Source organism: Leclercia sp. S52, assembly GCF_039727615.1.
GTDB lineage: Bacteria > Pseudomonadota > Gammaproteobacteria > Enterobacterales > Enterobacteriaceae > Enterobacter > Enterobacter adecarboxylatus_B.
In genome coordinates this window covers 1,899,161-1,956,325 of record NZ_CP152474.1, presented here as the reverse complement: position 1 = coordinate 1,956,325, position 57,165 = coordinate 1,899,161, and the positions used below count along the sequence as shown (strand labels likewise).

The window sequence follows — 57,165 nt, the reverse complement described above, 5'->3', positions numbered from 1 at the left end:
TCTTCGTCCGGCACATCGCGCACGTCGGTCATCTCGACAATTCCCGGCGTTAATAAAGAGGTGCCGGCCCGGACCAGACGTGGATCGAGCAGCGACTGGCCGCCGCGGGCGACGTGCTCCCGCCAGACGTGATAGACGTTTTTCGCCGCCTGCTCGGAGATCAGCCCGCCGATAAACGGCTGGTCGTTGTCATCCCACGCGCCCGGCAGCAGACGCCCGCTCACCTCCACCAGACGGGCGAGGAAGGCATCACCCTCGGCACCGCGTTTCACCAGCAGGCGACGGGCGCAGGTGCAGCGCTGTCCGGCGGTAATAAAGGCTGACTGGATGGTCAGGTGAACCGCGGCGTCGATATCCGCCGGGTCGTCGACGATCAGGGCATTGTTGCCGCCCATCTCAAGGGCCAGAATTTTCTCCGGCTGTCCGGCCAGCTGGCGGTGCAGCTGATAGCCAGTGCCGGCGCTGCCGGTGAACAGCAGCCCGTCAATGTCGCTCAGGGCACTCAGCGCCTGACCGGTTTCGCGTCCGCCCTGCACCAGATTGAGCACGCCCGGCGGCAGGCCGGCCTGCTCCCACAGCTTGACCACCGCCTCGCCGCTCCACGGCGTCAGCTCGCTCGGCTTGAAGATCACCGTGTTACCCGCCAGCAGCGCGGGCACGATATGGCCGTTCGGCAGATGGCCGGGGAAATTGTAGGGGCCAAACACTGCCAGCACGCCGTGCGGACGGTGGCGCAGCGTGGCGGCGCCGTCGGCCATCTCAGTATGCTGTTCGCCGGTACGGGTGTGGTAAGCCTTCACCGAAATGGCGATTTTGTTGATCATCGCGGTGATTTCGGTCGCCGCTTCCCAGCGCGGTTTGCCGGTTTCGCTGGCAATCACGCGGGTCAGCGCCTGTTTGTTGGCCTCCAGCAGGGCGGCAAATTTCTCTACGATGGCCTGGCGGGCGCTGAAAGGCAGCTTCGCCCAGCCCGGGAAGGCCGCGCGTGCCGCACGGCACGCCTGCTCAACCTGCGCGGCGCTGGCGTCTGCCCCCCTGCCATAACACCTCCTGACCCACCGGATTGTGTTTGGTACGTGACTCACCTTCGCCGGTTACCCAGTCGCCGTTAATCCATAAGTTCATGCTGTTTTCTCCTCAGCGCACAGGCGCACCATGCGAATACGATCGCCGGCGCGGCATTTCAGGGCATCCAGTTGGGCTGCCGTCAGCACCAGACGTTCACAGTCAGGATCCACGCGGACCAGCGTGGCGCGGAACTGGTCATATTGTTCATTGGCTACCAGACAGGCGGGCCACTCGCCCGGCGCAGGCTGGCCTTCGGCCACCTCCACCAGACGGCTTTTGCGGATCGCCCGTACCCGGTCGATATCGCACTCCAGCGTCGGGCCGCCGTCAAAGATGTCGACATAGTTGCGGTAGCGGAAACCCTCTTTCTCCAGCACCGCGCGCGCCGGGGCGGTATGCGGATGCACCTGGCCAATCACGGCCTGCGCCTCGGGGCTAAGGAAATAGGTATAGATAGGGTGTTTCGGCATCAGCTCAGCAATAAAGGCTTTCTGCCCGGTGCCGCACAGGTAGTCGGCTTTGCTGAACTCCATTGAGAAGAAGCGTTCGCCCAGGCTCTGCCAGAACGGCGAGAAGCCGGTTTCGTCGATCACGCCGCGCATTTCGGCCACCACTTTTTCATTAAAGCGATCGCGGAAGGCGGCCATAAACAGAAAGCGAGATTTAGAGAGCAGATAGCCATTGCCCTCCCTGCGCCAGTCCGGATCGAGAAACAGGCTGCAGAGTTCGCTGCTGCCGGTATGATCGTTACTGAGGAACAGCGTCGGCAGGGCGTTGTAGACGTTCAGCTCTTTCGAGGCGTGCACCAGGGTGCCGACGCGGTAGTTGTACCAGGGATCGTTCAGACCCACCGCCACCTCGATGGCGCAGATCCCGGCCACGGTGCCGCTGTCGGTATCCTCCAGCACAAACACGTAACCCTGTTCGCCTTTCGGCAGCGTCCCTTGCCAGGTCTCCAGCGAGCGCTCGATGCGCGCCGAGAGGGTCTTTTCATCAACGGGAAGCGAGGTCAGCCCGCCTCCTGTTTTGCCGGCAAGCTGCATGAGGGCGGATAAATCACCGCGCTCAATGGGACGGATGACCATCATGATGACACCCCGGACTTCACACGTTCACAGGCCAGCGCAAAGCGATCTAACCCGGTCTGCACCTCTTCCTCGCTGACGATCAGCGCAGGCGCGAAGCGCACCACGTTAGCCCCGGCGATCAACACCATCACGCCCGCTTTTGCCGCTTCCTGTGAAATAAGTTTAGCTTTTCCGGCGAATTCGTCCGTGAGCACGCAGCCAATCAGCAGACCCAGACCGCGAATTTCTTTGAACAGGCCGGTTTTACCGTTAATGGCCTGCAGACGCTCGACGAACCATTCGTGACGCTGCTTGACGCCGGTCAGCACCTCCGGGGTGTTGATGATATCCAGCACCTGACCGGCCACTGCCGACGCCAGCGGGTTACCGCCGTAGGTGGTGCCGTGGGTGCCAACGGTCATCACCCGGGCGAATTTGTCGGTGGTGAGCATCGCCCCGACCGGGAAGCCGCCGCCGAGGGCCTTGGCGGTGGAGAGCACGTCCGGCGTAACGCCGTAGTGCATATAGGCATACAGCTCGCCGGTGCGGCCGACGCCGGTCTGAACTTCATCAAAAATCAGCACCGCGTCGTGGCGATCGCACAGCTCACGCAGGCCCTGCAGGAAGGCTTTATCCGCAGGCAGCACGCCGCCCTCGCCCTGCATCGGCTCGACGATCACCGCGCAGGTGGTATCGTCGATCAGTTCGCTGGCGTACTGCAGGTCGTTATAAACCGCGTGGCGGATATCCGGCGGCAGTGGGGCAAAGTCCTGGGAATAGGAAGGCTGCCCGCCCGCGCTGACGGTAAACAGGGTGCGGCCGTGGAAGGCATTTTTGAAGGCGACGATGCCGCTCTTCTGGCTACCAAAGTTGTCATGGGCATATTTACGCGCCAGCTTCAGCGCCGCTTCGTTAGCTTCCGCCCCGGAGTTACAGAAGAAGACTTTTTCGGCGAAGGTGGCGTCGATCAGTTTTTTCGCCAGGCGCAGCGCCGGTTCGTTGGTGTAGCCATTGCCGGTATGCCAGAACTTCGCCGCCTGGTCGTTCAGCGTCTGGCGCAGGGCCGGATGGGCGTGGCCCAGGGCGTTAACCGCAATGCCGCCGGCGAAGTCGATGTACTCTTTGCCCTGTTGATCCCACAGGCGTGAGCCCTCTCCCCGTACCGGAATAAAAGCCGCCGGGGCGTAAACCGGCATCATCCATTCATCAAAGTTTTCACGCGTAATTGACAGAGACATAGCGACCTCATCCGGTAAATAAAAGGTTGATTAAATGTTAAATATTTTAGTGTTTGCGCTGTAAATGTAGATTGCAGCGATCGTGCCAGCCAGCGATAAAAATGCATAAACGCGGTGGGGTAACGTAATATCAATAAGTTACAATATGGAGTTATTCACTGTTATTGCATATAAAGTGAATATTTTTACAACAAGCGCGGCTTTGCCGGATGAAAAACAGCTGTTTTATGCAGAAGCCAAATATAATTCTGGAATTGTGATCGCTGGCGAAATTTGTGGTCCATTTACGCGCCATTAGAGGGCGTCATGCGCCAGATCGGTGCAAATATTGCACTGTCGAAACGATCTGTCGCAGTAATTGGTGGAACATACGCAGCGGCGGCAGTCAGCCCAGCGAAATTCTGCTACCATCCCTGCACTATTCACCTTGCACTGGCAGCGACTATGAAATTTGTCTCTTTTAATATCAACGGCCTGCGCGCCCGTCCTCATCAACTTCAGGCCATCGTCGAGCAACATCAGCCTGACGTTATCGGCCTGCAGGAGACAAAAGTTCACGACGACATGTTCCCTCTCGAAGAGGTGGCAAAACTGGGCTACAACGTCTTCTATCACGGCCAGAAAGGCCATTACGGCGTGGCGCTGCTCACCAAAGAGACACCGGTCTCGGTGCGTCGCGGCTTCCCGGGCGACGGTGACGATTCCCAGCGCCGCATCATCATGGCGGAAATTCCTTCGCCGCTGGGCAATATCACCGTGATCAACGGTTACTTCCCGCAGGGCGAGAGCCGCGACCACCCGCTGAAGTTCCCGGCCAAGGAGAAGTTCTACCAGGATCTGCAATCCTTCCTTGAAACCGAGCTGAACAAAGAGAATCCGGTGCTGATCATGGGCGACATGAACATCAGCCATACCGATCTGGATATCGGCATCGGCGAAGACAGCCGCAAACGCTGGCTTCGCGCCGGGAAGTGCTCCTTCCTGCCGGAAGAGCGCGAGTGGATGGCGCGTCTGATGGACTGGGGTCTGGTGGATACCTTCCGCCGCGCCAACCCGGAGACACAGGATCGCTTCTCGTGGTTTGATTACCGCTCTAAAGGCTTTGACGATAACCGCGGCCTGCGCATCGACCTGCTGCTGGCAAGCAAACCGCTGGCAGAGCGCTGCATCGAGACCGGGATCGACTACGAGATCCGCAGCATGGAAAAACCGTCCGACCATGCCCCGGTATGGGCGACGTTCGACGTTAGTAAATGACGGGCATGCTAAAAATAGTCGATGTTGTCTGCGCTATTCTCGAACGGGATGGCAAAATTTTACTGGCGCAGCGCCCACTGCATGCGGACCAGCCTGGTCTGTGGGAGTTTGCCGGCGGTAAAGTGGAAGCCGGAGAAACGCAGCCTGCGGCATTGATACGTGAACTGCGTGAGGAGCTGGGCATCGACGCCCGGCCCGCGCGCTATATCGCCAGCCAGCAGCGTGAAGTGTCCCGGCGGCTGATCAATTTGCATGCCTGGCACGTCCCGGAATTTACCGGTACACCCGAGACGCACTACCACAGCCAGCTGGTGTGGTGCTCTGTGCACGAGGCGCTGGGCTACGATCTCGCCCCGGCGGATATTCCTCTGCTGGAAGCCTTTATTCTCTTACGCGACGCCAGACCAGCAGATTGGTGCTGATCGCCTGAGGATCGCGCTGGCACTGCAACAGTACGCCCTCGGCTTTTACCACCGATCCTTCTGAATAGTTCTGATCCTGATAGATGCAGCACTGGTTGCACGGCGGCGGGCGCTGCCCGCTGGAGCTAAAGATCTCCGGCGGGATATTCACATCCACACCCCCGGTACTAAACCGCTGGTCGGCCTGACTGCCGGTTGCGAAAACCCCAAGCAAAACAGCCATCACAATACGCTTCATCGACGCTTCTTCCTGTTATGTCCTGATATTCACTATAACGGTAAACCTGCCGACAAACTTTAATTCATCGATCATCGTTTTTTATTATGACCCGGCGCGTCTGATGAATTTAACTTGAGGGCGAAATTTAGCTTGCGTCACAAAGCCCATCGGGTGGTATAGTCGAAAAACACAACAACATGAATATTTTTGTTACAAATAAAATAATCCCAATATATTAGAGGAACTTATAGTTATGGACCAGGCGTGCTCTCTTGAATCCTTTCTGACTCGTGTTCAACAGCGTGATCCGCATCAGAGCGAATTTGCTCAGGCCGTACGTGAAGTGATGACCACGCTGTGGCCATTCCTGGAACAAAACCCCCGTTATCGTCAGATGTCCCTGCTTGAGCGCCTGGTTGAGCCGGAGCGCGTGATCCAGTTCCGCGTGGTGTGGGTAGACGATCGCAATCAGGTGCAGGTCAACCGCGCCTGGCGTGTCCAGTTCAGCTCGGCGATCGGCCCGTTCAAAGGCGGTATGCGTTTCCACCCGTCGGTTAACCTGTCGATCCTGAAGTTCCTCGGCTTTGAACAAACCTTTAAAAATGCCCTGACCACCCTGCCTATGGGCGGCGGCAAAGGCGGCAGCGATTTTGACCCGAAAGGCAAGAGCGAAGGCGAAGTGATGCGCTTCTGCCAGGCGCTGATGACCGAACTCTACCGTCACCTGGGCGCGGATACTGACGTACCGGCCGGGGATATTGGCGTGGGCGGGCGCGAAGTGGGCTTTATGGCCGGGATGATGAAAAAACTCTCCAACAACAGCGCCTGCGTCTTCACCGGTAAAGGCCTCTCCTTCGGCGGCAGCCTGATCCGCCCGGAAGCCACCGGTTACGGTCTGGTCTACTTCACGGAAGCGATGCTGAAGCGTCACGGGATGAGCTTCGACGGGATGCGCGTGGCGGTGTCCGGCTCCGGCAACGTGGCCCAGTACGCTATCGAAAAAGCGATGGAGCTGGGTGCCCGGGTGATCACCGCCTCCGACTCCAGCGGCACCGTGGTTGACGAAGCGGGCTTCACGACTGAAAAACTGGCGCGCCTGTGCGAAATCAAAGCCAGCCGCGACGGTCGCGTGGCCGATTACGCCCGCGAGTTCGGTCTGACCTACCTTGAAGGCAAACAGCCGTGGGCCGTACCGGTCGATATCGCCCTGCCGTGCGCCACCCAGAACGAACTGGACGTCGATGCAGCGCATCAGCTTATTGCCAACGGCGTGAAGGCGGTTGCGGAAGGGGCCAACATGCCGACCACCATCGAAGCGACCGACCTGTTCCTGCAGGCTGGCGTGCTCTTCGCACCGGGTAAAGCGGCTAACGCCGGCGGTGTGGCAACCTCAGGCCTGGAGATGGCGCAGAACGCCGCGCGTATGGGCTGGAAAGCCGAGAAAGTGGATGCGCGTCTGCATCACATCATGCTGGATATTCACCACGCCTGCGTCGAGTACGGCGGGGAAGAGAAGCAGACCAACTATGTCCGCGGGGCGAACATTGCCGGGTTTGTGAAGGTGGCGGATGCGATGATGGGTCAGGGTGTGATCTGATTCTGTGTGGTGCGGGCTGATGCCCTCACCCCGGCCCTCTCCCACAGGGAGAGGGAGAAAACCGTAGGCCGGGTAAGCGTCAGCGCCACCCGGCATTTTTACGCCGCACTCTTCTTCTTAAACTTTTTCTTCTTGTCGCCACCCGGCGCAACCATGCCGCGAAAATCCCTGACCGAGGTATTGCGCGCCTGGTTGATCAGATCGAATAACGTACCCACCAGCGGCTGCATAAAATCCTGATAACGACACTGCTTTTCGCTGATCTGGGTCAGCACCGACTCCCAGTGCGCGGTCATGTCCGGTCGTGCGGCCATCTCCGGCAGGGAGTGGATCAGCGCCTTCCCGGCATCCGTCGCGTGGATGTAGCGCCCTTTCTTGTGCAGAAAACCGCGTTTAAACAGCAGCTCAATGATCCCGGCGCGGGTCGCTTCCGTTCCCAGACCGTCGGTGGCGCGCAGGATTTTTTTCAGATCTTTATCCTGCACAAACCGGGCGATACCGGTCATGGCGGAGAGGATCGTGGCGTCGGTGAAGTGGCGCGGCGGCTGGGTTTGTCGCTCCACCACTTCGCCCTTCTCGCACAGCAGCTCATCGTCTTTTTTCACCACCGGCAGCGGCGTGCCGTCGTTCTCCTCGTCACGCTCTTTACTGCCCAGCAGCGTGCGCCAGCCCGCTTCGGCGAGAAAACGCGCCTTGGCGATAAACTTGCCTTTGGCGATCTCCAGCTCAATGACGCACTTGCGGAACAGGGCATCCGGGCAAAACTGCATCAGGTACTGACGGGCGACGAGGTTATACACCTTCGATTCGTTCTCGGTCAGATTGACCTTGCTGCTGCGCGCCGTCGGGATAATGGCGTGGTGGGCATCCACCTTCTTATCGTCCCAGCAGCGGTTGCGGGTATCCGGATTGACCACCGGCTGCGGCATTAAATCGGGCGCGTGGGCGGCAATAGCGTTCAGCACCGCGTGGCGCCCTGCGAAATGCTCTTCCGGCAGATAGCGGCTATCGGAACGCGGATAGGTGATCAGCTTGTGCGTTTCATACAGCTTCTGGCAGATATCGAGCACGTTTTGCGCGCTCAGGCCATAGCGTTTTGCTGCCTCGATCTGCAGGGCAGAAAGGGAAAACGGCAGCGGCGCGGGTTCTGATTCCCGTTTATCGTTATAGCTGGTGACGACGGCGGGCTGGCCCTGAATACGGGTCACCACGTGGTCGGCCAGCGGACGATGCAGCAGGCGTCCCTCTTCATCCTGATAAGGTTCGCAGGCTTCGCTCGGCTGCCAGATGGCAGTAAAGCGCTCGTCCTTCGGCGTGACGATATGGGCTTTCACTTCAAAGAAATCTTTGGCGACAAAGTTCTCGATCTCTTCATCGCGGCGCACCACCAGCCCCAACACCGGGGTCTGCACGCGGCCTACCGAGAGCACCCCCTGATAACCCGCGTTACGCCCGAGAATGGTATAGGCGCGGGTCATGTTGATGCCATACAGCCAGTCGGCGCGAGCGCGGGCCAGCGCCGAGACGCACAGCGGCACAAACTCGCTGTTGGATCGCAGACGCGAGATAGCACGCTCCACCGCCTGCGGGTTGAGATCGTTGATCAGGCAGCGCTGCACTTCACGGCGTTTTTCCGGCGCGAGGTTCAGGTAATCCAGCACCTCGTCCACCAGCAACTGCCCTTCCCGGTCCGGGTCACCGGCGTGGATCACTTCCGCTGCGTCGTTCAGCAGACGCTTAATGACGTTGAGCTGTTTGGTGACCGACGGGCGCGGTTGCAGCTGCCACTTTTCCGGCACGATGGGTAGATCGTTGAGATTCCAGCGCGCGTAGCGGCTGTCGTAGGCGTCCGGCTGGGCCTGCTCCAGCAGGTGACCAATACACCAAGTGACCACCTGCCCGTTCCCGCACTCGATATACCCATCGCCCTTGCGATGCGGCTTGGGTAACACATCCGCAATCGCCCGGGCGAGGCTCGGTTTTTCGGCAATAAATAACCGCATTGAATTAACGGATCTCAATCATCGGACGGCCACCGCGGGCGGTCACCAGCTCGCCGATGGCGGTCAGGGTGATCCCGAACTCCGCGGCGGTCGCCTGGACTTCTGCTTCTGCCTCCGGGGTCACCGCCAGCAGCAGGCCGCCGGAGGTCTGCGGGTCGCACAGCAGATCGCGCCATTCGGCAGGCATCTCACCCATCAGGTGACCGTAGCTGGCGAAGTTACGCTGGGTGCCGCCCGGTACCGCGCCCTGAGCAATATAGTCTTCAACGCCCGGCAGCTTCGGCACGTCCTGATACCAGACCTGGGCCTGTACGCCCGCGCCCTGGCACACTTCGCTCAGGTGGCCCAGCAGGCCAAAGCCGGTGACGTCGGTCATCGCCTTCACGCCGTCGATGTTGGCAAAGGCGGCACCGGCGAGGTTCATCTGGCACATCACCTCCGTCGCCAGCCCTTTGTGTTCAGGCCGCAGCAGTGATTTTTTCTCGGCGGTGGTGAGCACGCCAATGCCCAGCGGCTTGGTGAGGAACAGCTTGCAGCCCGCCTCGGCGGTGCTGTTGCGTTTCACGCGCTCCGTCGGGACCACGCCGGTCACCGCCAGGCCAAAAATCGGCTCCGGAGCATCAATGGAGTGGCCGCCGGCCAGAGCGATCCCCGCCTGCTGGCAGGCAAAGCGCCCGCCCTCGATCACCTCGCGGGCGATCTCCGGGGCCAGGGTGTTGATCGGCCAGCCGAGGATCGCAATCGCCATGATCGGCTTACCGCCCATGGCAAAGATGTCGCTGATGGCGTTTGTGGCGGCAATGCGCCCGAAGTCGTACGGGTTATCGACGATCGGCATAAAGAAATCGGTGGTGCTGATGATGCTGGTCCCGTTGCCTAAATCGTAGACCGCGGCATCGTCGCGGGTCTCGTTACCCACAAGCAGGTTCGGGTCGACAAACTTCGCCTGTTCGCTATGCAGAATGGTTTCCAGCACTTTGGGGGAAATTTTACAACCGCAACCGGCTCCATGGCTGTATTGCGTTAAACGAATGGCTTGCTCGCTCATGACAATCTCCTTTCATTACAATTGCACTATGTTAGCGCTCATTCCATTAAGTGATAAGTATGACTGTCTGAATTCTGCTGCAGTTGTTCAGGATCCAGACAGTTTTTATGCAGGGGATCAGAAATGGGTGACAAACGGCGTAGTGTCGGGGACGGAGACGGTGGTCGAGGCTTTGAGCTGCGGGGTGCCCAGATAGAGGAAACCGACGATTTTATCGTGTGCGCCGCAGTTCAGGTCATCGCGGACTACCGGGCTGTCGGTTAACGCCCCGCTGCGCCAGATCCCGTTGTAGCCCTGGGCGACGGCGGCCATCTGCATCGCCATTACTGCACAGCCGGCAGACATCTCCTGCTCCCACACCGGCACCTTGTGCTGCGGCTGGCATTTGGCGACCACGGCGATAATCATCGGCGCGCGGAACGGGGCGTTACGGGCTTTTTCAATCGCCTTTTCATCCTGCCCGGCGGCCACGGCACCTTTCTCCAGCAGGGTGCTGAAGCGATCGCGCCCTTCCCCCTCGATGATAAAGAAGTGCCACGGCTGTAAGGTGCCGTGATCCGGGGCACGCATCCCGGCGCGAAGAATGTTGTCCAGCTGTTCGCCTGCCGGGGCGGGCTCCGCCAGACGCGACGCGCTACGGCGGTTAACAAGCAGTTCGAGTGCATCCATGGGGTTACTCCTGTCTTAAAATTTACTCAAAATTAACACGACGGCAGATTTTGTTACAGCGTGGCAGGCGATTCCTGCTGACAAGTGGCGGTCGGGTCATTACGATAGCCCGACAACACCGTCCAGTGGCGACGGGAAGGTAATTATCTGGACAGGGAGAATACATGCGAACCCTCTGGCGACTGTTTGCCGGCTTTTTTAAATGGACGTGGCGGCTGCTTAATTTCGTCCGTAATCTGGTGATGAACATTTTCTTCATCCTTATTTTAATGGTTTGCGTGGGTGTCTGGATGCACCTCAGCTCCACCAGCCAGGCCCAGAACGCCGGGCGCGGCGCGCTGCTGCTGGATATCGCTGGTGTCGTGGTTGATAAACCCTCTACCAGCAACCGTCTTGGGGTGCTGGGCCGCCAGCTGTTTGGCGCCAGCAGCGACCGTCTGCAGGAAAACTCGCTGTTCGATATCGTCGACGCCATTCGTCAGGCGAAGGACGATCGCAACATTACCGGCATCGTGCTGGATCTGAAGAACTTCGCCGGGGCGGATCAGCCGTCCATGCAGTACATCGGTAAAGCGCTGCGTGAGTTCCGCGACAGTGGCAAACCGGTGATTGCGGTGGGCGATAACTACAGCCAGGGACAGTATTATCTGGCGAGCTTTGCCAATAAAGTGTGGCTCTCGCCGCAGGGCACCGTCGATCTGCACGGTTTCGCCACCAATGGCCTCTACTACAAATCGCTGCTCGATAAGCTGAAAGTCACTACCCACGTGTTCCGCGTCGGGACGTACAAATCGGCCGTTGAGCCATTTATCCGTGACGATATGTCCCCTGCCGCCCGCGAGGCGGACAGCCGCTGGATCGGCGAGCTGTGGCAGCACTATCTCGCGACCGTCGCCGCCAACCGCCAGATCACCCCGGAGCAGGTCTTCCCGGGCGCGCAGGGCGTGCTGGACGGGCTGCGTAAAGTGGATGGCGATACCGCGAAATATGCCCTCGACAACAAGCTGGTGGATGCCCTGGGCTCCAGCGCCGAGATTGAAAAATCCCTGACCAAGCAGTTCGGCTGGAGCAAAGAGGACAAGAACTTCAGCGCCGTCAGCTTCTATGATTATCAGCCGAAAAAACTGGCCGATACTGGCGACAGCATCGCCGTGGTCTTCGCGAACGGGGCGATCATGGATGGCGAAGAGACGCCGGGCAACGTCGGGGGCGATACCACCGCCTCACAGATCCGCGACGCGCGTCTCGACCCGAAAGTGAAAGCCATTGTCCTGCGGGTTAACAGCCCGGGCGGCAGCGTCAGCGCCTCGGAAGTGATCCGCGCGGAACTGTCCGCGGCCCGCGCCGCCGGTAAACCGGTGGTGGTCTCCATGGGCGGGATGGCGGCATCCGGGGGTTACTGGATCTCGACCCCGGCGAACTACATCGTGGCGAACCCGAGCACCCTGACCGGCTCCATCGGCATCTTCGGCGTGATTAACACCGTGGAGAACAGCCTCGACTATCTGGGCGTGCATACCGACGGTGTGGCAACCTCGCCGCTGGCGGATGTCGCCATCACCAAAGCGCTGCCGCCGGAAGTGTCGCAGATGATGCAGCTCAGCATTGAGAACGGCTATAAGCGCTTTATCACTCTGGTGGCCGACTCCCGTAAGCAGACCCCGGCGCAGATCGACCAGATCGCCCAGGGCCACGTCTGGACCGGCCAGGATGCGAAATCCAACGGGCTGGTGGATAATCTGGGCGATTTCGATGACGCCGTGGCCAAGGCCGCCGAACTGGCGAAGCTGAAGCAGTGGCATATCGACTTCTATCAGGATGAGCCGACCTTCATCGATATGGTGATGGACAGCTTCTCCGGCTCGGTCAAAGCCATGCTGCCGGACGCGCTGCAGGCGTATCTGCCGGCGCCGGTCGCAACGGCGGCGAAGGCGGTTAAAGCGGAGGGCGACAAGCTGGCCGCCTTTAACGATCCGCAAAACCGCTACGCGTTCTGCCTCACCTGCGCTAACGTACGTTAATCCCCATCCCCTCTTCTGCGAAGAGGGGATTTTTCTTTGAAGCCTAAGAACATTACATCATGCAAAAGAAATCAATCTATGTGGCCTATACCGGCGGTACCATCGGTATGCAGCGCTCGGAAAATGGCTATATCCCGGTTTCGGGCCACCTGCAGCGCCAGCTGGCGTTAATGCCGGAGTTCCACCGCCCGGAGATGCCGGACTTCACCATTCACGAGTACGATCCGCTGATGGACTCTTCCGACATGACCCCGGAAGACTGGCAACATATCGCCGACGACATTAAGGCGCACTACGACCAGTATGATGGCTTTGTGATCCTGCACGGCACCGACACCATGGCGTTTACCGCCTCGGCGCTCTCCTTCATGCTGGAAAACCTCAGCAAACCGGTGATCGTCACCGGCTCGCAGATCCCGCTGGCGGAGCTGCGTTCCGACGGGCAGATCAACCTGTTGAACTCGCTTTACGTGGCGGCCAACTTCCCGATTAACGAAGTGAGCCTGTTCTTCAACAACCGTCTGTATCGCGGCAACCGCACCACCAAAGCCCATGCCGACGGCTTTGATGCCTTTGCCTCGCCGAACCTCACTCCGCTGCTGGAAGCCGGGATCCATATTCGCCGCCTCGGTACGCCTCCTGCGCCGCATACTTCCGGCGAACTGGTGGTGCATCCGATTACGCCACAGCCAATTGGCGTGGTGACCATTTATCCGGGTATCTCCGCCGATGTGGTGCGTAACTTCCTGCGTCAGCCGGTAAAAGCGCTGATCCTGCGCTCCTACGGCGTGGGCAACGCCCCGCAAAACGGCGAGTTCCTGAAGGAGCTTCAGGAAGCCAGCAGCCGCGGCATCGTGGTGGTGAACCTGACCCAGTGCATGTCCGGCAAGGTGAATATGGGCGGCTATGCCACCGGTAACGCCCTGGCGCAGGCGGGGGTTGTGAGCGGATTCGACATGACGGTAGAAGCCACGCTGACTAAACTTCACTACTTACTGAGTCAGGATCTGGATGTGCAGTCGATTCGTACCGCAATGATGCAAAACCTGCGTGGCGAGCTGACGCCAGACGAATAAGGAGTGAGCATGAAACAACGTGCCCTGTTACTGGTGGATTTACAGAATGACTTTTGCGCCGGCGGCGCGCTGGCGGTGGCCGAAGGCGACAGCACGGTGGACATCGCCAACGCCCTGATTGAGTGGTGTAAAGCCCGCGGCGAAGCGGTGGTGGCCAGCCAGGACTGGCATCCGGCGGATCACGGCAGCTTTGCCAGCCAGCACAACGTCGAGCCCTTCACCCAGGGCGAGCTGGACGGCCTGCCGCAAACCTTCTGGCCCGATCACTGTGTACAGCATACCGAAGGCGCAGAGCTGCATCCCCTGCTCAACAGCAAAGCCATTGACGCCATCTTCCAGAAAGGGGAAAACCCGAAGATCGACAGCTACAGCGCCTTCTTTGATAACGGCCACCGGCAGAAAACCGGGCTGGATCAGTGGCTGCGCCATCACGAGATCGTGGAGCTGATTGTGATGGGACTGGCGACCGATTACTGCGTCAAATTCACCGTGCTGGATGCGTTGCAGCTGGGCTACCGGGTGAACGTCATCACCGACGGCTGTCGCGGGGTTAACATTCAGCGCCAGGACAGCGCCCAGGCGTTTATGGACATGGCGGCGGAAGGCGCCACCTTGTATACCCTGGCGGACTGGCAGGAGACGCAGGCCTGATAGCCTTGTGCCGCCTTGTGCCGGGTGGCGGCTACGCCTTACCCGGCCTACAAAACCCGTAGGCCCGTGCAAGCGCAGCGCCGCCGGGCAAAATCCAGCCACCCGCAGGCCCGTGCAAGCGCAGCGCCGCCGGGCAAAATCCCGCCACCCGTAGGCCCGTGCAAGCGCAGCGCCGCCGGGCAAAACCCCGCCACCCGTAGGCCCGTGCAAGCGCAGCGCCGCCGGGCAAAACCCCGCCACCCGTAGGCCCGTGCAAGCGTAGCGCCGCCGGGCAAAATCCCGCCACCCGTAGGCCCGTGCAAGCGTAGCGCCGCCGGGCAAAATTCCCATTAGTCCCATAAGGTGAACTCCCTCGCACTCTCAGCGAGACGGCAATGCTATTCTTTTTTGGCACTTTTTTCGCCACGCCCTTACGTGGCGTGCTTGTTTTTTTACCGTCAAAATTGAAGAGGAATTGCTATGAAACATTTGCCCTTGCTGGCAGCCTTACCCCTGCTTTGCGCGTCCGTTGCTTCCGCCAGCTCCCTGATGTCGGTGGGCTATTTTAACGGGGGCGGCGACGTCACCGCCGGGCCAGGCGGGGATATCAACAAACTCGACGTTCGCCAGATCACCCACCTGAACTACTCCTTTGGCCTGATCTATAACGACGAGAAAGACGAAACCAACCCGGCGCTAAAAGATCCGAGCAAACTGCACCAGATCTGGCTCTCGCCGAAAGTCGCCGCCGACCTGGCTTTACTTCCTGTTCTGCGCAAACAGAACCCTGACCTTAAAGTGCTGCTTTCCGTGGGCGGCTGGGGCGCGCGTGGCTTCTCGGGAGCGGCATCCAGCCCGGAAACCCGCGCGGTGTTTATTCGTTCCGCACAGGCGATCGTTGAAAAATACGGGCTGGACGGGATCGATCTCGACTGGGAGTACCCGGTAAACGGCGCATGGGGACTGGTCGCCAGCACTCCAGCGGATCGGGATAACTTTACCGCCCTGCTGAAAGAGCTGCGTGCCGCGTTCGGGGCTAAAAAGCTGGTGACCATTGCCGTGGGTGCTAATGCAGAAAGTCCCAAAAGCTGGGTCGACGTGAAGGCGGTTGCGCCATTACTTGATTACATCAACCTGATGACCTACGACATGGCGTACGGCACCCAGTACTTTAACGCCAACCTGTATGACTCCAGCGCCTGGCCGACCGTAGCCGCAGCGGATAAATACAGCGTGGACTTCGTGGTCAACAACTATCTGGCTGCCGGGCTGAAGCCGCAGCAGATGAACCTCGGCATCGGCTTCTATGGCCGCGTGCCCAAGCGCGCCGTGGAGCCGGGCATCGACTGGAGCAAAGCGGATGCACAGAAAAACCCTGCGACCCAGCCCTACTTCAGCGCGCAGCAGATCGACCTGTTCAAATCGCTGGGCTACGACCTGACCAAAGACACCTACGTGAAGTACAACGATATCGTGAAGACGTTTTTAAACGATCCGCAGAAACGCTTTACCGAGCAGTGGGACGATCGGGCCCAGGTGCCGTGGCTGTCGGTGAAGGGTGACGATGGCAAGGCGCTGTTTGCTCTGTCGTACGAGAACCCGCGATCGGTGGCGATCAAGGCGGAGTACATCAAAGAGAAAGGGCTGGCCGGGGCGATGTTCTGGGAGTACGGCGCGGATGACAATAATCAGCTGGCGAAGCAGCTCGCGGAGTCGCTGGGGATTAAATAAAAATATACCCTCTCCCGCTGGGAGAGGGTTTTAATCCGCAGGGTTACTGCATTTTCAGGGTCGCAATGGGTTTCGGCGCGATGCCAAAATCCTCTTTCAGCTGCTGCTTACTCTTCATCACCATCTGACCCTGGGTGTCGATAGTCATGTGTTGCGCATCGGTGTTGTTGCGCGCCTGCCACAGCATCACTAACTGCAGGCAGTTCTCTTTTTGCTCAGCCGTCAGCGCTACACCATCGGCCCATTTCCCCAGCTCGACCGCGGTGACCAGACGCTGATAAACATCCGGCGTCATGCCGTTAATCATCTCTTCAATATTCATGTTAAATCGGGCTCCGAAGGAATAATTTGCTGAATCGATTTTTCAGCCTTTCGTCTGGTCGCCATTCTGGTCGTCGGTGAAGCTTAATGAGGCGGAGTTGACGCAGAAACGCTCGCCCGTAGGCTGAGGGCCGTCCGGGAAGACGTGACCGAGATGCGCGTCACAGTTTCCGCAGCGAATCTCAATGCGCTCCATACCGTGGGTGAAGTCCTTAAGATAGTGAATCGCCTCTTCACTCACCGGTTCATAAAAGCTTGGCCAGCCGCAGCCAGAATCGTATTTACTCTGGGAGTTGAACAGCGCAGCGTCACACACCAGGCAGTGGTAGACACCATCGCGCTTGTTATGCAGCAGACGCCCGGTAAACGGCGGTTCCGTCCCGTGGTTTTGCGTCACGTAGAACTGCATTTCGGTGAGGTTTTTTTTCAGTTCATCGGGGTTTTGTTGATTCGACATAGGCTTACATCTCGCAGTTGAAACAGACAACTTTTACCCACGATTCTAACAAAACATTAACACTGAAGTATGAACTTTTGATCTAAACTTACTCGTTGCGTAGAGGTGCGCAGACAAATGTGATCTACTCCACGTTTTTATGTGGTCAGCCCTTTAAAATTCCGTGCGCAGGCCCCATATGGGTGCTAGCTCCAAGGGAATGTGAGGTGGGTCAATCGAGCAGAGGTAGTGCGAAGGATTGATTTGTCGCAATGATTGACACGATTCCGCTTGACGCTGCGTAAGGTTTTTGTAATTTTACACGCAACCTTTTATTCACTAACAAATAGCTGGTGGAATATATGACTATCAAAGTAGGTATCAACGGTTTTGGCCGTATCGGCCGTATTGTTTTCCGTGCTGCTCAGGAACGTTCTGACATCGAAATCGTTGGTATCAACGATCTGTTAGACGCTGAATACATGGCGTACATGCTGAAGTACGACTCAACTCACGGTCGTTTCAACGGCACCGTTGAAGTGAAAGACGGCCACCTGGTTGTCAACGGCAAAACCATCCGTGTTACTGCTGAAAAAGATCCAGCTAACCTGAAGTGGAACGAAATCGGTGTTGACGTTGTTGCTGAAGCAACCGGTATCTTCCTGACCGACGAAACTGCGCGTAAGCACATCACCGCTGGCGCGAAAAAAGTTGTTCTGACTGGACCATCCAAAGACAACACCCCAATGTTCGTTAAAGGCGCTAACTTCGAGAAGTATGCTGGCCAGGACATCGTTTCCAACGCATCCTGCACCACCAACTGCCTGGCGCCACTGGCTAAAGTTATCAACGACAACTTCGGTATCGTTGAAGGCCTGATGACTACCGTTCACGCTACCACCGCTACTCAGAAAACCGTTGATGGCCCGTCTCACAAAGACTGGCGCGGCGGCCGCGGCGCAGCTCAGAACATCATCCCTTCTTCTACCGGTGCTGCTAAAGCAGTTGGCGTAGTTCTGCCAGAACTGAACGGCAAACTGACTGGTATGGCGTTCCGCGTTCCAACTCCAAACGTATCTGTTGTTGACCTGACCGTTCGTCTGGAAAAAGCAGCAAGCTACGAAGAAATCAAGAAAGCAATCAAAGCGGCTTCTGAAGGCGCAATGAAAGGCGTTCTGGGTTACACCGAAGACGACGTTGTTTCTACCGATTTCAACGGCGAAGTGTGCACCTCCGTGTTCGATGCTAAAGCAGGTATCGCACTGAACGACAACTTCGTGAAACTGGTTTCCTGGTACGACAACGAAACCGGTTACTCTAACAAAGTTCTGGACCTGATCGCTCACATCTCCAAATAAGTTGAGATGAGAAACTGATCCAAAAAAGGCGACCTCGGTCGCCTTTTTTTATGGCATTAGAGACAGAGGATTGCGTAATGATAAAAACAATTTTTGCACTTCCGGTAGTCGAACAGCTTACCCCTGTGCTTTCCCGCCGCCAGATTGATGATGTTGAAGTCATCGTGGTTGAGCATCCGCAGGTACAGGCTTCTGTCGCCCTGCAGGGCGCGCATCTGCTCTCCTGGCAGCCAGAAGGCGAAGTGGAAGCGTTGTGGCTGAGCGACATCACCTCCTTTAAAAAAGGGGCGGCGATCCGCGGTGGCGTACCCATCTGCTGGCCATGGTTTGGCCCGGCTACCGAGCAGGGCCTGCCGTCGCACGGCTTTGCCCGTAATCTTCCGTGGACGCTGAAAGCCCACAACGAAGATGAATCCGGCGTAGTGCTGACCTTTGAACTGCAAAGCGATGATGAGACGCGCAAACTGTGGCCGCACGACTTCACCCTCTACGCCCGCTTCAAGCTGGGTAAAACCTGCGAGATCGAACTGGAAGCGCACGGTGAATTTGAGACCACCTCTGCTCTGCATACCTACTTCAACGTCGGCGATATCGCTGCCGTCACGGTGAACGGCCTCGGCGATAGCTTTATCGACAAAGTGGATAATGCGAAAGAGGGCAAGCTGACCGACGGTTCACAGACCTTCCCGGATCGTACTGACCGCGTCTACCTGAACCCGGAAGCCTGCAGCGTTATTGAAGATACCGTGCTGAATCGCGCGATTGAAGTGATTCACCATCACCACAGCAACGTGGTGGGCTGGAACCCGGGCCCGGCGCTGTCGGTGAGCATGGGTGACGTTCCGGATGACGGCTATAAGACCTTTGTTTGCGTGGAAACCGCCTGCGTCAGCGAACCACAGACGGCGACGGAAGAGAAACCTTCCCGTCTGGGACAGACCATTCACATTGTGAAGCGTTAATCCCCTTCCCTTGCCCTCTCTGTACGGAGAGGGCATTACGTTCTCGTCACACCACGTCTAACGCCGTTTTCTGTTTCGGCGCCGGGAAGGCCGCATCCAGCTGGCTTAACGCCTCCGCAGAGAGTGAAATGTTCAGCGCGCCCGCATTCTCTTCCACATGCTTAATGGATGACGCTTTCGGGATAGCCACGACCCCTCGATGACGTATGACCCACGCCAGCAGCACCTGCGCCGCCGTGACGTTGTACTCTTTCGCCAGCGCATTCACCACCGGATGATTGAACAGCCCGGTGCGTAAACGCCCGGCCTGCGCCAGCGGGCAATAAGCCATTACCGGCATCGACTGCTGCTGACACCATGGCAGCAGGTCATATTCGATGCCGCGCGAAGCCAGATGATACAGTACCTGATTGGTGGCACAGGCCTGCCCGCCCGGCACCTGCCACAGCTCCTGCATATCTGCATAATCGAGGTTCGAGACGCCCCAGCGGCCAATTTTACCCTGCTGTTGCAGCGTCTCCATTAGCCGGACGGTCTCATCCAGGGTGTAATTCCCGCGCCAGTGCAGCAGATAGAGGTCGATGTATTCGGTGCCGAGACGGCGCAGGCTGGCTTCACAGGCGGCAATGCCTTTTTGCCCTCCGGCATTCCACGGGTAGACTTTAGAGACCAGAAACACCTCGTCGCGCAGGCCTTTGATCGCCTCTCCCACCACCTCTTCCGCGCCGCCGTCGGCATACATCTCGGCGGTATCAATCAGCGTCAGTCCGCGCTCAATGCCTGCCCGCAACGCGTCCACTTCCTGCCGGCGCTGACTGGCTTTTTCGCCCATGTACCAGGTGCCCTGACCGATGGCCGGGAGCACGATGTTGTTGCCAAGATTAACGGTTTTTTCGCTCATCACACTCTCCTGTTTATCTGCACCACCCCAGGACAAACGGAGCGCAGGCGCGCCGTCATGATGCACATATTGCACCACCCTAAAACAAACGGAGCGCAAGCGCTCCGTGGTAATGCATGAATTGCACAGTCAAAATGCACAATCAGAAACTGTACGTCAGACCCACCGACATCAGCCCGGTCCAGGACTTATCGACCATCGGGCTGTCTTTCACCTCATCACTGAGGCGGTTGTAACGGCCGGTGGCGTAGACGTTCCAGTCTGGAGCAAACTTGTAGCTGGCGGTCAGCTCAAGATACGGGTTCCAGCCATCGTCTGCGTCATAGCTGTTCAGGCCGCTGCGACGGGACTCTTTATGGGACACACCATAATAGTAGTCGTTGTAGTTTTCGCTGTGGTACTCCAGACCGATGCCCGGGGTCAGCGTCAGCCCGCCGTTGGTGTAACGGTACAACCACGCCAGATCCCAGATATAGCCGTTACTGTTATCCAGCGTATCGCCCGCCAGGGCAGTGCGCAGGAAACCGTATTCAGTATTATGAACCCAGGAAACTCCGGCCATCATGGTGCTCTTACGCTTATCGAGCTGGCGAAGCTGATAGCTGTCGCTGTCGCCTGGCTTGAAGTGGGTTGGGTCGTAGTAGGCCATGATGGAGAGCTTGTCGGTCTGGTCGTTCCAGAGATAGTAGCCACCGCCCAGCCCGCGGAACCAGAAATTATCCCCTTCGTAGGTGATAACCGGAACCGGGTAGAAATCACGGTCATATTGCTTATAAGGGCTATTGATTACGCCGACACCAGCACCAACTGACCACTGATTCTCCGCGTATGCTGTACTCACTGAGGTGGCAACGATAATCCCCAGTGCCAGAAGTTTGAGTTTGGTCACAATCCATTCTTTCCTGTAGTCAAATAATCAGCGGATGAAGTGTAACCGTCATTCCCCTCATTTCTCAAAATTTTTTGTCAGCTAATCAATTTGATTAACCGATTATCTTGTGTGCGGTTAATGACGGAACGCTGTCAGCCAGATTACCGTTCAGTGAAGGAAGTCTCATTGTCTGACAGGATTTGGCTGAATTTCTGGATGAGTTATTGATATGTCATTGAAATTGGTTTTTGCGTGCAGGCAAGTTTTGCAAATGCCATCTACGCTTAATTTTAAGAAGCTGAATACCCGATCACCCCCGCGGTTTTAGCGCCCGACCTGGCACACGGGTTGCTGCTCTGGCAGTGAGGTGCAACGGATCCCGCTTCCGGGAGCCTCTACTATTCATATGAACGGCTCTCTTCCTGTGCTAAAAAACGAAAGGACGCATAAAATCATCAACGGGAACATTCAAAAAATCTTTTATCATTCCTAATTGGTTGTTTTTCACCCAGCCTATGTCCCCCATCTCTATCTGTTAAAAACCACTACTGGGTGATGCAGTTATAGATTTGTACCATCATAATCTACACAAACGCTTTCACATATGACCTTAGTACCGTTCCATTCGTCCTTGTAGATACTGGTATCAATACCTACCCCAGGATGTAAGTTTAAGCCTGTGTCATTCACAAACTTCTGGTACTTACCTGATTCTCTCCGCTCGTAGCAATGTACCCCACTGTAGACAAAACCCGCTGAACCTTGAGGTACTATCCATACCCCATAGGATGCGAAAGTACTCGCATGTTCAATCACCTTGTATTCGAATTCTGAGCCTGTATAACGGTGACCTGCTCCCCGTTGATTAATACACCGCGATGTTAGTAATGTCTTCATAAGCCACATGAGGACATCCCCATGAAGAAGCGTTTTTCCGAAGAACAGATCATCAGTATTCTCCGAGAGGCCGAAGCCGGGGTTTCTGCCCGTGAGCTCTGCCGCAAGCACGCCATTTCCGACGCCACCTTTTACACCTGGCGTAAGAAGTATGGCGGTATGGAGGTGCCCGAGGTTAAGCGCCTGAAGTCGCTTGAGGAAGAGAACGCCCGCCTCAAGAAGCTGCTCGCTGAAGCCATGCTGGATAGGGAGGCGCTTCAGGTGGCTCTGGGGCGAAAGTACTGACGACAGACCAGAAGCGGGAAGCTGTGGTGTTGATGTGTGATGCGACCGGTCTGTCGCAACGTCGTGCCTGCAGGCTTACAGGTTTGTCCCTGTCGACCTGCCGCTATGAGGCTCAGCGACCGGCTGCTGATGCGCATTTATCAGGGCGTATCACTGAGCTGGCACTGGAGCGCAGGCGTTTTGGCTACCGACGCATCTGGCAGTTACTGCGCCGTGAAGGCCTTCATGTTAATCACAAGCGCGTGTACCGCCTTTACCACCTTAACGGGCTGGGCGTAAAACGCAGACGACGTCGTAAAGGGCTGGCAACAGAACGTCTGCCGCTGCTCCGCCCGGAGGCGCCCAACCTGACCTGGTCGATGGATTTTGTCATGGACGCGCTGGCCACCGGTCGCAGGATCAAGTGCCTGACCTGCGTGGACGACTTCACGAAGGAGTGTCTGACGATTACCGCCGCATTCGGGATTTCAGGCGTTCAGGTCACGCGAATTCTGGACAGCATTGCACTGTTTCGCGGCTATCCGGCGACGATAAGAACGGACCAGGGGCCGGAGTTTACCTGCAGAGCACTTGACCAGTGGGCTTATGAGCATGGGGTGGAGCTGCGGCTTATCCAGCCGGGCAAGCCAACACAGAACGGATTTATTGAAAGTTTTAACGGACGATTCAGGGATGAGTGCCTCAATGAGCACTGGTTCAGCGATATAGTTCACGCCAGGAAAACGATTAATGACTGGCGGCAGGATTATAACGAGTGTCGTCCACATTCATCGCTGAACTACCAGACTCCGGCTGAATTTGCAGCGGACTGGCGAAACGGGAAATATGAAGAAAAACCAACCGACATTACTAACTGAAGGTTGTATCTAATCCTGGGGGCAGGTCATAAGTTCTCAGATGTGAGCTGATCAAAGTAGTCATCAGGCAAATCGTGTGCAAAACGTATCGTTAATGGTGCATCTGTTTTACCTGCTACAGCGTTGTTAAGAAGGCTACGTACCCATGTCTTACCCTCGTGCACGTTCAGCATGTAGAACTGCCTACCATCGGTAGTACTACGCTTGAACAAGTCACCTGTAGTACTTGATGAACCCTTGATCATTTCAAACTTCTTATACTGCTGACAGAAACTATGTACCGTCTGCATTGCTCTACCGTTACCACCGTCAACAGCAACTTTAAGCACTGGTACTTCACGCCCGGATACTGTCTTGAACTTCTGATTACAGAAGGTCGCAAGATCGTTATAGGCTTTAGCACCTTTAATCTCACAGTTAGGACTGTAGAAGTACCGATATCCTAAAACGAATAATTCACTTTCATTAATACCTAATACTTGTGCTTCAAGTCTGTCTAATTGCTGATCGCAACCGACAACAATTCCCAGTACTGAATCAGGTATATTAGATAAATCAAACGTATCATCACGTAGATTTTCTAATGCTAAATCATCTAGTTCTTCTTGAAGATCTGAATAATGTAAACCTAGTACTGTATTATAGAAGGATTGATAGTTATATTCATACCATGCTAATTCAAACTCTTTTGCAATAGCCTGGATAGTACTGTTTGGTGAATACAGGCGATTAATAAAAAATCCTGCTGTATCGGTTATTTCTGGATTCTGTGCAATCCAACGTCCATTTGCTACCATTTTAATTCGTTGTGATTCAGTAATTATTTCCTGACATTCTGGGCAATGTAACTTTGCAGTAATGGCATCTGGAATACTACGCTTGCCGTTCAGCTTCCATTCGAATTTTACGTTCTCCCACTTCAATGAATGTTCATACTGGCAGTGAATACACTTTACAAAGTACTCACGTTGATCACTGTTCTGGTACTCAACATCGATAGCATCGCCCTTAAAGGTTGGTGTTGAACTTATAAGTATTTTTGCTTCCTGGCCGAAATCAGTTGCACGTTGTTCTGCAAGGCGAATCGGGTTCCCCTCTTCTGAGTGCTGATCGATTGCAGATACTTCATCAAGTATGATCCGTTTTAGTGTTTTGCCTCGTAACGCCTTCGCAGATCCCAACGTCATAAAGTACAAAAAACTACCGTCATTCAATTCTGTCTGTTGCTGGTTGTTTGCTTTGGTCTTGTCGTTCTTGTCTGTGACTAGTTCTTGTAGTACTGGCACCTGCTCAATTGTTTTATCAATTTTTGCAGATTTCCATTGTTTCAATTCTGCCAATGAACTTTGTGCAATACCGATGTTACTAGAATCAGTACCCATCCAGTAAAATAATGCTGAATTTAGCAAAGTGGTTTTTGCAATCTGGGCTGATGTTTTATATACAACTTTGCGGTATCGATCGTCGTCAATAATATCTAGCATTTCTTTCTGAAAGGAATATAATTTTAACTTCTGCCCGGCTGCTGCACCATCAGGCAAAATTAAATGTTTCTCTGCCCATTCGCTGGGCTTCATCTTTTGAGGCGGTTTTAATATTTTAATAGTACGTTTAAGTACTTTCAGAGTCTTGTTTGTTTTCATCTTCGGCATCCTTGCCTTTTTCTATTTCGTATTTCATATCCCCGATTTCAGTTAACATTTCATCAATGCGTTGTTGTAATACTCGCTTAACTTTGAGCACAGAATCCTGTTCAAATACTTCGTACTGAATCTTGTTCGGTAACGTGCGGAAGTAATCACGGAAGGTTTTAAAGAATTGGTTTAGTTCTTTGTAAACTTCATCGGCGGGGATCAGTAGTTCACGCTGCCTATCTAGTTCGGTTTCGGCCTGTTCTGCTTCTGCAATTAACTTCCTTAGACGAGCCTTTTCAATCTGCTCTTTCGTATCGGTATCACGCAACGGTTTGAGTATGTTCTCTACAATCCAGGCGGTAGCTTCGGCATCAGTATCTTGTGGCATACCGCGTTCTACCCATCCACGAACGGTAGATTCATTCACACCGTATCGCCTGCCGTATTCATTTTTGTTGATAGCCATTCTGAAATCTCCAGTACTGTTGTTGCTGTACTGGTATTTATGGTTTCAGTAGGTTCGGCACGCGATTGATCAAAAAAGGCACATACGATTAAAAGAACTCGCTGCCGAACACTCCCGAGTGTGAGTATCTGCCGAGTACCTTTTTAACCTGCCTGTATCGATATATATGGTTTTTAAATCAATCATTTGAGTACTTGCACGTGTTTGTACCACCTCGCTTAGAACGGGATACAGAGCGGTACAGAGCGTTGTATGCATCGTGAAGTACTACCATCTGGATCTTGCTTCCCCTCTCTGCAACACTGTATGCATATACAGTTATAGAGGATTGCATTATGGGTAACAAGGATGGGTATGATCCATCGATAACCAGTGGAGTACAGCGGTTCGTGCATCTCGGGTACTGGGCTACTGTGTGTTACTGGGGGTCGTCGTTAGAGGATTACCATATTGCTGATCGTGTGTTCTTCCAGAATCAGTACGGGCAGTACTGGCTGGGCGTTATCGAAAGGGATTGCTTTGTACTGCTCTATGACGAACCGTTAGAAAGAGTACTTGACGGCCTGACATACCTGAATGCTGTACGGTGTATGCATGAAGTACACGATGATGATTGGTTTTGTGATCAGGGTGAACTTCCATTCTGAGAGGGATATCAAGTACTTGATAGTTGTTGTAGGATAGTTAGCGGGTTATAACGATAATGCTTGATGGGCTTTTCATACAAGGTTGCTAACAATGACAAACGATAAAATAGTAATTACTGGATTCGATAAAAACAAATCTGTATACGATAAAGAAAATGAAACTTTTAAATTAATGATTTTTACATTATCAGAAACTCCCACAGAAGAATGGGCAGAAACTTATAGAACTAATGGATACATGAGTTACAACGTGACCAATTGCCAATTTAAGAATAAAGAGTTACATTTACTTGATTTTTATTGCCCTATTAATGAGTTACAATCTTTTGTAGATGATTTGAAGGGTCGCTTTGAAAAAGTTAATATGAAATTTGAAGAGATAAAAAATGAAGATCAAAGTTATCACTCAATTATTGATAACTTAAAGTTCTAAAATGCTTACCCTGAACAGTCTTGATGATGACAAGTATTGTTCAGGGCTGTTCTATACCCAGTAGATTCATTTATGTTTTACAGGATTAACAATGGATCGTGTACTAAAAGTTATTAATATCCTGCTACTTAGTATAGTAGGAATGCTGTTGCTTACTGGTGTAATGGTACTGGTACAAGGTAGTAAAGTAGATTTTAAAGCTGCTGACTGGTGGGCGGCGTTAAGTGCTGTAGCAACTGTCGGTACACTTGCAGTTGCTTTGCTTGCCTACAATAAGTGGATTGACAATAAGAATAGAGAACGTGCCTACGAAATAGTAGATGATTTAATCACTGTACAATACATTAAAATCTCTGTATTAATCGAACAGTTAAATTTTAAAGCAGTTAATTTAGACTCAAAATTGAATGGTGTTAATCATTGTTTAAAAGATGAAGTTTTGGATGATTATATTAAATCCTTTGTTGAAATAAACACTGAACTTCAGTCTTTAGCAAAAAGTATTCATTTCAAGTTTTATGTAATAACTAAATATGGATATTTTCCATTGGTGCCTTACTTAGGCTGCCATGTGAATTTGATGAGAAAAATTGAGATGTTTGATAGTCTTATCAAAACATACTATATGAACATTGACTGTATTTACATGAGTGAAGCAGAACTTATTAGAGAGAGATTCATTAAAAAAATGAAAAGCTCTCTACCTTCTGTAGTGAGTCACCATAAGGAAATGACAGAACACATTACATTCATTTTAAGTTTTAAACAAAGCATTTTTGATTACCTGACAAAAGAAAAACCAAATGAAGAAACACACCCAATTAAAATTTCAATTTGGTAAAAATCCCTACTCCTTCCAAATGATTAAAGGATAACAAATGTTTGCTGAATTATTCCAGTTCCTTAATTTATTGCTTTCCTTATTCAAGTATCTGACACCTAAGCAGAAGGAACAGGTAGTAGATGTATTTGTAGATTTATTTCAAAACATATTCAAGTCAAAGAAATCAAATAAAGAATCAAATGTTGATAGAACTACTGTTAAAGAAGCTGTTGATACTATAACCCCAGATGAATGGCAAGGTTCTGTAGCTGCAACAATGGCAATTTTACCATCTTCAATTAACGAGATTAACAAACGTAAATTTACTGCTGCTATGATGGAATTAGTACAATCAGATGAATTTCTTTCGGAATTAAATGCCCGTATCGATAAAATCGACATTCAAAATGCAGATCTTTATACCGAGCAATGTTCACTTGAAATGAGAAAGCTAATTGCAGAAATGATTAGAGATAAGAAATTCTAAATAACTTACCCTGAACAGTACCGCAACAAACAAACCCCAAACATGGTACTGGACAGGGTAATTCAGTAGTGTACATGTTAGTACTTACAGGTATCAATTACAGAATTGATGAATTATCAGTGAACAAGACTAATAACATAATATTTGGATTAGTAATTACACTGTATAATGTTGGTAGTTTAGTATTGCTTAAAGCCGTGTTTAGTACGACAAGCTTACAGTCATGAAAATCTTATTTGTTGCATTATAACATCTTTCATTAGTAATCAAGTTAATTTGACTTAAGTCACCGTCGTAAGGATTTCGTGGGAACTAATTGACATTTTGTTAATAAATCCTTATAAAAGGATAAAAATTCAATTGCTTATAAGGATTTAAAATGGGATCGTGGTCGAAGATAATTAATCAGCAACTTGAAGTAATTCAAAATGTAAACAAACGCCTTTCAGAAGTGTCAAGTGCTAATCAAAATGAAACTGATAATATTGACAAACACGTTGATGGTGATACAGCTAATAAAAAGTCTAAAATTTTAGACGATATCTTATCATCCCTGCCTCCTGATATCTCTCGATATACTAAGAAAAAACTGACAGAAGTTATAGACTATGAACCTCGCATTGGCGTCATGGGTAAAACCGGCGTAGGAAAATCGTCATTGTGTAATGCAATATTCCAGCAGGATGTATGTAAAGTTAGCCATGTAGAGGCTTGCACAAGAAAACTTGAAGAATTACAAATTGACGTTGGGGGCAGAAAACTTACCCTTATTGATTTGCCAGGAGTGGGTGAAAGCGAAGCAAGAGATATCGAATATAAGACTCTTTATCAAGAATTAATACCAACACTTGACCTGATTTTATGGGTGATCAAAGCTGACGACAGAGCACTCGGTCCTGATGAAAATTTCTACAAAAATGTTATTAAGCCACTTAGAGCTGAAGATAAAATCTTGTTTGTAATAAACCAAGCTGACAAGATTGAACCCTCATACGAATGGGATGGTTCTAAGAAACGCCCTTCTGCTACACAAATAGAAAACCTTGAGCGTAAAGAAATTGATATCTACAGTCGATTGTTTGAGAATAATAATGGATGTATATCGGTATCGGCTCCGTTAAAATACAATATCAGCAATCTTGTCAAAAAAATGGTTTTAAGATTACCGAAGCGTTCCAAAGCTGCGGTGTATAGTACTCTTCGTGAAGAAAATAAAACTGAAGAGGTTAAGCAAGAATCAAAAAAGGGATTTACCGAAGCGGTAAAAGACGTTCTTGACTCCATTATAGATAATGCTCCAATTCCAAAAATTGTGAGAGAGCCTCTTAAAAAGGCCAAAGATTATGTTTGTGACAAGATCTCAAGCTTCTTTGATTCGTGGTTTTGATTCTCTTTGAGATAATTATTTAATTCATTGATAATTAGTTAATTATTCCCCTGAACAGCACCAGGTAACAAACCCCGAATAGACGGACGGTACTGAACAGGGGAATCATAGTGTACCGTTAAGTACTAACAGATTTCAATTACAGAATAGTTGGATTATCAGTGAATAAAACTAATAAAATTCTAATTGGTTCGGTAAGTGCCTTATGCATAGTTGGTACTTTGACCTTACTTAAAGCACTGTTCAACGATGGCGGAAAGATGCTAACTGACTGGATCAGTGCCTTTTCAAACGCTCTTATGGCAGGTGCTGCTGTTTATGCCGCGATGAATGCTAAGGACTGGCTGAGAGAAAGAAAAGATGAAGATGCTTATATTTTAGCCAAGGATATCATTTTCAATGACCTCCACGAGTTTTCGAATGTGGTATTTGAAATATATCGCCATAATATGAGTCTCGATGTTTATACTCAATTTACTGATTATAATCTTGATGTTCACTGTAATTTAGATGAATGTAATAGAGGTTTAGCAATATCAATGAAAGGAAATGCAGCGATCATAGGAATACAACGTAACCTGAGAAAACTTTCGAGTTTGGGATGGAATCTCACACAAAAATCATCTAAGTCACTCGATCAAATAAGATTAGCGTATATCCAACTTAACACTAACCATAAAGAATTTTGGACAGAAGTTAAAGCTCTTAAACTAAAACAAAAAACTAGTTTAGATTCACCTGAATATGTAAAATCAAAATTATCAGCACTTGATGCCTCATACCAAGAATTCTCTAAATGTTATAAATCATTCCTATCATTACATAAGAATTTCGATCATTATTTTGATAAATCTTGCATTAAAATATAAGGGGCATCACGCCCCCTACTACATTCCAGTTCTATTAATCCGTTCTTCATCTAACGTAAGTTCATCTTTAAACCTCTGTGCATCAGGTTCATATTTAAGAATGATATTGTGTTGTATTGTAATGCATCCTTCTAATGACTGAATGTACGCTTTCACTTCTGGCTTTTTATCAATAAGGACGTTGATATGTCGCATGTCGCGTTCTGATGTAAATTTTACACCATTGTATACGTAACCTGTTCGGTTTACATTTTACATTTTATAAACAACTTTTGATTTATTACTGATTATATAATTATAAAATCTAAATGATGTTTAAGCTAAGTTACACATAGAATCCTTTAGCTCAAAACGCTAATAATTGGTTTTGACTATTCTTGAGTAATAATTGATAATGATAAGGTAAGTACTTCAAAGGGTAATGAAATGAATAAGGTAATCCCTCGCATTTTATACAAATATAGAGCGTTCAGCTTGTACAGCTTAGACTCTTTAATAAATGATACTGTTTACCTTGCTGATCCGGTTTCGTTTAATGACCCTTTCGACTGTCAGCCGTCAATTATAGACGACTTGAGTGATATTAAGAAATTACGTGAAATAGCAGCACAACTCATGTTTGATACGCAGGCTCGTGAATTAAAAGCCTTACGAACACCTGTCATGAAATATCTTAATTATCAAGGTGACAAAATAAAACACCCACAACCTATCTCACTTGGACTCACTCTTTCAAACCCTGTATCGTTAGGACTTATTTTTCGTGAAGATGAATTACTTGGAAAACATAACACACAAAATACAAAAACCAAGCATGAATATAATAAATTTGAAGATGCACAAATTGAAGAATTGAAAAATAAGATTGATATCTTTTTGGAACATATTGAAGATAGTCTTACTCCCAAAATGAGTCATGTTGCTATCGGAATATACGAGGACTTAATAAAATCTGAGTTGTTGACTAGTCGTAACATTGGTGTTTTGTCATTAGCTAGAGACAATGATTGTCAGCTTATGTGGGCACACTATTCAGACGATCATCAAGGTTTCTGCTGCGGTTATCGCTTACCCGGAGAACCTGAAGGATTTGCCTCTGAAAATAAAATCAAAGCAGTAGATTATGATGGAATTCGTACCGTTTCTACTAGTCAACTTCATGAATTAGTTAATAATTCGAGTAGTGTTAAGGCTATAGTTAATAATGCGATTTACTACGTTAAGTCAAAGAAGTGGGAATATGAAAACGAGTATCGAATGATTGGCAAACCAGGGCTACAACAGTCACCATTTATTCTTGAGAGTGTATCCTTTGGCCTGCGTTGTAAGGATACGGTCAAATTTAGCATCATGTCAGCTTTATCAAACCGAACAAGCCCTGTTAAGTTCTTTCAGATGGAAGAGGTAAAAGGTACTTTTGACCTAATACCCAAAGAGATCACATTGGCTAATGTAAGTGGTTTACCTGTTACCAGTATTGAATGATCGATGATTAGTACTTTCATACTAGTGACCATATGAAAGTACTGATCCGTTTCAAAGTCACAGATCCATACAGTGACGCTCCTAGGAATATTACGCCTGTAGTAATAACCATGTCCATTTCACCAATCTTATTGTATTCGCTCCCCTTCGGTATCGTTTTAAGACTCAAATATAGCCACACACTATGCTTTCGCTCCGTTCGGTAGCTGGGCTAGTAGCTTGACTCGGGCGTCGTACTCACGAATTACTTTGAGTAGTCCTTTGTCAGTACTGTTACCTGACTGAGCGAAAGCGAGTAATGGAACTCGGCGGCTTTTGTAGTTCCTTTAGGGACTGGCAAAACGCAAGTTTCGATCTTATTTTGAGTTTTATAGAGACTATGAGCAAAGCGAATAGGCTCTTTGAGACTGGAAATATGTAAGTCTCATATACTTATAAAGTTATGGGTATGGGTTAATATTAATATAGTTCTCGTTTTTACACAGGCTGCTTAATTTATGCATAAAAACCATAATTTATGCATAAAAATAGCACTCAAATGCATAATATTGCAAATTAAAAGCATTTTTAGGTTCTAAAAATATTCAAAACGAGAACCAAATGCATCAATTAAGAACCTATTGGTTCTCGTTTTTATCAATCATATTTTTTAAGGCGTCCATCAGATCCTCTGTTGCTACGCCTTCATCAATCAGAGTCTTGAATTGATACTGCTGTTCTTCATTCATGTAGTGCTTCCCTTCCTCGGCAGTCTTGAAGAGTTTTAAACCCTGCGTATGTGCCTCTACCAGTACCTTCGCTACCTTCTTCACTACGGTAACGTACTTACGTATGGTTGCGTCCTGTGGCAGTGGTTCGCCTCGGTGCGTCGCGTAGTAGCGTTGTAGCCAGTACTTCACGCCGTCAAAGTTCAAAGTACTTGCGTTATATACTACATAGTACACTTTAGCCGCTGAATAAGGCTTGTTACTACTTTTCATCGCTTCACTGATTGTACTGATGATTAGACGTTTTGCTTCAACTGTAAGATCATTTTTATAGCTACTAAACCCACCTTGAATAGATTTGAATTCTTCATTATTTTTTTTCATTATAATAATTTCCTTTACTTAAAAAGTACTGGCATCCACATACCAGCACTCGATACTTCTTTAGTTTCTCACAATGCGTGTATACGTCGCTCTTGTAGTTGTTCTTCCCCATAGTTGATTACAATGTGCCGTGATTTTTATACATGACATACCATTTGAATATAATTCTTTCACAACTTGTTTCTGTGCTGGCGTTAGTTTCGGATTAGTAATTCTTGGTCTTACTGATGCCTGTACGTTTTGTTGCTGAGTAACCCACTCTAAATTGATAAGTTGATTATTCAATTTATTCTCATCTAAATGATGTACTACTTTACCAGCTTCAAAACCTAAGTATGTTATTGCTACTAATCGATGTACTTCTATTGTTACTGTGCCATTTTGAGTTGAAAGTGATACTGTCCGATAACCATTCCCATCGTTAATATGCCCCTTTAATATTTTACCTGTTTTAGTATTACGCACTCTGCCTAAGTTACTTACTTCATAATTTGTATAAGCTGTTTTTTTCCAAACTTCCATGTTCTAACATCCATGATATGTACTAACATTCCGTGTTAGTACGCCTCGATACTTTTTACGACAGTATCAAACGTTTATTTTTCACCTAAAATTAGCTGTAGATTTATTAAGTACTGCAACGCTTCCGCTCTTGTCTTAACTTTTCCTTTCTGGATAAGCTTATCAAGTAGCTCTACCTGTCTTTCATTTAATTTAGTACTAATTGATAGCTTCTTCGTTTCTTTCATAACATTTTCTCTGTGGAATTCTTTTTCTTCATTTTTGAACGCAAAAAAAACACCCAGATCATTGGGAGTTTTTTATGGGGATTAAATTATATGTGATAGGGATTTATCTATATTATACCATATTTCATATTATCGTTTCACTTTTCGCTCTACGTATTTATTTACCATTGGTATCTTTAAAGGCCATAGTAATAACGTTAAAAACATAAAAATTACGCAAACTATTAAAAAAAAAGGGATTATCACAAAAATGTAGAGCAGAACCCCCACCATCTCATATGCTTACTTTTTAAACAAATTCATTTAAGTACTCCCTATTACTATTAACTATATTATTTAGTTTGGAAGTACTTAAAACACCATCGAATTGATATACTATTTAACTAATTTCAGTAAAGGCTTTGAATAGACCACAAGTCCTGTTACTAAACAATTCGTTTCAAGTATTGTTTGTACAATTTCCATTGAAATAGGGTGCTTAAATGCTTGTGTGCATTCCTGACAACCTTTCTCAGATAGCGGAAATTCTTCTGTAATGATTTGAATATCAGAAGAATATGGCAAGAATATACTTTGCACTTTAATCATGTCAGAAAAAAAGTACTGACATATAATTTCATCGTTGGAATCCTCACGCTTTGAGAAAAGCCTCAAACCTACCTTTTCCTTTAGTGAGAGTCCAATATCATAATTAGCTGGAAAAAAAAGGCTGACCTTTTCCTTTTTATCTTTGTTTTCTTTTTTTACGCATCTTTGCTACTCCTCTTAATTAACAATCATCTCATGGGTCGTACTCCTCCGTTGGTTTTGGTTTATGACGCTATTGTACAGTTTTCAAAAAAAATATCGAGGAATTTAAATTTTTTCTTGACCATTCACAACCGTAATGATATAAAGGTTTCGCTTTAAATTACACGGAAAATTCAAACCCACCGGGTGCGAAGCTTTATCTAAAATTTGTTACTTTACTATGTAAGCTTTGTACCGCTTTCTATACCTCCAAGCCATTACCCTAAATTTACAGTATAACAAATGATAAAGCCCCGCTGATGCGAGGCTCCATGAATCATTCAGTACTTAATCAATCCATTCGATCTGATCTTCATTTACAATCAAATCAAGATTTTCACGTTTTAGTAGATTTAAGTATTGTCTTACTGCCTCTACAGTTTTATTTCGACTAAGTGAAAGCGTCCACATATCATAAGCATCAATGGTAACAACAACTCTAAAGACTGTTTTACCTAGTTCTTTAATGTCATAGATCCTTTCTCCATTCTTTTCTGTAATGGATATTTCTTGTAGAACCTCACCACCAAAACGTTTGTTACTGATAACAATTAAATGAGAAATAACTTCATTGAAATATTTCAATGATATAAAAATACGTTTATCATCTAATATGTATTTCACACTTGATAGTACTAATCTCAATTCTTTACGAACTTTTGCCCTAAGCTCTACATTTGTTGGCTCTAACACATCAGAAAGATTGAAATCAAAAGCAGGAATTTCACTTTCTGCTTGTTCATGACTCAATCTGTCTTCAAGTTCATCAATCCTGTCCTGAACATCTGTTAAGCCTTCCATGAATGCTATTGATGCTTTCTTACCAGCGGCCTTACGTTCGGCTATCTTCTCTTGATAGAGTTTTTCTTCCTCTCGCAATGAAGATAATTCGATACGTAACGAGTCTAAAATACTGCTTTTGTCTGCCCTGCCCTCATTCATTAGCTTTTGGAAATCCACATTCTTAACAACCTTTAGAATGTTTTCCTCAATTCTGATGTACTGAAATGACTTTGCATCACATGTCTTTTTTTCTTCACGGTTACGACATATCACATACTTTGCACGAACATGGTTATAGTGTATGGCAATGTTACCATTACAACAGCCACATTTTAGAATTCGAGGAAACAGGTTTGTTATGTAATCATCGGCGGCAATTTTGATATCTTTTCTAATACGGTTTGCAACACCATTTTTAGATAACTTTAAATTCACTCGTTCAAATGTAAGGTTATCGATGATCCTTTGTTCAACAACGTCCTTGTCTCTGAGTACTCTAAGAACGTTAACAGTACTCCACCCGCTAGGTATCTGTTTTACGATTGCACCAGTACCTACACCAGCATCATACAGTTGGAAAATCTTCTTAACGACTTCTGGAACGTACTCCATCTTTTCAGCAGGCTTTTTCTTCTGGATCATTACTGAATCCATCATTCTGTTTGCCGTTACGAATAAATCACTATCAACAATTATTGGGTAAACGTTAGGTACTGCTTCATCATTGGAGCGTTTATGCTCACCTAGCAAACGACGATCACGAATGAGACGTGAAACAGTGACCATGTGCCACTTCGGTTTATTAAGTTTTTTGATGATCTCACCAGTACTCAATCCTTTAACGTACCAGTTAAAGCAATTTACGATCAGTTCCGCTTGTTCTTTGATGACTGAGTACTTACCGTCAACGTTCTCTAACCAGAACGGCATACGACTAGTAACAACATCACCATTGGCTACGGCCTTGTTAATTTTATTCTGCCAAGCTACTTTTGCCCTTACAGATTTCATCAGCGATTCGTTGTGTGAACGTTGCAGAATGATTTCCATCAGAATCTTTGAAAAGTTGTCATCTTTCTTTAACACCAGTCCTGTACTGATGTCGTAGATAACTATGTCGCTAGTCACGATGAACTGGATTGTGTTTTCAGACCAGCTCGACCTTCGGCTCAACCTGTCCAGCGATGTAACGATAAGTGCGTCACCTTTGCCGTACTTGCGTCCTCGCACATCCTGCAAAAATTTACCAAGATTGGACTCCGCTGAAATGTTAGCATTTTTAAAAGCTGACACCCCTTCATCCGTTATGTAAATCCTATTTTTCGTAAAATTCTCAGGGTTATCGTCTAAGAACTGTTCAATAATTGAACGTTGGTCATCTAGTCCTGACCCACTCAAAACTTGATCAAAAGACGATACACGCTCATAACAAATAGGACGGTACATAAAAATTATCCCGTTGAAAGTGACGCTAAAAACATATAGCTGTTGAATGTTCCCACAGATTACAACAGGACGGCATGCCATGAATATATTCGATCACTATCGCCAGCGCTATGAAGCTGCCAAGGACGAAGAGTTCACACTGCAGGAGTTTCTTACCATTTGTCGGCAAGATCGCAGTGCCTATGCCAATGCGGCAGAACGACTATTGATGGCTATTGGTGAGCCGAATATGGTTGATACTGCCCAGGAGCCACGGCTTTCCCGTCTGTTTTCGAATCGGGTCGTCGCCCGATATCCTGCGTTTGAAGAATTTTACGGCATGGAAGATGCCATCGAGCAGATTGTTTCCTACCTGAAGCATGCTGCTCAGGGTCTGGAAGAGAAGAAACAGATCCTGTATCTGCTGGGCCCCGTCGGCGGCGGTAAATCCTCGCTGGCTGAACGGCTGAAAGCGTTGATGCAGCGCGTACCGATTTACGTGCTCAGCGCCAACGGCGAACGCAGCCCGGTCAACGACCATCCGCTGTGCCTGTTCAACCCGCAGGAAGATGCGCAGATTCTGGATAAAGAGTACGGCATTCCTCGTCGCTATCTCGGCACCATCATGTCGCCGTGGGCCGCGAAGCGCCTGCATGAATTTGGCGGCGATATTACCAAATTCCGCGTGGTGAAAGCCTGGCCGTCCATTCTGGAACAGATTGCGATTGCTAAAACCGAACCGGGTGACGAGAACAACCAGGATATCTCTGCGCTGGTGGGTAAAGTGGACATCCGTAAACTGGAAAACCACGCGCAAAACGATCCTGATGCTTACGGCTATTCCGGTGCGCTGTGCCGCGCCAACCAAGGGATTATGGAGTTCGTCGAGATGTTTAAAGCGCCCATTAAGGTGCTGCATCCGCTGTTGACCGCCACCCAGGAGGGTAACTACAACGGTACGGAAGGGATCTCCGCTCTGCCGTTCAACGGCATTATTCTGGCGCACTCCAACGAATCGGAATGGGTCACCTTCCGCAACAACAAAAACAACGAGGCGTTCCTTGACCGTGTTTACATCGTCAAGGTGCCTTATTGCCTGCGGATCTCCGAAGAGATCAAGATTTACGAAAAACTGCTGAACCACAGTGAGCTGGTGCATGCCCCATGCGCCCCGGGCACTCTGGAAACGCTGTCGCGCTTCTCGATCCTGTCGCGCCTGAAAGAGCCAGAAAACTCCAGCATTTACTCGAAAATGCGCGTCTATGACGGGGAAAGCCTGAAAGATACCGATCCGAAAGCGAAATCCTACCAGGAGTATCGCGACTACGCCGGTGTCGATGAAGGGATGAACGGTCTCTCCACGCGCTTTGCGTTCAAAATCCTCTCCCGCGTGTTCAACTTTGACCACGCCGAAGTGGCCGCTAACCCGGTACACCTGTTCTATGTCCTGGAGCAGCAGATTGAGCGTGAGCAGTTCCCACAGGAGCAGGCTGAACGTTACCTGGAGTTCCTCAAAGGCTACCTGATCCCGAAATACGCCGAGTTTATCGGCAAAGAGATCCAGACCGCCTACCTGGAATCTTACTCTGAGTACGGGCAGAACATCTTTGACCGCTACGTCACTTATGCCGACTTCTGGATCCAGGATCAGGAGTATCGCGACCCGGATACCGGCCAGCTGTTTGACCGCGAGTCGCTGAATGCGGAACTGGAAAAAATCGAGAAGCCAGCCGGGATCAGTAATCCGAAAGACTTCCGAAATGAGATCGTCAACTTCGTGCTGCGCGCCAGAGCGAACTTCAGCGGACGCAATCCGAACTGGACCAGCTATGAAAAACTGCGCACGGTTATCGAGAAGAAAATGTTCTCCAATACCGAGGAGCTGTTGCCGGTCATTTCGTTTAATGCCAAAACCTCAACCGACGAGCAGAAAAAACACGACGATTTTGTCGACCGCATGATGGAGAAAGGCTACACCCGCAAACAGGTTCGCCTGCTCTGCGAATGGTACCTGCGCGTGCGTAAATCGTCTTAACAGCCCGCAAAGCCCGGCGGCGCGTTGCTTGCCGGGCCTACAACAATGTTCCGTAGGCCGGATAAGCGTCAGCGCCATCCGGCACTTACGGGCACTGAAAGTTGGCAAATGCAGTACGGGGGGGCATATGACCTGGTTTATTGACCGGCGTCTTAACGGCAAAAACAAGAGCACGGTAAATCGCCAGCGCTTCTTGCGTCGTTATAAAGCGCAAATCAAACAGTCGATCTCCGAGGCCATTAACAAGCGTTCGGTGACCGACGTAGACAGTGGGGAGTCCGTTTCCATTCCGACGGACGACATTAGCGAACCGATGTTCCATCAGGGACGCGGCGGTTTGCGCCATCGCGTTCATCCCGGTAACGATCACTTCATCCAGAACGACCGCATCGAGCGTCCGCAGGGCGGAGGCGGTGGTGGTGGCGGCAGTGGTCAGGGCCAGGCCAGCCCGGACGGAGAAGGTCAGGACGAGTTTGTGTTCCAGATCTCCAAGGATGAGTATCTGGATCTGCTGTTTGAAGATTTGGCCCTGCCGAATCTGAAGAAAAATCAGCATCGTCAGTTGAATGAGTATAAAACGCACCGGGCCGGTTTTACCGCCAACGGCGTCCCGGCCAACATCAGCGTGGTGCGTTCCTTGCAGAACTCGCTGGCCCGCCGCACCGCCATGACGGCGGGTAAAAAGCGTGAGCTTCGCGAGCTGGAAGCCAGCCTGGATAGCGTGACCAACAGCGAACCCGCGCAATTACTGGAAGAGGAGCGTTTGCGCAAAGAGATTGCCGAACTGCGCGCTAAAATTGAGCGCGTGCCCTTTATCGACACCTTTGACCTGCGTTACAAGAATTACGAAAAACGTGCGGAGCCCTCCAGCCAGGCGGTGATGTTCTGTCTGATGGACGTCTCCGGCTCGATGGATCAGGCCACCAAAGATATGGCCAAGCGCTTCTATATTCTGCTCTATCTGTTCCTGAGCCGAACCTATAAGAACGTGGAAGTGGTCTATATCCGCCATCACACGCAGGCGAAAGAGGTGGATGAGCATGAGTTCTTCTACTCGCAGGAGACGGGCGGTACCATTGTTTCCAGCGCCCTGAAGCTGATGGATGAGGTGGTGAAGGAGCGTTACGACCCGGCGCAGTGGAACATCTATGCGGCGCAGGCGTCGGATGGCGATAACTGGGCGGATGATTCGCCACTGTGCCATGAAATTCTGGCGAAAAAACTGCTCCCGGTGGTGCGTTACTACAGCTATATCGAGATCACCCGCCGCGCCCACCAGACGCTGTGGCGTGAATATGATCATCTGCAATCCATGTTTGATAACTTCGCGATGCAGCACATCCGCGACCAGGACGATATCTATCCGGTGTTCAGAGAGCTGTTCCACAAGCAATCTGCCACCAGCAACAGCTAATGCCACCGCCGGTCACCGACCGGCGGTGTTACGATCGCCTCAGAAAGTAACGTTCATTTTCGCCCAGACGGTGCGGCCAGGCTCATTCACCGGGGTATCGGAGGAGTAACCGAAGCTGCTGTTCCCCGCCAGGTTAAGGTGTTCGCTGTAGTCTTTGTCGAGCAGGTTATCGATACCGCTGCTCAGCTTCAGGTATTTGTTCACCTTGTATGCCGCATTGGCGGAGAGGATCGCAAACCCGGCGCTCTGATCGAAATCTTTTCCGACCACGTTACCCTCATTCATCGCCACCCGATGCTGCGGGCTGACCATGCGCAGCAGCCCGGTTGAACTCCAGTCGCCCTGCTCCCACGTCAGACCAAGACGTGCTTCCAGCGGCGGCATCTGCGGCAGCGGCTGATGATCGTCGGTATTCTGTCCCCAGGAGTAGTTCAGGGTGGCGTCGGTTTTCCACTGGTCGCTCAGCTGATACGAGGCCCCCATCTCGCCGCCCATGATGGTGGCATCGACGTTGTCGGCCTGGCTGACGTGGCTGTCGTCCGGATCGTAGATAAACAGGATGTAGTCGTTGATGCGCCCGAGGTAAGCGGAGATCCACCCGGTGGTGCGCTCGCCTTTGTACTGGGCCCCGATATCGAGCTGGGTGGTTTTCTCCGGCTTCAGATTATCAAACACGTCCGACGTGCCGTCCGGCCCATAGGTTGGGGAGAAGAGTTCCCAGTAGTCAGGAAAACGCTCGGTATAGCCCAGCCCGGCATAGACCATGGCCGGTGTGCTGCCGAGGTTATGCTCCAGGCGCAGGAAGCCCGCCGGGAGGGTATCTTCCCGGCTGTTGCTGCCGATGCCGGTATAGTTGTCCACTTCGACCTTATCCAGACGCGCGCCGCCGATGACTTTGCTCAGTTCGGTGGCATTCCACGTCAGCTCGCCAAAGGCGCCGTAGTCGTGGAAGCGGGCATCCTCCTGCCAGCCTTTGTTCTCGTCATCTTCGTTGCTGCGGTGGGTGTTGGTCTGCATGTCCACCCCGCTTTGCAGCTGGAAATCTGACCACAGCCAGGTGCCCATCATCCTGCCACCAACGGTGCGGCGATCCACCTGTTTCTCCATCGGCATCGACATGTCCATCGAGCCCATCGGCATCCCGTTCATCGAGCCTGAGTCCGGGGAACGCATGGAGTAATTATCCATGATGTGGTTGGCGTAGTTGTAGTAGACGCTCATATCCAGCGAGTCGAAGACCTCTCCGATATTCTCTTTCTTAAAGCGCAGCCCAAGGCTTTCACGCTTGAACTGGGAACCGTCCATACCGCGCCCGGCGTAGCTGGCGTCGCCGTTACCCTGCCCGGCAGTCAGCTCCAGCAACGTGTCGGCGTCCGGCGTCCAGCCGATGGCAACATCGGTGTTCCACTTGTCCCACTTCGAGGCCACGCGATCGCCATTGCCGTCTTTGTAATCGCCCGACTTTGATTTGTTGCCGTTCAGGCGCACATAGCCCTGGTTATTACCAAAGCTGACGTCGGCATTCTCATCGAAGCGATCGTTTGAGGCGGCGAGGAAGCTGGCATCTCCCTTAACGCCCGCGCTGTCAAAGCGCGGCGGCTCGCGGTCGAAGCGCACTGTCCCGGCGGAGTTGCCTGGTCCCCAGAGTACGGTTTCCGGCCCTTTGGTCACGGTCAGCAGATCGTAGCTTTCCGGCGAGATGTACGAGCTGGGGGCGTCCATACGCGCCGGACAGGCGCCGAGCATCTCGCTGTCGTTGGTCAGCAGGCGAAGTCGCGAGCCGAACATGCCGCGAAACACCGGATCCCCGTTGCTGCCGCCGTTACGGATCTGGCTGAAGCCGGGTATGGTTTTCAGGTAATCGGATCCGTCGCTGGCCGGGACCGGCTGACGTGGCGTCTTCGGCGAAGTCACCACTTCAAGGGGTGAGAGCACCGGTGCCGTCACGGTGATCACATCCTGATCGTCCACGGGCGCGGTAGTCGGTTCCGCCGCCAGCGAGGAGCCGGCGATCGCCAACAGCAACGACAGGGCCAGCGGATGGGGAGCAAAGCGTACTTTTTTCATTTCTGTGCCTGAGCTAGTGGTTTCGTGGTGTACCGCCGTAAAAATGAATCCTTTCGCTGACGAAAGCAGGTGACGAGCAGGCACATGAATCAGGGTCAAAATTTTGCCGGGGGAAGCGGGAGGGAACAACGCTGGGTGAAGAGAATAAGAGGCGCAGAAAAGGGTTGAAAATTTAAATAATGCCGATTTGAATGTGGATTAACGCTTTGCCTCATAAATAAACATGCCAGTTATTTTAACTGGCATGTTTTCTTTAATCACAAAACTTCTGGGTTTGCAGTTCCCGGTTAATGAGCTGAGTACAATTCCGTCCGCTTTTCTTGCCGGTGTATAACGCAATATCCGCCCGCTCGAGCACCTCCCGGAGCGTCTCTCCCTCATGAATACGCGTTAATCCACCGGTAAAGGTAATGCGAATAATATGTTCCCCGGCAATAGTTTCCAGCCGGGCAATGTCACGGCGCAGGCGCTCGGCTACAATGACCGCCTCACGATCGTTGCTGGCATGCAGTAAAACAATAAATTCCTCACCCCCATAGCGATACATCGATTCTGAGCGACGAATATTATTGCTGATATTCAGAGCCAGCGAACGCAGAACAATATCTCCGTTCAAATGACCGTAATTATCATTCACTTTTTTAAAGTGATCGATATCCAGTAATAACAGATAGAGACCGTCGGCACCCAGCTCTTTATTCATGCTGCTGAACGACTCATCGAGGATGCGGCGCAGCGGCAGGCCTGTCAGCGCGTCATAGCTGGTGCGCAGCTGCAGCAGATGAACTTTATAGGTGGTCAGGGCATCGGTAAACGCCAGCAAGGACTGCTCGAAGAGATCGAAATCTTCATTGGTCTGACGATGCTCTTCAATGGCGCTAATAAGATTACGGCACGCCTGATGGACGCGAATATGTTTTTTGTTAATATCCAGTAAAAAGTTTGTATCTTCCCGCTCTTCCAGCAGGCGGGTATTCAGCCAGTGGCCAAATTCGCAATGCAGATGGGCTTCGTCACTGCATATTTCTGGTAAATCCACACTACGGCTGTCGATAAAACGCAATATTTTTACTAACCATCTGAAATGAGCATCTGTGGACTGATTCAAACCGCGAACAGTATCATCTATTTCTTTAAACTTTCTGTTCACAGGACCTCCAGACTAACAAATTAATAACAACAAAAATCATAATTGATTAAATCTCAAAAAATGTCAGCGAATGAAAATATTATATAGGCCACTACTAATAAAGCTATGAAATGATTGTTTCCAATTATCTGTAGGTTTCATTACACCCACTACAGGAAAAACCGCATCGCCAGCCCACTTCAGGCAATCGCCCAAATCAGAACATTTTTTGTCGGAAACCCTTTTTACCGGCGTGCGAGCGCGTAAAGTAAGCAGGCTTACTTTTTTTATTTTGGCAAGGAATACAACATGTTTGACCCTACCCTGCTCATTCTTCTGGGCCTGGCCGCGCTGGGCTTTGTGAGCCACAACACCACGGTGGCGATATCGATCCTGGTGCTGATCATCGTCCGCGTCACGCCCCTCAGCGGCTTCTTTCCGTGGATCGAAAAACAAGGCCTTACCGTCGGGATTATTATCCTCACCATCGGCGTGATGGCGCCCATCGCCAGCGGCACCCTGCCGGCCTCGACGCTGATCCACGCCTTTATGAACTGGAAATCCTTGATTGCCATCGCCGTGGGGGTGTTTGTGTCCTGGCTGGGCGGACGCGGCGTCACGCTGATGAGTTCTCAGCCCACCCTGGTGGCCGGACTGCTGGTGGGCACGGTGCTGGGGGTAGCGCTGTTCCGCGGCGTGCCGGTCGGCCCGCTGATTGCCGCCGGGCTGGTGTCGCTGTTTATCGGGAAGTCGTAGCCAGACTGGCGATATAGCGCGCCGGGGTCTGGCCCAGCCCCTTTTTGAACATGGTGATAAAGGCGGTGGTGGAGTCATAGCCCAGATGGTGGGCCACCTGCTGCACCGACTGGCCTCGGATCAACCCCTGCAGGGCCACAATCAGCTGGAGCTGATGTCGCCAGCGGCGGAAGCTGAGCCCGGTTTCACTCACCACCAGCCGGGCAAGGTTGCGCTCGCTCATCGCGAAATGGTGTGCCCACTGGTGCAGCGTCTGCCATTCAGCCGGGGATGCGGCCATGGTGTCACTCATCAGGCGAATTTTCGGGTGCGAGGAGACCGGGAGCTGGAGCTGCTCCTCGGGCTGGCGGGGCAGTTCATCAAACAGCACCTCCACCAGCCGCCGGGTAGCAGGCTCCTGCTGGCCGGGGCTGCGCTCCGCCAGGGTCAGGATTAACTCGCGAACCAGCGGGGAAATTTTTAGCGTACAGCAGCGGTCCGGCAGCGTCACGGCGCCGGGCTCAATAAACAGAAAGCAGAGCCGGGCGCTGGGCGTGGCCTTGTTGCTGTGCGGCAGCTGCCCGGGGATCCACACCGCAAACTGCGGCGGTACCATCCACATGGCATTCTCCACCTCGCAGGTGATCGCGCCATGCAGGGCCAGGATCAGCTGCCCCTTGCGGTGCTGATGCAGAGGGATCCGCTGCTCGTCCGCCACCACGCGCACGTGAAACGCCACCGCGGCGTCGTGCTGACTGTCGGGATCGTAGCCTTCAAGGCCGAGTCCACGCATACATTTGTCCGATATTAGCGATAATCTGTCATTTTAGCTTGATTTCAACCGTCCTGAAAATGCGTATCCTGTAGCCTCATTTCGAGGTAAGAGATAATAATGACCATAGCCCTTTCGACGACCGGCAAGCAGCGGGCGCTGCTGATTGCCGGGATCCTGATGATTGCCACCTCGCTGCGGGTGACCTTTACCGGCGCCGCGCCGCTTCTGGATACTATTCGCGGCGATTATGCCCTGACCACGGCCCAGACCGGGCTGCTCACCACGCTCCCGCTGCTGGCCTTTGCGCTGATCTCGCCCCTGGCGGCCGGTCTCGCCCGCCGCATCGGCATGGAGCGCAGCCTGCTTATCGCCCTGCTGTTGATTATCGCCGGTATCGCCCTGCGCTCTTTGCCCTCAGCAATGCTGCTGTTTGGCGGCACCGCGGTGATTGGCTGCGGTATTGCGCTCGGTAACGTGCTGCTGCCGGGGTTGATTAAGCGCGATTTTCCCGGCCAGGTGGCGAAACTAACCGGGGCCTACTCCCTGACGATGGGGGCGGCGGCGGCGCTGGGTTCGGCACTGGTGGTGCCCGTTGCCCTGAGCGGTGCAGGCTGGCACGGGGCGCTGTTGATGCTGATGGTGTTCCCGCTGCTGGCCTTGCTGCTGTGGCTGCCGCAGTGGTGCCAGCGTCCTGCCGGATCGCTCAGCGGCGCGCGGGCGTTGCACAGTCGGGGGATCTGGCGCTCGGCGTTGGCCTGGCAGGTGACGCTGTTCCTGGGCATTAACTCGCTGATTTACTATGTGATTATTGGCTGGCTGCCGGCGATCCTGCAGAGCCACGGCTATAGCGAAACCGAGGCTGGCTCCCTGCACGGGCTGTTACAGCTGGCCACCGCCGCGCCGGGGATTGTCGTGCCGCTGATCCTGCTTCGGCTGAAGGATCAACGAGGGGTGGCCGGACTGGCGGCCATCATGTGTGCGGTAAGCACCGCGGGGCTGTGGTTTGTACCGGATCTGGCGGTGATGTGGACGCTGATTTTTGGCTTCGGATCGGGGGCCACGATGATCCTCGGCCTGACCTTTATTGGGCTACGCGCCAGTTCGGCCCATCAGGCCGCGGCCCTTTCCGGGATGGCGCAGTCGGTGGGCTATCTGCTGGCCGCCTGTGGACCGCCGCTGATGGGTAAAATCCATGACGCCAACGGCGACTGGCGGATCCCGCTGCTGGCCTGCGCGCTGGTATCAGTGGTGATGGCCGTCTGCGGGATCCTGGCCGGGCGTGACCGGGAGATCACGCCAGGCAGAGTCAACACTCAGTAATTCTGTGCTGCGCGAAGCAGAGCCCGTACCAGCGGAGCCGGACGTCCTGCCAGGGCGGCGCGCTCATGCTGGAACAGCGTGGCGATAAAGAACGGGTGCGTCACCAGCTCTACGGCACGGATCTCACCCTGCGCGTCCCAGCCGGTGACGCGCATATCGCCCTTCTCCAGTTCCTGCGCAAACTCAGGCGAGACGCCGTAATTGCAGTGATACCCCTCTTCAATCTCTTCCTGTCCATAGGCTTTCGCAATGAGGGTATTAGCGCGCAGTTCAATCGCATCGCTGACCTCTACCAGCGAGCAGGTCAGCGGGGCAATCACCATCCGGCCTTCGGTATCCGTCTCGGCGTGGGCCGCATCCTGCCAGCCCAGAACGTTACGGGCGTATTCGATCAGCGCATGCTGGAAGCCACCGCAGGTGCCAAGAAACGGCACGCTGTTTTCACGGGCATAGCGTGCGGCAATAAACGCGCCTTCCGCATTTTTATAGGGGCTTGCCGGAACCAGCCAGATAGCGTCGTAGCCGACCAGGTCTTCCGGGCTGGTTAATTCTGTAGTGGCCAGCCAGTCGTAGTCGGCCGTAATTTCCAGCACCGCGGCGGCATCATCGATGGCCAGAGGGATCGCCTGGTGAGCCAGAACGTCAGGATTGTAGTCGCCGACCAGCGCAATTCGGAGGGTATTTTTTACCGCAGAGAGTTCCATAGAGTGATCCTTATGCCAGACAAATATCAGATAACATAAGGCGCCTCAGACTACCGATCTTTCGTTGATATCACAACACCTTAAAATACGTGGGCGGAATGTGGTAGCGTTGCAGCGATTTGTCATGACAGGGAAAAGGAGCAAAGAGATGATTCAGTGCAAGCGACTGTATGACGAGGCCAGTAAAGAGGATGGCTACCGGATCCTGGTGGACCGGCTCTGGCCGCGGGGGATGAAAAAGGAGGCGTTAGCCTGCGATGAGTGGTGCAAAACCCTGACCCCGTCCAGCGACCTGCGCAAGGCGTTTCACAGCGAGACGATCGACTTTGCCAGCTTCAGCAAGGCCTATTGTCAGGAGCTGGCTCAGCATCAGGATGAGGGGCTGCGGATTGCCCGCCTTGCGGACAAGCAGACCGTGACGCTGCTGTATGGCGCGAAAGACCGGGAGCAGAATCACGCTCTGGTGTTAGCCGACTGGCTGCGTCAGCTTTAAATCAATCCAGCATCAGGGCGTCGAGGGTTTCCGGGGCCTGTTCAGGCGTGAGCGGCATCAGGTGTTCCGGGCGCACAAACGCAAAGCCGTGCTGGCTATCCACCGAAAACACATCGCCGGTCACCAGCCACAGGGCGCGCTCGGCCCCTGGCGGCAGCTCTGTCATCACCCCGTTGACCGGATTCAGGAAACGCTGTCCCGGCTCACAAAGACTGAATAACTCAACGGATTTGCCGATATTGCGACGGCCTGCTGGCGTGCGTGCACCGATAACCATCGCCAGGCTGCCCGGATTTAACTGAAACATACTTCCTCGTAATTGGCTGCTGAATGCATAGGAATATTCTTAGTGCAGAGTGTATATCAGCCAGCAGAGCCTGTCACCAGGGGGAAAGTGGTATCGTTTCTCCATGATTTCTTCATTATGCCGACATGTTTGATTGCTAGAGTGGCGCTGTTCTCACCTTGACCAGAGAACATCATTCCGTAATCAAGATGTACTTTTCCCCGGCCCGTGCCGGGGATTTTTTTACCCGCCATAATTCGCTGTTCACCTCCAGAATATATGAAATGTTGTGAATTCATGTTCTACTACCCGTAGTCGAATCTTTCAGCAAAACAGACAGGTACAGAGGTCTTCTGTAAGGGAGTTTAGCAGCGTCATGTCGGATATTATTCTTGCCCGTGTTTCAGAAACGCTCAGCACTGAGCAATCGTTAGAGAGCCTGGTGCGTCAGCTGCTCGAAATGCTTGAAGTGGTGACCGACATGGAGTCGACCTACCTCACCAAAGTCGATATTAATGCCCGCCTGCAGCATATTCTGTACGCCCGAAACAGCAAACAGATGCAGATCCCGGAAGGGCTGAGCGTCCCCTGGGGCGAGACCCTGTGTAAACGCGCGATCGATTCCGACTGTTTTTATAGTGATAACGTGCCTCAACGCTGGGCAGATTGCGATGCGGCAAAAGCGCTGGGTATCACCACCTATATGAGCATACCGATTCATCTGACGGATGGTTCCCTCTACGGCACCCTCTGCGCCACCAGCACCCGCAGACAGCAACTAAGCGAACGCGGCGAGCACGTGTTTAAGCTCTTCGCCGGCCTTATCGCCCAGTACATCGAGAAAGAGTCGCTGGTCAGGCAACTGCGCGAAGCCAACTCCGCCCTCATTGCTTACTCCTATACCGATGCCCTGACCGGCCTGCCGAACCGCCGCGCCATTTTCGAGAATCTCACCACCCTCTTTTCGCTGGCGCGCCATATGAACCGCAACGCCATAATTGCCTACATCGATCTGGATGATTTTAAGCTGATCAACGATCGCTTTGGTCATGAGACGGGGGATCGGTTCCTGGTGGAGGTGGGCAAGCGCCTTAACGACGGACGCGGCGACGATGAGATTGTGGGCAGGCTCGGCGGGGACGAGTTTTTGGTTGCCTGTCTCAGTCAGGATCGCGAGAGCGGCGAACAAGCTTCATTAACCATAGTAAAAACGCAGCTGAGCGCGCAGATTGCCGGTGAATACTGGCTGGGGGACGTGCATCTCGTCTATCCGGGTGCCAGTCTGGGGGTGATTGAGGTAGATCCTGCTAAAATCGATGCCGACAGCGCCCTACAGGCAGCCGATGCCGCTATGTACAGCGAGAAGAAAGGCAAACTCAAAACGCCCTTTCTCAATATCGATTAACCCCGTACACTCAACGGGTTTTTGCATTCAGGACAGGTGGTAGCATGCGGCTTGGTATTCTGTTCCCGATCGTGATTTTTATCACGGCGGTCATCTTTTTAACGTGGTTTTTTGTCGGCGGTTACGCTGCGCCCGGGGGATAAGTGAGAAAAACAACCATCATTATGCTGATTGTCGCCATCGCGGCCGTTGCCGGTAGCCAGCTCGGCTGGTGGTAACAGATGCAAAAAGACCGCCACTATGGGCGGTCTTTTTTGTCTGAAGCGTCGGTTTAGCTTCTCACTTTACGGTAGATAAACAGCACCACCAGTGCGCCAATTACCGCGACCATGAAGCTGCCGAAGTTGAAGCCATCGACTCTGCCGAAACCGAAGAGGGTACTGATCCAGCCGCCGACCACGGCGCCGATGATACCCAGTATGACCGTAACGATGAATCCACCGCCATCTTTGCCCGGCATGATCCACTTAGCCAGAATACCCGCGATAAGCCCAAAGATAATCCAGGATATGATTCCCATAACTGCTTTCCTCTCTGTATGGTTTTTGTCGTCAAATCAAATACACACAAAGCTTAGCACAGGATTCAGAATTGCAAGTTTGTGATTGCCATCACGTGAGAAATTTAAGAAAAAAGCAATAAACCGGGGTTCCGCACAAAAATTGGGGTTGTAATCGTTAATGAGAAATATTATCTTTCTCAACACTGAATAGTTGAGCAAATCACTCGGGTATTCAGTACGACATTGCTCACATTGCTTCCAGTATTTCTTGCCCACGTTTCGTGGGCTTTTTTTTGCCCATTATGTTGCGATTTGACGTTCTGGATTTTGCTATTACGCTTATTAACACAATTCCAGTACAGCCATAATGGTATTGATAACATGAATGTTTCCAGCAGATTCGTGATTTGTATTAACCTTGTTTGTGCCAGTTCGTTGTTGTTGATTCTTTCTGACAAATTTAACTGGTTTTAATGTGAGCAGGCCCGGCACTCTGCCGGGTTCTTCATTTTAATCATCCCCTTCGATCAAAAAACCTGCGCGACGAATCGCCTCTTTACTGTCGCTGACGCCTGCGGCGTACCCGGCTTCGATATCGCATACCGGACTGGCGCTGGTGTAGGGGAGCTTAACTTCGGTGGCTAACTGCTGTTTCAGGCGGGCGTTCTCCTGGCGGAGCGAGAACAGCTCGCTGGCAAGCTCTGCCAAAGTTGCTGGCGTTAGCGTGGATATTTCGCCTGCACTAAGGCGATGAAGCCATGTGTCGTCAATCATGGTCCCTCCTCCTGGATGCCCATAAAAAACGGGAGCTCCCGGGCTCCCGCATCTATAACCCGGAAACCGGATTACATTTATTAAATTAAATTCAGTTATTCGATGGAGGTAGTTCAGATGTGGTTCGAAGAATAGTGTTCCCTGCCTGGTGGCGTTCCGGTTCACACCAGGCGTTCATTAACTGCCTCAACACGTAGATAAGCCCCGACACAATCAGAAGCGCGGATAAGGCTGCTAACAACGCAATTGTCATAAGAAACTCCATGTTCTCAGGTTTGTTTCCTGAAAATCTTAGAAGGTATTTTTCATTTGTCATCTGCCTTTAGTGAATTTTCTGAAACAGATATAACCTCGACATCTTCCGCCGCAACGCCCTTTGTCGCCCGCCATCATTCCTGGCGCTATCTTAATTTTGATAACCGTTCGAAGGTTTACAATAAAAAAACGGGAGCCCATCGGCTCCCGTTTTCATACAACCCGTAATCCGGATTACATATTCGCGATGATCGCGTCACCAAACTCTGAACATTTCAGCAGCTTAGCGCCTTCCATCAGACGTTCGAAATCGTAGGTTACGGTTTTGGCGTTAATCGCGCCTTCCATACCTTTCACGATCAGGTCTGCGGCTTCGAACCATTCCATGTGACGCAGCAGTATTTTCATGAACTCATTGTAAGTTATTAATCACTATCATAATGATAACGCAAAATCAGTTTTTCTGGCTGTTTTGACCTGCTTTATAACCTCTTGTTTTTGCGATAATGCCTTAGAGTTTTGATAACCGCTTTTTACACCGGAAGGTCATCAGTGTCTGCGCTATTGATGAAAAACGTCACTCTGCCCATGACCTCGACTTCTTCCGCTGCGTCGCCTTCTATCGCCTCGCCGTCCTCCGTGATTAACGCTTTTCCCAGAAAACGTGCGAATTGTGTCTGCCCGCCACTGAGGATCAGTAAAACCTGACCTTGGACCAACCGGGTGACCGGTTCGATCACCGCAAACCCAGTTGATGTTTCAAGAATACGGCTTTCATTCGTGGTGCAGATACTCGCGGGGGACAAGCGCTGCTCGACATAATCGGTTGCCGGAGATACGAAGCCCATCAGAACACCTGCCCCATATTGCGCAGGATCCAGTATCGGTTTTCGCTATCGTCCGGCGTCTTGTCAACGAAGCCCGTTTGGTAAAATTCTATCCACTCGTTGGCGTCGGCCAGGGTGAAATGATGATGAACCTTTGCCAGTTCGCGGATGAAGTCAGAAGACCTCAGGCACCGGTAACCTTTGGGGTTAAGCTGAATAGCAGCGTTGAAAGCCGAGTTAATGTCTGATTGGCGGGGCATGGTGACCTCTCTTTTATTATTACTGTGCATTCATACAGTAGTTTTAAAGAGAATGCAGATCAAGAAAGCCCTGCCTATTGATAATTACTGCTGAATATCCGGTTGCTCGTCTGCATTGGCTGCAGCCTCCTCCTCAAGTCGCTCCTGCTCGGCTTTCACGCGCGCCGCCTCCTCTTCTTCCAGCCTTCTGGCCTCGTCACGCTCTGCCTGAATGCGCGCCGCCTCTTCCAGCTTTTTGTTGTAGATGCTGTCAGCAGGCATCTCAACACGGACAGAGACGAACTGATCGGCAGGGATATCGATAGGGTCTCCTTCGGCAAAACCTTCGCGCTCGTTGCGGGCGAAGGTCGGGGCCCCCGGGTGAGTGCGATGGTAGGTTTTCACCAGTACAGAACCGTCAGCATTCACTTCATAGTCGAGCCATACCAGCGACTGCCTGTTGCGGTCTTTCGGGATGTCAAAGCCGCCATCTATACCACCCCACTCAGCATCGGCGTTCAGGCCCATGCAGCCGCTCACCAGATACTCACCAATACCCAGGCGCGTTACGACACACCCCTCTGATTCGTCATTGGTCTGCGCGGTGCCATCATGGAAGATCTGCACGATAGGCGATGCGCCTTTCAGCGTGCCGTCTGCCGCTTTGGTCGTGTTCGTGGTGGTATAAACTTCGCACAGTTTCCCGTTCGTGCCAGCATCAGAAGAAAGTATACGCAAGTACATTCTCGGCGCGGTTGCAACAATGGTGGGAATGACAACCTGATATACTGTGTTTGCATCAAAGGGGACGAGCAATACCGATGCGTTATCATCAATGCCGCCAAGCTTCATTTTAGATAGGTAAGTACCGAATCCCAGGCGCTGCTCCTGGTTTATGGCCTGGAGAACTGTAGTCCCAAGACCAAAAGCGCCGACCTCCATCACGTTACCAGAGGCCGTCCCGACATCACGCTGCGCGGCTGATTTCAGCCCGGTGATGTCCGCAGCGGCCAGGCTGATGCTATCTGTTCTGTTTGCCATGTTGTGCTCCTTATGCCCACACCCGGTACGGGCTGTCAGGGAATACTGTGAAGGCGTCTAACGATGCCAGGACCAGCGATTCATCGGTGACACGCAAATTAACGTGATACCCCGGCAGGCTGGCGTATTTTATAACTTCGTTTTCCTTCCCCGGGTTTTGAATTTCCGTGGTGACGGTAATAACGCCAACCACATCAAGGCTGACCTCCGGGTGATATAAGCTGCCCTGCTCTTCATCAACCACAAAACCCGCAGCAAATAATTGCGTGCGCATTTCATCGGCGTCAGCGAAGCGCAGATATAAATCTTTCATTAGCGGAGTCCTTTAACCTGGTTAGGCGTAAGTAAGCGATGCCAGATCCGAAAATTTCGAATGTGATAAACAACACTGGAATTGCTCTGAATATTGAGCGCAGTGCCAATTGAATTAGGATTCGTTGGCGCACCGTTGCGTACGTTTGTCTTGTCGTCAAAATACATGGTGCAGTTGTTCACCGCGTCCACGGTCTGTGCGTAAATTTTGGATGCAAACGGGTACGTTATTGCAACTGACGGCCCGCTGCCGCTGATGTAGCAGTTGATGGAAGCCGACACGGCACGGAAGATGATGTCGTTATTTGCGCCATTAACGCGCATTAGATCTGCATAACCAACGGATGGCGTTACGTACTTATTGACCGTAATTTCAAAAGCGAGGGTCCTGTTGAAAGGATCACCAATCATTCTGTAACCCATATTTCCGTTGGCCTGCAAGGTCACTAAATCGCTCGCCCTTGTAACCGCAGACGTACCGGTTGGAATATAGCTGGTCGCAACAGCATTCTTTTCGCACTGCGCCATTTGAACGTAAATCACCGCGCCAACTGGAAGATTAGTGCCACTGTTAAGCCATATGCCTCCCGTTACAACCCCTGCGCTTGCCGCTGTAAAGGTAACGCTCACACTTACATATCCGTCACTCCCGAGTGACGACGCGTAGGTTAGCCCTGCGGTCGCACTCATATATCCACCCGTACTGCCGTCAAAGAAGGAGTCGGCTATTTGCGCCCCATCAAGAGTGAATCTGAATCGAATTCTGTATGAGGTGGCTTTCACCCTGGCGGATAAAGTAACTTTGTCACCGACTGCCACGGTGATATTTGAACTTGCCGTTGCCTGATGATTCGCACTTGTGGCAGCGTTCACTGTGCCCCTGAAGGTATTAGCCTGAGTTGATCCATCCACAACCATGGCTTTATCAAGCGTGCTGTTACTACTCCATTTTGTCGGGTCTTCACTGTTTAAAATATAGTTTGCGGAAGAGCCCTCCATTAACAAGCCCTCCCGCTCAAAGCGTGGTTCGTTAATAGCAGCGGTCTGGAGAACACCAGATTTATCAATGTAGGTTGCAGTGGTCGACCGGGTGAACGTCATCGATCTTGACGGCAGCTCCAACAACTTACCTGAGATGGTCAGAGTATCGTAGGGCGCAAAGCCAGCCAGCAGGCGCAGATCGTCACTGAGGGGTGCCCACACGTCAGGGAATGGTGCGTCCTCATAAGGAACTGACGTCAGCAACTGCGCGGCGGCCAGTGATGCTGCGGCACTGCTGGCGCTGGCGGCTGCGTTGGTCTCCGACGTTTTGGCATTCGTCTCAGAAGTTTTCGCGTTGGTTTCTGAGGTCTTGGCGTTCGTCTCTGAGGTTTTGGCATTTGTCGCAGACGTTGCCGCAGCAGTTTTGGACGAGTTCGCGTTCGTCTCAGAGGTTTTAGCGTTTGTCGCAGACGTCGCAGCTGCCGCGGCGCTGGTCCCTGCCGCGTTCGCAGCGGTGATCAGCTTAGACCAGCTCGGCCCCGTTTTTTTCGAACCGTCTGCAAGGGTTACGGTGACGTCACCGGTGCCCGATAAAATCAGGTCCTGGTTGACGATATCAATTTGCGCCTGGCGAAAACCTTCCGTGACGGATTTAGCTAAATCGTCATCAATCGTGGCCATTCGTGATGTCCTTAAAATGAAAAACCCAGCCGGAGCTGGGTTGGATGGTCTGGGGTTATGGGATCAGGAGAAGGAGCCGGTACCGCGAGTCACAGTGATAGTTGGCGCATAAATAGCCACGGTTGCATTACTGGAGGAAACGACAATACTGGCGTCAATACGTTGCCCACCCATTCCAGTTGCCGCGTGCCGTGCGGTGAACCATAGCCCACCAATTGGAACATCATAAGTGAACGTGCGGACGTTACCCGCAATAGTTACCTGGACGGTGGACGTAACCGCACCTGTAATCCCTCGCACATATATCAATGACTCTACTACGGCGTTTTTATTCAACACGCTACTGCTAGAATCAAAATACGTCATAGCTACACTGGTAGAAACCGCATTGTTTGACCGGTTGCTGGAGTCGGGGTACACCCCTGTGTTGGCTACATCTCCAATGAATGATGTCGCTTCTACCGTGCCCTTGAAGCTCCCACTGGTCGCTTCAACTCTGCCTTTGAAACTCCCGTCAGTCGCATAGATAGTCCCGCGAACAGTCACGCCGTTAAACGTCGCATACCCGGATTTATTGATATGCCAGCCGACATTACCGGTCCCGTCCCAGTTGCTGGACTGAATGTAATTGCCGATCTTGCCGTTATCGATGGAACCGTCCTGGATGAACACCGATCGCAGGAACATCTGTCCGCCGGTCGCCGCAAATACCAGCTCCTGCCCGTTGTTGGTGGGGTTATAAACCGCGAACGTGTCTGCGCTGATGAGGAAGTTAGAGGAGCCGGTAGCATCAATGCCCAGCTGGATACCCGCGATGCGTTTAACACCGTTGGCTTCAACCTGGACTTTAACGCCCCATTGCGCGCTCAGCTTACCGTTGATATCTGCAACAGCCTGGCTGGTCGTCTGGACGTTGGCGTTTGTTTGCCCAATCGATGCCGTGACCTGCTCAATGCTGGTCGCGGTGGCGCTTTCCAAATCCGTAACTGCTTTATCAATGCGCGTGATGGCGGCGGCGTTGGTCTTGCCGTCATTTTCAACGGTGGCTTTAAGCGTAGTGACCTGCTCCGCCACGGCACTGGTGGCATCCGCTGCGGTCTTCCGGGCTTCGCTGATCTCGGCCATCGTTTTTGTTTCGCCAACGGCAAACGTGACGCGCTGATCAGAAAACGCCATGAAGTTGGCGAGCGCATTGGTGACGTTGCCGACAATACCGGCATCCCTGCTGGCCGTGTTGCCATCCACATCGACTTTCAGGCTGTCGATGCGACGACCGAGCGCGCTGTCACCATCCGTACGGGCCGTGGTTTCCGTGCTGATATCCGCAGTATTCTGGTCAGTCGTGGCCTTAACCGCAGCCAGCGCGGTGGTCTGCGCCTTGTTGTTGTCAGCAACGGCTTTTGTGACCGTGGTGATATCGGCAGTGTTTTTGCCGACAGTCACCTGCAGGCTCGAAATAGCGGTGGCCTGGGCTTCCTGCTCAGTCGTCAGCGTCGCCAGTTCCTGGGTCACAGCGGCATTATTGTCGTTTACGGTCGATTGCCGGCCGTCCAGTTGGCCGCGTCCAGGTACTTCGCCAGCGTGGTGTGGATCTTCACCTTCGCCCTCGCCAGGTCGTCGAACTCGAGACACAGCGCAGTCACGTAGTTGCCGACGTTCGACACGGAAAGCGTGGGTGTGGGCTGTGCCCCGGTACTGGACAGCTCCAGGCCTTTCAGCTCGTAAGGGTAAGGGTCGTACTGCTGACCCTGCCAGATAATGGCAGGCAGGTTGTCAGCTGCGAATGCAGACCAGCCTGCAGAAGCAATATTGTGGGCATGGAAGCGCAAAATGGTATCCATGCCAAATTCGGTGCCGTCTATTTCAATCAGCTGGACTAGCTGGCCCGGTTCCAGCTGCTGAATATCCTGCGTGAAACTCATATTCACCCCATAAAAAAAACCGCCCGGAGGCGGTAAGTCATTCTGGATTTGAAGATAATCAGGGAGCAAAGGACTGCTCGAACGTGAACGCTACTGTCGCTTTTTTTCCGGAGGGGAACGAAACACTGAAGGAATCAGCCTTCATCCGATAGAGCTTCTTCTCCCCCCCAGGGGTTCGTCCACCAGAACGATTTTGTAATGTGCGACATAAGGAACGCACGCAGCACTGAGGCCTCGCTTCGCGTGCCCGTCCAGTCAAGTTCCCAGACTTCGGACTTGTCATTGATCCCCATCCCGGCGATCTGTTTATACCCGTCGCCAAACTGGGACTGAAGCGTACGGGCGCTTTCCGTTCCCCGGGCAGTTTTACGGGTGCCCCAGCTGAATGTGTCTGTCACCGCTACCTCCTTGGGTAAAGTACACCGCCCGGCCCCAGCTCCTTTTTAAGCCGGTCAGTGATGGTCTGCTGAACAATGCCCTGAAGCTGCCGCGCCGTTCCAATGGTGTCCGCCTGGCTGGACTCGCCACCCCCCCTGCTGACTGACACTGACCGGTGCATAAACGCTGATCCCCCGCGTGGCCGCAGCGGGCATATTGCCGCCACCCACCAGTCCGCCGGACGCGTAACCGCGCATCATGCTGTACAGATTCCCCACCCCGATCCGGCTGGTCGCCTCTTTGGTAAAAACGAACTCCCCGCGATGAACCACCCCCGCAGGTTCATATTTACCGCCCGATCCGGTATAGCCGCCCCCGGCAAATCCGATATCCACATTTGGCGGGACCGGGATCTCGCCAGAAGCAATCGCCATCTTGAGCCAGGCCCGGTACATCGGTCGGGTGATCGCTGCGATGAATGCGTCCTGAAGAATGAAATAGCCTTCGGTTGACTCCACCAGCTCCTGGCGCTGAGCGCTGTATGTCCCGTCGTAGTTACGGGCGATACTGGAGAAGCTGCCGCGCGATCCGGCGGCCACAGCACGGAGTTGCCCGTTGCGGAAAGTTTCGAGGTTGGGGTTTGGTCGGTCCGATTTGATCATCCCGATATCTTCACCGGGACGGAGATCGTCAAACAGCATGCCGGGCTCAATGTTCAGTTCCCGGGAGCCCTGCGCGCTGTCTTCCGGATACGACTGACCATCACCTTTTTTGATGAACATGCCCAGAGCCGCAGCGATGCGGGCAGCGGTCAGTTCGGCGTCCTCGTACTCCTTGAGTGCTGAAAGGCGCATCAGCACCCCGGCAAGCAGCGAATTTCCCCGGAT

56 protein-coding genes and 3 pseudogenes (2 of these 59 only partly in view) are annotated in these 57,165 nt (G+C 51.7%); 24 read left to right on the top strand and 35 right to left on the bottom strand.

Annotation, left to right across the window (positions count from 1 at the left end; translation table 11 throughout):
• The 3 genes and pseudogenes from astD to AAHB66_RS09355 form a co-directional block, all read right to left on the bottom strand.
• Positions 1-1,125 (bottom strand): annotated as a pseudogene (gene astD / locus AAHB66_RS09365) (succinylglutamate-semialdehyde dehydrogenase) (it extends 364 nt beyond the left edge of the window).
• Positions 1,122-2,156, bottom strand: coding sequence for an arginine N-succinyltransferase (gene astA / locus AAHB66_RS09360; protein ID WP_347115993.1), 1,035 nt, complete (start codon positions 2,154-2,156; stop codon positions 1,122-1,124). The pseudogene astD and the gene astA overlap by 4 nt, the downstream one beginning before the upstream one ends.
• The gene (locus AAHB66_RS09355; protein ID WP_347115992.1) at positions 2,153-3,373 is read right to left on the bottom strand and encodes an aspartate aminotransferase family protein; all 1,221 of its coding nucleotides are present in this window, start codon (positions 3,371-3,373) and stop codon (positions 2,153-2,155) included. Before AAHB66_RS09355 ends, astA begins: the two co-directional genes overlap by 4 nt.
• Positions 3,374-3,518: 145 nt before the next feature.
• Between AAHB66_RS09355 and AAHB66_RS09350 the strand changes: the two genes are divergently transcribed.
• The 3 genes from AAHB66_RS09350 to AAHB66_RS09340 all read left to right on the top strand — a co-directional run bounded on the left by AAHB66_RS09350 (position 3,519) and on the right by AAHB66_RS09340 (position 5,052).
• Complete coding sequence (locus AAHB66_RS09350) at positions 3,519-3,671, top strand: hypothetical protein (protein WP_347115991.1); 153 nt, start codon at positions 3,519-3,521, stop codon at positions 3,669-3,671.
• A 146-nt stretch (positions 3,672-3,817) separates the two neighbouring features.
• On the top strand, positions 3,818-4,630 hold the full coding sequence (xthA, locus tag AAHB66_RS09345; protein ID WP_347115990.1) for an exodeoxyribonuclease III: 813 nt from the start codon (positions 3,818-3,820) through the stop codon (positions 4,628-4,630).
• 5 nt (positions 4,631-4,635) lie between these two features.
• Entirely contained in the window at positions 4,636-5,052 is a 417-nt protein-coding gene (locus tag AAHB66_RS09340; RefSeq protein WP_347115989.1) for a pyrimidine (deoxy)nucleoside triphosphate diphosphatase, read from the top strand.
• Here AAHB66_RS09340 and AAHB66_RS09335 read toward each other — a convergent pair.
• Entirely contained in the window at positions 5,012-5,290 is a 279-nt protein-coding gene (locus AAHB66_RS09335) for a DUF1496 domain-containing protein (protein WP_347115988.1), read from the bottom strand. The two genes, AAHB66_RS09340 and AAHB66_RS09335, sit on opposite strands and share 41 nt — an antisense overlap.
• A 235-nt stretch (positions 5,291-5,525) precedes the next feature.
• On the opposite strand from AAHB66_RS09335, the gene gdhA reads away from it, so the two are divergent.
• A complete protein-coding gene (gdhA, locus tag AAHB66_RS09330; RefSeq protein WP_337015480.1) occupies positions 5,526-6,869 on the top strand; it encodes an NADP-specific glutamate dehydrogenase in 1,344 nt (447 codons plus the stop codon).
• A 98-nt stretch (positions 6,870-6,967) separates the two neighbouring features.
• Here gdhA and AAHB66_RS09325 read toward each other — a convergent pair whose 3' ends face one another.
• From AAHB66_RS09325 to AAHB66_RS09315, 3 genes are all read right to left on the bottom strand, one after another.
• A complete protein-coding gene (locus tag AAHB66_RS09325; RefSeq protein WP_347115987.1) occupies positions 6,968-8,872 on the bottom strand; it encodes a DNA topoisomerase III in 1,905 nt (634 codons plus the stop codon).
• A gap of 4 nt (positions 8,873-8,876) precedes the next feature.
• Positions 8,877-9,920, bottom strand: a complete 1,044-nt coding sequence (gene selD, locus AAHB66_RS09320) for a selenide, water dikinase SelD (protein WP_347115986.1) — start codon at positions 9,918-9,920, stop codon at positions 8,877-8,879.
• Positions 9,921-10,037: 117 nt separating this feature from the next.
• The gene (locus tag AAHB66_RS09315) at positions 10,038-10,589 is read right to left on the bottom strand and encodes an NAD(P)H nitroreductase (RefSeq protein ID WP_347115985.1); all 552 of its coding nucleotides are present in this window, start codon (positions 10,587-10,589) and stop codon (positions 10,038-10,040) included.
• Positions 10,590-10,753: 164 nt separating this feature from the next.
• Here AAHB66_RS09315 and sppA point away from each other — a divergent pair, with 164 nt between their 5' ends.
• The 4 genes from sppA (at position 10,754) to AAHB66_RS09295 (ending at position 16,047) form a co-directional block, all read left to right on the top strand.
• Entirely contained in the window at positions 10,754-12,610 is a 1,857-nt protein-coding gene (gene sppA, locus AAHB66_RS09310; RefSeq protein WP_347115984.1) for a signal peptide peptidase SppA, read from the top strand.
• A gap of 59 nt (positions 12,611-12,669) precedes the next feature.
• Positions 12,670-13,686: an asparaginase gene (ansA, locus tag AAHB66_RS09305; protein ID WP_347115983.1), complete on the top strand. Its 1,017-nt coding sequence runs from the start codon at positions 12,670-12,672 to the stop codon at positions 13,684-13,686.
• A 9-nt stretch (positions 13,687-13,695) separates the two neighbouring features.
• Positions 13,696-14,337: a bifunctional nicotinamidase/pyrazinamidase gene (gene pncA / locus AAHB66_RS09300; protein WP_347115982.1), complete on the top strand. Its 642-nt coding sequence runs from the start codon at positions 13,696-13,698 to the stop codon at positions 14,335-14,337.
• 459 nt (positions 14,338-14,796) lie between these two features.
• Positions 14,797-16,047, top strand: a complete 1,251-nt coding sequence (locus tag AAHB66_RS09295; RefSeq protein WP_347115981.1) for a glycoside hydrolase family 18 protein — start codon at positions 14,797-14,799, stop codon at positions 16,045-16,047.
• Between the two features lie 43 nt (positions 16,048-16,090).
• Here AAHB66_RS09295 and AAHB66_RS09290 read toward each other — a convergent pair whose 3' ends face one another.
• Positions 16,091-16,369: a YeaC family protein gene (locus AAHB66_RS09290; RefSeq protein WP_313825476.1), complete on the bottom strand. Its 279-nt coding sequence runs from the start codon at positions 16,367-16,369 to the stop codon at positions 16,091-16,093.
• A gap of 42 nt (positions 16,370-16,411) precedes the next feature.
• On the bottom strand, positions 16,412-16,825 hold the full coding sequence (msrB, locus tag AAHB66_RS09285; protein ID WP_347115980.1) for a peptide-methionine (R)-S-oxide reductase MsrB: 414 nt from the start codon (positions 16,823-16,825) through the stop codon (positions 16,412-16,414).
• A 341-nt stretch (positions 16,826-17,166) separates the two neighbouring features.
• On the opposite strand from msrB, the gene gapA reads away from it, so the two are divergent.
• The gene (gene gapA, locus AAHB66_RS09280) at positions 17,167-18,162 is read left to right on the top strand and encodes a glyceraldehyde-3-phosphate dehydrogenase (RefSeq protein WP_032617687.1); all 996 of its coding nucleotides are present in this window, start codon (positions 17,167-17,169) and stop codon (positions 18,160-18,162) included.
• Positions 18,163-18,239: 77 nt separating this feature from the next.
• Positions 18,240-19,124: a D-hexose-6-phosphate mutarotase gene (locus tag AAHB66_RS09275; protein ID WP_347115979.1), complete on the top strand. Its 885-nt coding sequence runs from the start codon at positions 18,240-18,242 to the stop codon at positions 19,122-19,124.
• A gap of 46 nt (positions 19,125-19,170) precedes the next feature.
• Here AAHB66_RS09275 and AAHB66_RS09270 read toward each other — a convergent pair whose 3' ends face one another.
• Together AAHB66_RS09270 and AAHB66_RS09265 are read right to left on the bottom strand one after the other, a co-directional pair.
• On the bottom strand, positions 19,171-20,025 hold the full coding sequence (locus tag AAHB66_RS09270) for an aldo/keto reductase (RefSeq protein ID WP_347115978.1): 855 nt from the start codon (positions 20,023-20,025) through the stop codon (positions 19,171-19,173).
• A gap of 142 nt (positions 20,026-20,167) precedes the next feature.
• Positions 20,168-20,914, bottom strand: a complete 747-nt coding sequence (locus AAHB66_RS09265) for a MipA/OmpV family protein (protein WP_347115977.1) — start codon at positions 20,912-20,914, stop codon at positions 20,168-20,170.
• Positions 20,915-21,814: 900 nt separating this feature from the next.
• Here AAHB66_RS09265 and AAHB66_RS09260 point away from each other — a divergent pair.
• Positions 21,815-22,935, top strand: a protein-coding gene (locus AAHB66_RS09260; protein ID WP_347115976.1) for an IS3 family transposase whose coding sequence is annotated in 2 segments (ribosomal slippage) — positions 21,815-22,073 and positions 22,073-22,935 — 1,122 coding nt in all. Because the reading frame shifts where the segments join, the coding sequence is not laid out codon by codon here.
• A gap of 26 nt (positions 22,936-22,961) precedes the next feature.
• On the opposite strand, the gene AAHB66_RS09255 is transcribed toward AAHB66_RS09260, so the two are convergent.
• Together AAHB66_RS09255 and AAHB66_RS09250 are read right to left on the bottom strand one after the other, a co-directional pair.
• Positions 22,962-24,578 (bottom strand): terminase gpA endonuclease subunit, encoded by a 1,617-nt coding sequence (locus AAHB66_RS09255; RefSeq protein WP_347115975.1) that lies wholly within the window; start codon positions 24,576-24,578, stop codon positions 22,962-22,964.
• Positions 24,547-25,035 (bottom strand): hypothetical protein, encoded by a 489-nt coding sequence (locus AAHB66_RS09250; RefSeq protein WP_347115974.1) that lies wholly within the window; start codon positions 25,033-25,035, stop codon positions 24,547-24,549. Before AAHB66_RS09250 ends, AAHB66_RS09255 begins: the two co-directional genes overlap by 32 nt.
• Before the next feature lie 738 nt (positions 25,036-25,773).
• Here AAHB66_RS09250 and AAHB66_RS09245 point away from each other — a divergent pair.
• From AAHB66_RS09245 to AAHB66_RS09220, 6 genes are all read left to right on the top strand, one after another.
• Positions 25,774-26,115 carry a hypothetical protein gene (locus tag AAHB66_RS09245; protein ID WP_347115973.1) on the top strand — a complete coding sequence of 114 codons (342 nt, stop codon included), beginning with the start codon at positions 25,774-25,776 and terminating at the stop codon, positions 26,113-26,115.
• Between the two features lie 91 nt (positions 26,116-26,206).
• Complete coding sequence (locus AAHB66_RS09240; RefSeq protein WP_347115972.1) at positions 26,207-26,956, top strand: hypothetical protein; 750 nt, start codon at positions 26,207-26,209, stop codon at positions 26,954-26,956.
• A 37-nt stretch (positions 26,957-26,993) separates the two neighbouring features.
• Positions 26,994-27,425, top strand: a complete 432-nt coding sequence (locus tag AAHB66_RS09235; protein ID WP_347115971.1) for a hypothetical protein — start codon at positions 26,994-26,996, stop codon at positions 27,423-27,425.
• A gap of 379 nt (positions 27,426-27,804) precedes the next feature.
• Complete coding sequence (locus AAHB66_RS09230; protein ID WP_347115970.1) at positions 27,805-28,812, top strand: GTPase; 1,008 nt, start codon at positions 27,805-27,807, stop codon at positions 28,810-28,812.
• 161 nt (positions 28,813-28,973) lie between these two features.
• The gene (locus tag AAHB66_RS09225) at positions 28,974-29,681 is read left to right on the top strand and encodes a hypothetical protein (RefSeq protein ID WP_347115969.1); all 708 of its coding nucleotides are present in this window, start codon (positions 28,974-28,976) and stop codon (positions 29,679-29,681) included.
• 426 nt (positions 29,682-30,107) lie between these two features.
• The gene (locus AAHB66_RS09220) at positions 30,108-31,166 is read left to right on the top strand and encodes a DUF2971 domain-containing protein (RefSeq protein WP_347115968.1); all 1,059 of its coding nucleotides are present in this window, start codon (positions 30,108-30,110) and stop codon (positions 31,164-31,166) included.
• A gap of 617 nt (positions 31,167-31,783) precedes the next feature.
• On the opposite strand, the gene AAHB66_RS09215 is transcribed toward AAHB66_RS09220, so the two are convergent.
• From AAHB66_RS09215 to AAHB66_RS09200, 4 genes are all read right to left on the bottom strand, one after another.
• Positions 31,784-32,257, bottom strand: coding sequence for a hypothetical protein (locus tag AAHB66_RS09215; protein ID WP_347115967.1), 474 nt, complete (start codon positions 32,255-32,257; stop codon positions 31,784-31,786).
• A gap of 60 nt (positions 32,258-32,317) precedes the next feature.
• Entirely contained in the window at positions 32,318-32,779 is a 462-nt protein-coding gene (locus AAHB66_RS09210; RefSeq protein ID WP_347115966.1) for an NUMOD4 motif-containing HNH endonuclease, read from the bottom strand.
• Positions 32,780-32,853: 74 nt separating this feature from the next.
• Positions 32,854-33,006, bottom strand: a complete 153-nt coding sequence (locus tag AAHB66_RS09205) for a hypothetical protein (protein ID WP_347115965.1) — start codon at positions 33,004-33,006, stop codon at positions 32,854-32,856.
• Positions 33,007-34,083: 1,077 nt separating this feature from the next.
• Positions 34,084-36,024 (bottom strand): recombinase family protein, encoded by a 1,941-nt coding sequence (locus AAHB66_RS09200; RefSeq protein ID WP_347115964.1) that lies wholly within the window; start codon positions 36,022-36,024, stop codon positions 34,084-34,086.
• Positions 36,025-36,103: 79 nt separating this feature from the next.
• On the opposite strand from AAHB66_RS09200, the gene yeaG reads away from it, so the two are divergent.
• Both yeaG and AAHB66_RS09190 read left to right on the top strand, forming a co-directional pair.
• A complete protein-coding gene (yeaG, locus tag AAHB66_RS09195; RefSeq protein ID WP_142489132.1) occupies positions 36,104-38,038 on the top strand; it encodes a protein kinase YeaG in 1,935 nt (644 codons plus the stop codon).
• Between the two features lie 127 nt (positions 38,039-38,165).
• The gene (locus tag AAHB66_RS09190; RefSeq protein WP_347115963.1) at positions 38,166-39,452 is read left to right on the top strand and encodes a YeaH/YhbH family protein; all 1,287 of its coding nucleotides are present in this window, start codon (positions 38,166-38,168) and stop codon (positions 39,450-39,452) included.
• A gap of 39 nt (positions 39,453-39,491) precedes the next feature.
• Here AAHB66_RS09190 and AAHB66_RS09185 read toward each other — a convergent pair whose 3' ends face one another.
• A complete protein-coding gene (locus tag AAHB66_RS09185; RefSeq protein WP_347115962.1) occupies positions 39,492-41,519 on the bottom strand; it encodes a TonB-dependent copper receptor in 2,028 nt (675 codons plus the stop codon).
• 253 nt (positions 41,520-41,772) lie between these two features.
• Positions 41,773-42,669 (bottom strand): diguanylate cyclase, encoded by an 897-nt coding sequence (locus AAHB66_RS09180; RefSeq protein ID WP_347115961.1) that lies wholly within the window; start codon positions 42,667-42,669, stop codon positions 41,773-41,775.
• Between the two features lie 288 nt (positions 42,670-42,957).
• On the opposite strand from AAHB66_RS09180, the gene AAHB66_RS09175 reads away from it, so the two are divergent.
• On the top strand, positions 42,958-43,404 hold the full coding sequence (locus AAHB66_RS09175) for a DUF441 domain-containing protein (protein ID WP_142489129.1): 447 nt from the start codon (positions 42,958-42,960) through the stop codon (positions 43,402-43,404).
• Here AAHB66_RS09175 and AAHB66_RS09170 read toward each other — a convergent pair.
• Positions 43,388-44,176, bottom strand: a complete 789-nt coding sequence (locus AAHB66_RS09170; protein WP_347115960.1) for a helix-turn-helix transcriptional regulator — start codon at positions 44,174-44,176, stop codon at positions 43,388-43,390. The genes AAHB66_RS09175 and AAHB66_RS09170 overlap by 17 nt on opposite strands.
• A 99-nt stretch (positions 44,177-44,275) precedes the next feature.
• Here AAHB66_RS09170 and AAHB66_RS09165 point away from each other — a divergent pair, with 99 nt between their 5' ends.
• Positions 44,276-45,478, top strand: a complete 1,203-nt coding sequence (locus AAHB66_RS09165) for a CynX/NimT family MFS transporter (RefSeq protein WP_347115959.1) — start codon at positions 44,276-44,278, stop codon at positions 45,476-45,478.
• On the opposite strand, the gene AAHB66_RS09160 is transcribed toward AAHB66_RS09165, so the two are convergent.
• Entirely contained in the window at positions 45,472-46,182 is a 711-nt protein-coding gene (locus AAHB66_RS09160) for a CTP synthase (RefSeq protein WP_347115958.1), read from the bottom strand. The genes AAHB66_RS09165 and AAHB66_RS09160 overlap by 7 nt on opposite strands.
• A gap of 148 nt (positions 46,183-46,330) precedes the next feature.
• Between AAHB66_RS09160 and AAHB66_RS09155 the strand changes: the two genes are divergently transcribed.
• Positions 46,331-46,675 (top strand): DUF488 domain-containing protein, encoded by a 345-nt coding sequence (locus AAHB66_RS09155; protein WP_347115957.1) that lies wholly within the window; start codon positions 46,331-46,333, stop codon positions 46,673-46,675.
• Between the two features lies 1 nt (position 46,676).
• Here AAHB66_RS09155 and AAHB66_RS09150 read toward each other — a convergent pair whose 3' ends face one another.
• Entirely contained in the window at positions 46,677-46,982 is a 306-nt protein-coding gene (locus AAHB66_RS09150; RefSeq protein ID WP_347115956.1) for a hypothetical protein, read from the bottom strand.
• A 56-nt stretch (positions 46,983-47,038) separates the two neighbouring features.
• Complete coding sequence (locus AAHB66_RS09145) at positions 47,039-47,260, bottom strand: hypothetical protein (RefSeq protein ID WP_347115955.1); 222 nt, start codon at positions 47,258-47,260, stop codon at positions 47,039-47,041.
• A 77-nt stretch (positions 47,261-47,337) separates the two neighbouring features.
• On the opposite strand from AAHB66_RS09145, the gene AAHB66_RS09140 reads away from it, so the two are divergent.
• Both AAHB66_RS09140 and AAHB66_RS09135 read left to right on the top strand, forming a co-directional pair.
• On the top strand, positions 47,338-48,366 hold the full coding sequence (locus AAHB66_RS09140; protein ID WP_347115954.1) for a sensor domain-containing diguanylate cyclase: 1,029 nt from the start codon (positions 47,338-47,340) through the stop codon (positions 48,364-48,366).
• A gap of 44 nt (positions 48,367-48,410) precedes the next feature.
• Complete coding sequence (locus AAHB66_RS09135; protein ID WP_032617670.1) at positions 48,411-48,509, top strand: YoaK family small membrane protein; 99 nt, start codon at positions 48,411-48,413, stop codon at positions 48,507-48,509.
• 128 nt (positions 48,510-48,637) lie between these two features.
• Here the strand turns inward: AAHB66_RS09135 and AAHB66_RS09130 are convergent, their stop codons facing one another.
• The 12 genes and pseudogenes from AAHB66_RS09130 to AAHB66_RS09075 form a co-directional block, all read right to left on the bottom strand.
• Entirely contained in the window at positions 48,638-48,886 is a 249-nt protein-coding gene (locus AAHB66_RS09130) for a GlsB/YeaQ/YmgE family stress response membrane protein (RefSeq protein WP_032617669.1), read from the bottom strand.
• Between the two features lie 492 nt (positions 48,887-49,378).
• The gene (locus AAHB66_RS09125; protein ID WP_347115953.1) at positions 49,379-49,642 is read right to left on the bottom strand and encodes a hypothetical protein; all 264 of its coding nucleotides are present in this window, start codon (positions 49,640-49,642) and stop codon (positions 49,379-49,381) included.
• Between the two features lie 489 nt (positions 49,643-50,131).
• Positions 50,132-50,302 (bottom strand): annotated as a pseudogene (locus AAHB66_RS09120) (NADP-dependent isocitrate dehydrogenase); the annotation flags it as partial.
• Positions 50,303-50,430: 128 nt separating this feature from the next.
• Positions 50,431-50,745, bottom strand: a complete 315-nt coding sequence (locus AAHB66_RS09115) for a hypothetical protein (protein WP_347115952.1) — start codon at positions 50,743-50,745, stop codon at positions 50,431-50,433.
• On the bottom strand, positions 50,745-50,984 hold the full coding sequence (locus AAHB66_RS09110; protein WP_347115951.1) for a hypothetical protein: 240 nt from the start codon (positions 50,982-50,984) through the stop codon (positions 50,745-50,747). Before AAHB66_RS09110 ends, AAHB66_RS09115 begins: the two co-directional genes overlap by 1 nt.
• Positions 50,985-51,068: 84 nt before the next feature.
• Positions 51,069-52,004, bottom strand: a complete 936-nt coding sequence (locus AAHB66_RS09105; RefSeq protein ID WP_347115950.1) for a hypothetical protein — start codon at positions 52,002-52,004, stop codon at positions 51,069-51,071.
• 10 nt (positions 52,005-52,014) lie between these two features.
• Positions 52,015-52,317, bottom strand: coding sequence for a hypothetical protein (locus tag AAHB66_RS09100; RefSeq protein ID WP_347115949.1), 303 nt, complete (start codon positions 52,315-52,317; stop codon positions 52,015-52,017).
• Positions 52,317-53,978, bottom strand: a complete 1,662-nt coding sequence (locus tag AAHB66_RS09095; protein WP_347115948.1) for a hypothetical protein — start codon at positions 53,976-53,978, stop codon at positions 52,317-52,319. Before AAHB66_RS09095 ends, AAHB66_RS09100 begins: the two co-directional genes overlap by 1 nt.
• A gap of 63 nt (positions 53,979-54,041) precedes the next feature.
• Complete coding sequence (locus AAHB66_RS09090) at positions 54,042-55,490, bottom strand: DUF1983 domain-containing protein (protein WP_347115947.1); 1,449 nt, start codon at positions 55,488-55,490, stop codon at positions 54,042-54,044.
• Positions 55,491-55,519: 29 nt separating this feature from the next.
• Positions 55,520-55,900 (bottom strand): annotated as a pseudogene (locus AAHB66_RS09085) (phage minor tail protein L); the annotation flags it as partial.
• 134 nt (positions 55,901-56,034) lie between these two features.
• Positions 56,035-56,298 (bottom strand): phage tail protein, encoded by a 264-nt coding sequence (locus AAHB66_RS09080; protein ID WP_347115946.1) that lies wholly within the window; start codon positions 56,296-56,298, stop codon positions 56,035-56,037.
• Between the two features lie 54 nt (positions 56,299-56,352).
• On the bottom strand, positions 56,353-57,165 hold the 3' portion of the coding sequence (locus AAHB66_RS09075) for a phage portal protein (protein WP_347115945.1). 711 nt of this gene lie beyond the right edge of the window; only the last 813 of its 1,524 coding nucleotides appear in the window; its start codon lies off the right edge, out of view; it ends in the stop codon at positions 56,353-56,355.

Coding starts and splice junctions, on each gene's coding strand:
- astA (WP_347115993.1), bottom strand. CDS start 2,156: ATGATGGTCATCCGTCCCATTGAGCGCGGTGATTTATCCGCCCTCATG.
- AAHB66_RS09355 (WP_347115992.1), bottom strand. CDS start 3,373: ATGTCTCTGTCAATTACGCGTGAAAACTTTGATGAATGGATGATGCCG.
- AAHB66_RS09350 (WP_347115991.1), top strand. CDS start 3,519: ATGGAGTTATTCACTGTTATTGCATATAAAGTGAATATTTTTACAACA.
- xthA (WP_347115990.1), top strand. CDS start 3,818: ATGAAATTTGTCTCTTTTAATATCAACGGCCTGCGCGCCCGTCCTCAT.
- AAHB66_RS09340 (WP_347115989.1), top strand. CDS start 4,636: ATGCTAAAAATAGTCGATGTTGTCTGCGCTATTCTCGAACGGGATGGC.
- AAHB66_RS09335 (WP_347115988.1), bottom strand. CDS start 5,290: ATGAAGCGTATTGTGATGGCTGTTTTGCTTGGGGTTTTCGCAACCGGC.
- gdhA (WP_337015480.1), top strand. CDS start 5,526: ATGGACCAGGCGTGCTCTCTTGAATCCTTTCTGACTCGTGTTCAACAG.
- AAHB66_RS09325 (WP_347115987.1), bottom strand. CDS start 8,872: ATGCGGTTATTTATTGCCGAAAAACCGAGCCTCGCCCGGGCGATTGCG.
- selD (WP_347115986.1), bottom strand. CDS start 9,920: ATGAGCGAGCAAGCCATTCGTTTAACGCAATACAGCCATGGAGCCGGT.
- AAHB66_RS09315 (WP_347115985.1), bottom strand. CDS start 10,589: ATGGATGCACTCGAACTGCTTGTTAACCGCCGTAGCGCGTCGCGTCTG.
- sppA (WP_347115984.1), top strand. CDS start 10,754: ATGCGAACCCTCTGGCGACTGTTTGCCGGCTTTTTTAAATGGACGTGG.
- ansA (WP_347115983.1), top strand. CDS start 12,670: ATGCAAAAGAAATCAATCTATGTGGCCTATACCGGCGGTACCATCGGT.
- pncA (WP_347115982.1), top strand. CDS start 13,696: ATGAAACAACGTGCCCTGTTACTGGTGGATTTACAGAATGACTTTTGC.
- AAHB66_RS09295 (WP_347115981.1), top strand. CDS start 14,797: ATGAAACATTTGCCCTTGCTGGCAGCCTTACCCCTGCTTTGCGCGTCC.
- AAHB66_RS09290 (WP_313825476.1), bottom strand. CDS start 16,369: ATGAATATTGAAGAGATGATTAACGGCATGACGCCGGATGTTTATCAG.
- msrB (WP_347115980.1), bottom strand. CDS start 16,825: ATGTCGAATCAACAAAACCCCGATGAACTGAAAAAAAACCTCACCGAA.
- gapA (WP_032617687.1), top strand. CDS start 17,167: ATGACTATCAAAGTAGGTATCAACGGTTTTGGCCGTATCGGCCGTATT.
- AAHB66_RS09275 (WP_347115979.1), top strand. CDS start 18,240: ATGATAAAAACAATTTTTGCACTTCCGGTAGTCGAACAGCTTACCCCT.
- AAHB66_RS09270 (WP_347115978.1), bottom strand. CDS start 20,025: ATGAGCGAAAAAACCGTTAATCTTGGCAACAACATCGTGCTCCCGGCC.
- AAHB66_RS09255 (WP_347115975.1), bottom strand. CDS start 24,578: ATGAAAACAAACAAGACTCTGAAAGTACTTAAACGTACTATTAAAATA.
- AAHB66_RS09250 (WP_347115974.1), bottom strand. CDS start 25,035: ATGGCTATCAACAAAAATGAATACGGCAGGCGATACGGTGTGAATGAA.
- AAHB66_RS09245 (WP_347115973.1), top strand. CDS start 25,774: ATGACAAACGATAAAATAGTAATTACTGGATTCGATAAAAACAAATCT.
- AAHB66_RS09240 (WP_347115972.1), top strand. CDS start 26,207: ATGGATCGTGTACTAAAAGTTATTAATATCCTGCTACTTAGTATAGTA.
- AAHB66_RS09235 (WP_347115971.1), top strand. CDS start 26,994: ATGTTTGCTGAATTATTCCAGTTCCTTAATTTATTGCTTTCCTTATTC.
- AAHB66_RS09230 (WP_347115970.1), top strand. CDS start 27,805: ATGGGATCGTGGTCGAAGATAATTAATCAGCAACTTGAAGTAATTCAA.
- AAHB66_RS09220 (WP_347115968.1), top strand. CDS start 30,108: ATGAATAAGGTAATCCCTCGCATTTTATACAAATATAGAGCGTTCAGC.
- AAHB66_RS09215 (WP_347115967.1), bottom strand. CDS start 32,257: ATGAAAAAAAATAATGAAGAATTCAAATCTATTCAAGGTGGGTTTAGT.
- AAHB66_RS09210 (WP_347115966.1), bottom strand. CDS start 32,779: ATGGAAGTTTGGAAAAAAACAGCTTATACAAATTATGAAGTAAGTAAC.
- AAHB66_RS09205 (WP_347115965.1), bottom strand. CDS start 33,006: ATGAAAGAAACGAAGAAGCTATCAATTAGTACTAAATTAAATGAAAGA.
- AAHB66_RS09200 (WP_347115964.1), bottom strand. CDS start 36,024: ATGTACCGTCCTATTTGTTATGAGCGTGTATCGTCTTTTGATCAAGTT.
- yeaG (WP_142489132.1), top strand. CDS start 36,104: ATGAATATATTCGATCACTATCGCCAGCGCTATGAAGCTGCCAAGGAC.
- AAHB66_RS09190 (WP_347115963.1), top strand. CDS start 38,166: ATGACCTGGTTTATTGACCGGCGTCTTAACGGCAAAAACAAGAGCACG.
- AAHB66_RS09185 (WP_347115962.1), bottom strand. CDS start 41,519: ATGAAAAAAGTACGCTTTGCTCCCCATCCGCTGGCCCTGTCGTTGCTG.
- AAHB66_RS09175 (WP_142489129.1), top strand. CDS start 42,958: ATGTTTGACCCTACCCTGCTCATTCTTCTGGGCCTGGCCGCGCTGGGC.
- AAHB66_RS09170 (WP_347115960.1), bottom strand. CDS start 44,176: ATGCGTGGACTCGGCCTTGAAGGCTACGATCCCGACAGTCAGCACGAC.
- AAHB66_RS09165 (WP_347115959.1), top strand. CDS start 44,276: ATGACCATAGCCCTTTCGACGACCGGCAAGCAGCGGGCGCTGCTGATT.
- AAHB66_RS09160 (WP_347115958.1), bottom strand. CDS start 46,182: ATGGAACTCTCTGCGGTAAAAAATACCCTCCGAATTGCGCTGGTCGGC.
- AAHB66_RS09155 (WP_347115957.1), top strand. CDS start 46,331: ATGATTCAGTGCAAGCGACTGTATGACGAGGCCAGTAAAGAGGATGGC.
- AAHB66_RS09150 (WP_347115956.1), bottom strand. CDS start 46,982: ATGTTTCAGTTAAATCCGGGCAGCCTGGCGATGGTTATCGGTGCACGC.
- AAHB66_RS09145 (WP_347115955.1), bottom strand. CDS start 47,260: ATGAATTCACAACATTTCATATATTCTGGAGGTGAACAGCGAATTATG.
- AAHB66_RS09140 (WP_347115954.1), top strand. CDS start 47,338: ATGTCGGATATTATTCTTGCCCGTGTTTCAGAAACGCTCAGCACTGAG.
- AAHB66_RS09135 (WP_032617670.1), top strand. CDS start 48,411: ATGCGGCTTGGTATTCTGTTCCCGATCGTGATTTTTATCACGGCGGTC.
- AAHB66_RS09130 (WP_032617669.1), bottom strand. CDS start 48,886: ATGGGAATCATATCCTGGATTATCTTTGGGCTTATCGCGGGTATTCTG.
- AAHB66_RS09125 (WP_347115953.1), bottom strand. CDS start 49,642: ATGATTGACGACACATGGCTTCATCGCCTTAGTGCAGGCGAAATATCC.
- AAHB66_RS09115 (WP_347115952.1), bottom strand. CDS start 50,745: ATGGGCTTCGTATCTCCGGCAACCGATTATGTCGAGCAGCGCTTGTCC.
- AAHB66_RS09110 (WP_347115951.1), bottom strand. CDS start 50,984: ATGCCCCGCCAATCAGACATTAACTCGGCTTTCAACGCTGCTATTCAG.
- AAHB66_RS09105 (WP_347115950.1), bottom strand. CDS start 52,004: ATGGCAAACAGAACAGATAGCATCAGCCTGGCCGCTGCGGACATCACC.
- AAHB66_RS09100 (WP_347115949.1), bottom strand. CDS start 52,317: ATGAAAGATTTATATCTGCGCTTCGCTGACGCCGATGAAATGCGCACG.
- AAHB66_RS09095 (WP_347115948.1), bottom strand. CDS start 53,978: ATGGCCACGATTGATGACGATTTAGCTAAATCCGTCACGGAAGGTTTT.